The 57,671-nt window shown below is 46.5% G+C and carries 51 protein-coding genes and 1 tRNA gene; 24 read left to right on the top strand and 28 right to left on the bottom strand.

Annotated elements, in window-relative coordinates:
• Positions 1–83: 83 nt before the first annotated feature.
• Positions 84–377 carry a DUF4090 family protein gene (locus NC994_RS08260; protein WP_190410805.1) on the bottom strand — a complete coding sequence of 98 codons (294 nt, stop codon included), beginning with the start codon at positions 375–377 and terminating at the stop codon, positions 84–86.
• Between the two features lie 33 nt (positions 378–410).
• On the opposite strand from NC994_RS08260, the gene NC994_RS08255 reads away from it, so the two are divergent.
• Positions 411–656, top strand: coding sequence for an HNH endonuclease (locus NC994_RS08255; protein ID WP_190410806.1), 246 nt, complete (start codon positions 411–413; stop codon positions 654–656).
• 262 nt (positions 657–918) lie between these two features.
• Here NC994_RS08255 and NC994_RS08250 read toward each other — a convergent pair whose 3' ends face one another.
• From NC994_RS08250 to NC994_RS08240, 3 genes are all read right to left on the bottom strand, one after another.
• Positions 919–1,881 (bottom strand): DUF362 domain-containing protein, encoded by a 963-nt coding sequence (locus NC994_RS08250; RefSeq protein ID WP_190432686.1) that lies wholly within the window; start codon positions 1,879–1,881, stop codon positions 919–921.
• 122 nt (positions 1,882–2,003) lie between these two features.
• Positions 2,004–2,306: a hypothetical protein gene (locus NC994_RS08245; RefSeq protein WP_190410808.1), complete on the bottom strand. Its 303-nt coding sequence runs from the start codon at positions 2,304–2,306 to the stop codon at positions 2,004–2,006.
• A 59-nt stretch (positions 2,307–2,365) separates the two neighbouring features.
• Positions 2,366–3,793 (bottom strand): aspartate ammonia-lyase, encoded by a 1,428-nt coding sequence (locus tag NC994_RS08240; RefSeq protein ID WP_190432684.1) that lies wholly within the window; start codon positions 3,791–3,793, stop codon positions 2,366–2,368.
• Between the two features lie 565 nt (positions 3,794–4,358).
• Here NC994_RS08240 and NC994_RS08235 point away from each other — a divergent pair.
• The 4 genes from NC994_RS08235 (at position 4,359) to NC994_RS08220 (ending at position 10,092) form a co-directional block, all read left to right on the top strand.
• Positions 4,359–5,288 carry a tetratricopeptide repeat protein gene (locus tag NC994_RS08235; RefSeq protein ID WP_199299447.1) on the top strand — a complete coding sequence of 310 codons (930 nt, stop codon included), beginning with the start codon at positions 4,359–4,361 and terminating at the stop codon, positions 5,286–5,288.
• 507 nt (positions 5,289–5,795) lie between these two features.
• Positions 5,796–5,903 (top strand): hypothetical protein, encoded by a 108-nt coding sequence (locus NC994_RS08230; RefSeq protein ID WP_347276532.1) that lies wholly within the window; start codon positions 5,796–5,798, stop codon positions 5,901–5,903.
• A 60-nt stretch (positions 5,904–5,963) separates the two neighbouring features.
• Positions 5,964–7,487: a carboxypeptidase M32 gene (locus NC994_RS08225; protein WP_190432682.1), complete on the top strand. Its 1,524-nt coding sequence runs from the start codon at positions 5,964–5,966 to the stop codon at positions 7,485–7,487.
• A 184-nt stretch (positions 7,488–7,671) separates the two neighbouring features.
• Positions 7,672–10,092, top strand: a complete 2,421-nt coding sequence (locus NC994_RS08220; RefSeq protein WP_190429972.1) for a sucrose synthase — start codon at positions 7,672–7,674, stop codon at positions 10,090–10,092.
• Positions 10,093–10,310: 218 nt separating this feature from the next.
• Here NC994_RS08220 and NC994_RS08215 read toward each other — a convergent pair whose 3' ends face one another.
• Positions 10,311–11,375, bottom strand: coding sequence for a WD40 repeat domain-containing protein (locus NC994_RS08215; protein ID WP_190432680.1), 1,065 nt, complete (start codon positions 11,373–11,375; stop codon positions 10,311–10,313).
• 394 nt (positions 11,376–11,769) lie between these two features.
• Between NC994_RS08215 and NC994_RS08210 the strand changes: the two genes are divergently transcribed.
• Entirely contained in the window at positions 11,770–12,072 is a 303-nt protein-coding gene (locus tag NC994_RS08210; RefSeq protein ID WP_190410814.1) for an RNA-binding protein, read from the top strand.
• 290 nt (positions 12,073–12,362) lie between these two features.
• On the opposite strand, the gene NC994_RS08205 is transcribed toward NC994_RS08210, so the two are convergent.
• From NC994_RS08205 to NC994_RS08195, 3 genes are all read right to left on the bottom strand, one after another.
• Positions 12,363–13,406, bottom strand: coding sequence for a WD40 repeat domain-containing protein (locus tag NC994_RS08205; RefSeq protein WP_242030323.1), 1,044 nt, complete (start codon positions 13,404–13,406; stop codon positions 12,363–12,365).
• Between the two features lie 314 nt (positions 13,407–13,720).
• Positions 13,721–14,194 carry a peptidoglycan-binding protein gene (locus NC994_RS08200; RefSeq protein WP_242029116.1) on the bottom strand — a complete coding sequence of 158 codons (474 nt, stop codon included), beginning with the start codon at positions 14,192–14,194 and terminating at the stop codon, positions 13,721–13,723.
• A 154-nt stretch (positions 14,195–14,348) separates the two neighbouring features.
• Positions 14,349–15,182, bottom strand: a complete 834-nt coding sequence (locus NC994_RS08195; RefSeq protein ID WP_190432677.1) for a TIGR01548 family HAD-type hydrolase — start codon at positions 15,180–15,182, stop codon at positions 14,349–14,351.
• Between the two features lie 127 nt (positions 15,183–15,309).
• On the opposite strand from NC994_RS08195, the gene NC994_RS08190 reads away from it, so the two are divergent.
• Complete coding sequence (locus NC994_RS08190; protein WP_190410816.1) at positions 15,310–15,609, top strand: 30S ribosomal protein PSRP-3; 300 nt, start codon at positions 15,310–15,312, stop codon at positions 15,607–15,609.
• Between the two features lie 317 nt (positions 15,610–15,926).
• On the opposite strand, the gene NC994_RS08185 is transcribed toward NC994_RS08190, so the two are convergent.
• From NC994_RS08185 to NC994_RS08165, 5 genes are all read right to left on the bottom strand, one after another.
• A complete protein-coding gene (locus tag NC994_RS08185) occupies positions 15,927–16,895 on the bottom strand; it encodes an FTR1 family protein (RefSeq protein ID WP_190432675.1) in 969 nt (322 codons plus the stop codon).
• Between the two features lie 241 nt (positions 16,896–17,136).
• A complete protein-coding gene (locus NC994_RS08180) occupies positions 17,137–17,571 on the bottom strand; it encodes a ferritin-like domain-containing protein (RefSeq protein ID WP_190410818.1) in 435 nt (144 codons plus the stop codon).
• A 24-nt stretch (positions 17,572–17,595) separates the two neighbouring features.
• Entirely contained in the window at positions 17,596–18,627 is a 1,032-nt protein-coding gene (locus NC994_RS08175) for a helix-hairpin-helix domain-containing protein (RefSeq protein WP_190432815.1), read from the bottom strand.
• Positions 18,628–18,723: 96 nt separating this feature from the next.
• Entirely contained in the window at positions 18,724–19,758 is a 1,035-nt protein-coding gene (locus NC994_RS08170; protein WP_190432673.1) for a multicopper oxidase domain-containing protein, read from the bottom strand.
• 258 nt (positions 19,759–20,016) lie between these two features.
• On the bottom strand, positions 20,017–20,994 hold the full coding sequence (locus NC994_RS08165; protein WP_190432664.1) for an aldo/keto reductase: 978 nt from the start codon (positions 20,992–20,994) through the stop codon (positions 20,017–20,019).
• Between the two features lie 216 nt (positions 20,995–21,210).
• On the opposite strand from NC994_RS08165, the gene NC994_RS08160 reads away from it, so the two are divergent.
• On the top strand, positions 21,211–22,896 hold the full coding sequence (locus NC994_RS08160) for an iron uptake porin (RefSeq protein ID WP_190432662.1): 1,686 nt from the start codon (positions 21,211–21,213) through the stop codon (positions 22,894–22,896).
• A gap of 59 nt (positions 22,897–22,955) precedes the next feature.
• On the opposite strand, the gene NC994_RS08155 is transcribed toward NC994_RS08160, so the two are convergent.
• On the bottom strand, positions 22,956–23,447 hold the full coding sequence (locus tag NC994_RS08155; RefSeq protein WP_190426015.1) for a hypothetical protein: 492 nt from the start codon (positions 23,445–23,447) through the stop codon (positions 22,956–22,958).
• A gap of 292 nt (positions 23,448–23,739) precedes the next feature.
• On the opposite strand from NC994_RS08155, the gene NC994_RS08150 reads away from it, so the two are divergent.
• Positions 23,740–23,812, top strand: a tRNA-Glu gene (locus tag NC994_RS08150).
• Between the two features lie 103 nt (positions 23,813–23,915).
• Here NC994_RS08150 and NC994_RS08145 read toward each other — a convergent pair.
• From NC994_RS08145 to NC994_RS08130, 4 genes are all read right to left on the bottom strand, one after another.
• Complete coding sequence (locus NC994_RS08145; protein WP_190410856.1) at positions 23,916–25,598, bottom strand: AarF/ABC1/UbiB kinase family protein; 1,683 nt, start codon at positions 25,596–25,598, stop codon at positions 23,916–23,918.
• 221 nt (positions 25,599–25,819) lie between these two features.
• Positions 25,820–28,048, bottom strand: coding sequence for a GAF domain-containing protein (locus NC994_RS08140; protein ID WP_190432654.1), 2,229 nt, complete (start codon positions 28,046–28,048; stop codon positions 25,820–25,822).
• Between the two features lie 219 nt (positions 28,049–28,267).
• Positions 28,268–28,528 carry a hypothetical protein gene (locus NC994_RS08135; protein ID WP_190432645.1) on the bottom strand — a complete coding sequence of 87 codons (261 nt, stop codon included), beginning with the start codon at positions 28,526–28,528 and terminating at the stop codon, positions 28,268–28,270.
• A gap of 476 nt (positions 28,529–29,004) precedes the next feature.
• Positions 29,005–29,886, bottom strand: a complete 882-nt coding sequence (locus NC994_RS08130; RefSeq protein WP_348225578.1) for a hypothetical protein — start codon at positions 29,884–29,886, stop codon at positions 29,005–29,007.
• Positions 29,887–30,259: 373 nt separating this feature from the next.
• On the opposite strand from NC994_RS08130, the gene NC994_RS08125 reads away from it, so the two are divergent.
• A complete protein-coding gene (locus NC994_RS08125; RefSeq protein ID WP_190429652.1) occupies positions 30,260–30,805 on the top strand; it encodes a 3-isopropylmalate dehydratase in 546 nt (181 codons plus the stop codon).
• Between the two features lie 134 nt (positions 30,806–30,939).
• The gene (locus NC994_RS08120; RefSeq protein WP_190432642.1) at positions 30,940–31,284 is read left to right on the top strand and encodes an NAD(P)H-quinone oxidoreductase subunit M; all 345 of its coding nucleotides are present in this window, start codon (positions 30,940–30,942) and stop codon (positions 31,282–31,284) included.
• Positions 31,285–31,364: 80 nt separating this feature from the next.
• On the opposite strand, the gene NC994_RS08115 is transcribed toward NC994_RS08120, so the two are convergent.
• Both NC994_RS08115 and NC994_RS08110 read right to left on the bottom strand, forming a co-directional pair.
• Entirely contained in the window at positions 31,365–31,637 is a 273-nt protein-coding gene (locus NC994_RS08115; protein WP_190410862.1) for a hypothetical protein, read from the bottom strand.
• Between the two features lie 85 nt (positions 31,638–31,722).
• On the bottom strand, positions 31,723–32,070 hold the full coding sequence (locus NC994_RS08110) for a hypothetical protein (RefSeq protein WP_190432640.1): 348 nt from the start codon (positions 32,068–32,070) through the stop codon (positions 31,723–31,725).
• A gap of 356 nt (positions 32,071–32,426) precedes the next feature.
• On the opposite strand from NC994_RS08110, the gene NC994_RS08105 reads away from it, so the two are divergent.
• From NC994_RS08105 to NC994_RS08075, 7 genes are all read left to right on the top strand, one after another.
• Positions 32,427–32,666, top strand: a complete 240-nt coding sequence (locus NC994_RS08105) for a DUF6737 family protein (protein ID WP_190410864.1) — start codon at positions 32,427–32,429, stop codon at positions 32,664–32,666.
• A gap of 153 nt (positions 32,667–32,819) precedes the next feature.
• Entirely contained in the window at positions 32,820–35,189 is a 2,370-nt protein-coding gene (locus NC994_RS08100; RefSeq protein ID WP_190432638.1) for a protein phosphatase 2C domain-containing protein, read from the top strand.
• A 363-nt stretch (positions 35,190–35,552) separates the two neighbouring features.
• Positions 35,553–37,190 carry a CHAT domain-containing protein gene (locus NC994_RS08095; protein WP_190410866.1) on the top strand — a complete coding sequence of 546 codons (1,638 nt, stop codon included), beginning with the start codon at positions 35,553–35,555 and terminating at the stop codon, positions 37,188–37,190.
• 119 nt (positions 37,191–37,309) lie between these two features.
• Positions 37,310–37,936 carry a hypothetical protein gene (locus NC994_RS08090; RefSeq protein WP_190432636.1) on the top strand — a complete coding sequence of 209 codons (627 nt, stop codon included), beginning with the start codon at positions 37,310–37,312 and terminating at the stop codon, positions 37,934–37,936.
• 75 nt (positions 37,937–38,011) lie between these two features.
• Positions 38,012–38,176: a hypothetical protein gene (locus tag NC994_RS08085; RefSeq protein WP_190432634.1), complete on the top strand. Its 165-nt coding sequence runs from the start codon at positions 38,012–38,014 to the stop codon at positions 38,174–38,176.
• Positions 38,177–38,861: 685 nt separating this feature from the next.
• Positions 38,862–39,470 carry an exopolysaccharide biosynthesis protein gene (locus tag NC994_RS08080; protein WP_190432632.1) on the top strand — a complete coding sequence of 203 codons (609 nt, stop codon included), beginning with the start codon at positions 38,862–38,864 and terminating at the stop codon, positions 39,468–39,470.
• Between the two features lie 176 nt (positions 39,471–39,646).
• Positions 39,647–40,705: an alpha/beta fold hydrolase gene (locus tag NC994_RS08075; RefSeq protein WP_190432813.1), complete on the top strand. Its 1,059-nt coding sequence runs from the start codon at positions 39,647–39,649 to the stop codon at positions 40,703–40,705.
• 57 nt (positions 40,706–40,762) lie between these two features.
• Here NC994_RS08075 and NC994_RS08070 read toward each other — a convergent pair whose 3' ends face one another.
• The 4 genes from NC994_RS08070 to NC994_RS08055 form a co-directional block, all read right to left on the bottom strand.
• On the bottom strand, positions 40,763–42,121 hold the full coding sequence (locus NC994_RS08070; protein WP_190432630.1) for a PrsW family glutamic-type intramembrane protease: 1,359 nt from the start codon (positions 42,119–42,121) through the stop codon (positions 40,763–40,765).
• A 215-nt stretch (positions 42,122–42,336) separates the two neighbouring features.
• A complete protein-coding gene (locus tag NC994_RS08065) occupies positions 42,337–42,531 on the bottom strand; it encodes a hypothetical protein (protein ID WP_190410931.1) in 195 nt (64 codons plus the stop codon).
• A gap of 17 nt (positions 42,532–42,548) precedes the next feature.
• Positions 42,549–43,112, bottom strand: a complete 564-nt coding sequence (def, locus tag NC994_RS08060) for a peptide deformylase (protein ID WP_190410870.1) — start codon at positions 43,110–43,112, stop codon at positions 42,549–42,551.
• A gap of 125 nt (positions 43,113–43,237) precedes the next feature.
• Positions 43,238–44,113: a GNAT family N-acetyltransferase gene (locus tag NC994_RS08055; RefSeq protein WP_190432628.1), complete on the bottom strand. Its 876-nt coding sequence runs from the start codon at positions 44,111–44,113 to the stop codon at positions 43,238–43,240.
• 180 nt (positions 44,114–44,293) lie between these two features.
• Between NC994_RS08055 and NC994_RS08050 the strand changes: the two genes are divergently transcribed.
• Positions 44,294–45,196 carry a permease-like cell division protein FtsX gene (locus NC994_RS08050; protein ID WP_190432626.1) on the top strand — a complete coding sequence of 301 codons (903 nt, stop codon included), beginning with the start codon at positions 44,294–44,296 and terminating at the stop codon, positions 45,194–45,196.
• A 46-nt stretch (positions 45,197–45,242) separates the two neighbouring features.
• Positions 45,243–46,061, top strand: a complete 819-nt coding sequence (locus tag NC994_RS08045) for a DUF3598 family protein (protein ID WP_190432624.1) — start codon at positions 45,243–45,245, stop codon at positions 46,059–46,061.
• A gap of 92 nt (positions 46,062–46,153) precedes the next feature.
• On the opposite strand, the gene NC994_RS08040 is transcribed toward NC994_RS08045, so the two are convergent.
• Positions 46,154–48,124, bottom strand: a complete 1,971-nt coding sequence (locus NC994_RS08040) for a hypothetical protein (RefSeq protein WP_190432622.1) — start codon at positions 48,122–48,124, stop codon at positions 46,154–46,156.
• Entirely contained in the window at positions 48,124–48,357 is a 234-nt protein-coding gene (locus NC994_RS08035; protein ID WP_190432621.1) for a hypothetical protein, read from the bottom strand. Before NC994_RS08035 ends, NC994_RS08040 begins: the two co-directional genes overlap by 1 nt.
• A 264-nt stretch (positions 48,358–48,621) precedes the next feature.
• On the opposite strand from NC994_RS08035, the gene NC994_RS08030 reads away from it, so the two are divergent.
• Positions 48,622–49,713 (top strand): DUF262 domain-containing protein, encoded by a 1,092-nt coding sequence (locus NC994_RS08030; protein ID WP_190432619.1) that lies wholly within the window; start codon positions 48,622–48,624, stop codon positions 49,711–49,713.
• A 2-nt stretch (positions 49,714–49,715) separates the two neighbouring features.
• Positions 49,716–50,411 (top strand): MAE_28990/MAE_18760 family HEPN-like nuclease, encoded by a 696-nt coding sequence (locus tag NC994_RS08025; RefSeq protein ID WP_190432617.1) that lies wholly within the window; start codon positions 49,716–49,718, stop codon positions 50,409–50,411.
• Positions 50,412–50,501: 90 nt separating this feature from the next.
• Here NC994_RS08025 and NC994_RS08020 read toward each other — a convergent pair whose 3' ends face one another.
• Entirely contained in the window at positions 50,502–54,479 is a 3,978-nt protein-coding gene (locus NC994_RS08020) for a magnesium chelatase subunit H (RefSeq protein ID WP_190432615.1), read from the bottom strand.
• Between the two features lie 279 nt (positions 54,480–54,758).
• Here NC994_RS08020 and NC994_RS08015 point away from each other — a divergent pair, with 279 nt between their 5' ends.
• Positions 54,759–56,048, top strand: a complete 1,290-nt coding sequence (locus tag NC994_RS08015; protein WP_190432613.1) for a lipid-A-disaccharide synthase — start codon at positions 54,759–54,761, stop codon at positions 56,046–56,048.
• A 3-nt stretch (positions 56,049–56,051) separates the two neighbouring features.
• Here NC994_RS08015 and NC994_RS08010 read toward each other — a convergent pair whose 3' ends face one another.
• Positions 56,052–56,426, bottom strand: a complete 375-nt coding sequence (locus NC994_RS08010) for a hypothetical protein (protein WP_190410880.1) — start codon at positions 56,424–56,426, stop codon at positions 56,052–56,054.
• 355 nt (positions 56,427–56,781) lie between these two features.
• On the opposite strand from NC994_RS08010, the gene NC994_RS08005 reads away from it, so the two are divergent.
• Positions 56,782–57,417: a M23 family metallopeptidase gene (locus NC994_RS08005; RefSeq protein ID WP_347275884.1), complete on the top strand. Its 636-nt coding sequence runs from the start codon at positions 56,782–56,784 to the stop codon at positions 57,415–57,417.
• Positions 57,418–57,671: the final 254 nt, after the last annotated feature.

The raw sequence follows: 57,671 nt of genomic DNA, 5'->3' as shown, positions 1-57,671 counted from the left end.
ATTAACTAAGAAAATCAGGATAAAAATTACTAAAAAAATCCCCTAGAGTTTCATTCATCTAGGGGGAATTGTAATTACTAATACTATTTACCGCTATAGTAAAAAGCGATTTCTTTTTCTTTCAGCGGTGCAAAGTCGGCGTCGATTAGCATCTGGTTGAGTTCTTCCTGAGGAATATGCTTAGCGCCGATGCGAACAATTCTAGAACGCATCGTATTGGATACGCCGCTGCGCTGCCGCCCAGCTTCCAGCCCCATTACTTTTGTGTATAATTCTAGTTTTGGTGTTGGAATCGGGGAACCGTCAAAATCAATTCCCTGAGCGATCGCTACATCAATCGCATCAGCGCCTGTAGTTGTTTGATTGTCTGGATTCATTGCAGCGTGGGATCGTGTTTACAAGAGCATTTTATGACTAAAACGCCCAGAATTCGCATCCCGGCAGAAGTGAGGAAGTATGTGTTTCAGCGCGATCGCTGTCAGTGCCAAAGTTGCGGCAAAACGGCGCTAGAAGCAAACCTCACGATTGACCACATCATACCGCTCTCTCGTGGCGGTTCCAATGACATCAGCAATCTACAAACCCTCTGTCTCCCCTGTAACCAGCGCAAAACCAACCATTTAGATCCTCGGTTCCGGCGTTATTTCGATCTTTAATCCAGAAAACACACTAGACTCGGTTTTAAAAATATACCGTCCGCGCAGCGCTGCTAACACTCCGTCATGGGTAGGCAGAAAAAAACCGCCTCTAGCATGAGTCAGGGCGGTCTTCCTAAGCAATCGGAGGGTAGATAATAGATTACGCTGATGATTTTGTATCCCACTGTAACAGAATTTACCGAATCTACCTCAAAATTGTTTATTGATGGCTTTCTAAACCCGATTTCTATAGAAACCGAGTTTTTTTATCGATAAACTCTTATCGTCCTGCATAGGCATTCATCGGTTCCTTGATAAACCGGATGTAAAGATGCCTAAACGTGGACTTAATCACGCGAGGCATCGCGAAGTCGATAGGCATCATGTTAGTAGGAAGTTGCCAATCCAGCACCTTTAGATCATCCGGATGCAGTTGGGGAAAGTCAATTTCCTCCACATTTGTGCATAGCCCTAACCTTATTGAAGCCGCCATAGTAGGGACGTTGAGAGGATCTACATTGAGAATTTCCACAATCGCCCGATCCAGGGCAAATACATCAGCCGATGCCGCTAAAATTCCTAGGAAGCGAGGTTCGCCACCGCTAGGGCCGTTCCCTTCATGCCCGATAATTGCATCTAAAATCGTTAGGGTAGGATTAATTGCCCTTGCAGTTTCTACTAACATTTCCCCAAATCGGGCACTATCTTTCCCCGCTTCCATGTGCCACCAGGCTTTCATTTTTCCCGGTACGCAACCGAATAAGTTTTTGACCCCCATTGTCATCGTTAGCTGACAGTGGGATTTCAGTTTAGGCAGGTTGATTACTACATCTGCATCCATTGCTTCTTTGCACAACAACAGATGGTTGAACCCTTCGCTAACGGTTTCGTAACGCTTCCCTGTAAATTCCACTAGCGGCAAATTGAGTTCTTCCATAAGGGGAAGATAACCATTTGCCTTTGCCACACCCATCGCGCTGCCAAACGCGGGACTGTCTCCCAGGAAAGGCTTGCCACCCGCTTCCTGTACCAGTTTGGCAACACAGTGAACCAGTTCGGGACGGGTGACACATTCTTTACTCGGATGTCCGCCAGTGAGTAAATTGGGCTTGAGGAGAACGCGATCGCCTGCTTTGACAAAAGCTTTGATTCCTCCCAACGGTTCCAGCAAACTTTCCACCGATTCTCGCAATAGTTGCCGATCGTAGGAATTTGCACGAATTAAACTAACGGAAGGTTTCATAATTCTGGGTTTGTAATTGAGGATTGAGCGAATACAAGAATTTTGAATCAATTAAAGAGAGAATTGCCAGTCTCCAATTCTTCATGAAGACCTGGCAATTCTTGATCTAAAATCTCAAATTTTCAGCGATTGCTGCCACGAGTTAGGGCAGTTACCCGCTGGGCATTCGAGAAGACATCTTCTCCCTGGAGGTGAGGAATCGGGGGCTTCACCTCAACTTTGGTAATATTGGCGGTGTTAATAAAAACCGTTTCTTCAGGTAAGTGGAGAATCCACCAGGATTTATCTAAAAGCCGACGGACTTCTTGCCGAATTTCCTGCTTTGTTTCTAAGCCTTCCTCTACTGATTCATAGATAGTAAAGGATTCTGTGTGCCCATCAATATAGTGAAAAGTTAACTGGGTCAAACCATCATGACTATGCATAGAACGAGACTCCTGGTTAGAAAGTTTTGAGTTTTGGATAGATGCAAATTTTGGTGTATCTACAACTCTGGACGCTGCACTCCTGACATAGCACTCATTTCCTCCAAGTCTAAGACCTTCGCTAGTTCTTCGGAACTCATCAACTCTCGTTCTAGGACAATTTGCCGCAAGGATTTGCCAGTTTCGAGAGATTCTTTGGCAACAGCAGCCGCATTAAGATAGCCAATGTGGGGATTGAGGGCAGTAACGAGGGCGAGGCTTCCTTCTGCATAGGCAAGGCAGCGATCGCGATTGGCGGTAATTCCTTCCAAACAACGCTGCGTCAGTATGCTTAAGGTATTGCCCAAAATTTCAATACTGTGAATCAAGTTATAGGCAATCAGCGGCATCATCACATTTAACTCTAACTGTCCCGCTTGGGCAGCTAAAGCGATCGCCGAATCGTACCCCATCACCTGAAAACACACCATCGAAGTCATTTCTGCCATCACCGGGTTATATTTCCCCGGCATAATCGACGATCCAGGCTGTACTGGTGGTAGCTGAATTTCCTTTAAACCTGTTTTTGGCCCGGAATCCATCAGCCGTAAGTCATGAGATATCTTGACGCAATCCTGGGCTAAGTTCCGCAAACTACCGGAAACGCTGACAAAAGGTGCCATACTCTGCATTGCCGCCATCAGATGAGGGGCTGGGCGCAAGGGTTGGTCGATTAATTCTGATAATAATTGGGCAACGCGATCGCAGTATTGGGGATGGGTATTTAACCCAGTTCCCGCCGCGCTTCCACCCAAACCCAGCGCCATTAAATCTTCAGACGCCCTCTCGATGCGAATCATGTGTTCTGCGAGAATTTGCCCCCAAGCGCGGAAGTTTTCGCCCAGTCGTACAGGTACGGCGTCTTGCAGATGGGTTCTTCCAGATTTGACGACATCCTGAAATTCCTCAGCTTTGTTATCCAAAGCAGCGATCGCATCGGCTAAAGCTGGGTACAGTGTCCTCTCCAGCGCCACCAGCGCCCCAATCCGAATCGCCGTGGGAATTACATCGTTCGTCGATTGACCGTAATTAACATGATCGTTGGGACTGACGCGCTTGTAATTGCCTTTTTCATCGCCCAGCAGTTCCAGCGCCCGATTCGCCAACACTTCGTTGATATTCATGTGGTGCGAAGTCCCCGCACCCGCCTGGTAGACATCCACGACAAACTGATCGCGGAACTTCCCGGAAAGCACTTCATCCGCCGCCTGGACAATCACCTGACTGATGTCTTGGGGAATGCAGCCAAGTTCCCCATTTGCGATCGCCGCTGCTTTCTTAATCAGCACGCAAGCATCAATATAAGTGGGTAACGGCTTAATTCCACTAATCGGGAAATTTTCAATCGCCCGTAGCGTCTGAATCCCGTAGTAAACGTTATCCAAGATTTGGCGATCGCCCATTGAATCGCGTTCGATGCGGTAGGTTCTACCTATCTGTTCAGTCATGTTAGTTGTCTATGGATTCTTTTAGATGAGATCATCCCATGTCTAGCTGGGGGATTCGATGAGTCAGTCTTCAGATTTGGCAGCATTCTTTTCTCAGAAGGATTACGCAGTACCGGCGCAATCCTTCTGAGAAAAGATCCGTCTAAATCCCATGTCACCTGAAGGTCGGCACAAATAAATTGTTAGAAGTGTCTACTGACAAGACTGGTATCACCCAGAATCTGAAATCCCAAATCTAAAATGGGATAACCCCTGCCTAGGGTTCCTAATCCTGCCCTAAGAGAGAGGGAAGTGGAGTCAATTTCTTATAGAAGAGAATATTTATCGCTCCTCCCTTGGCACCAGGTGGGTGAGAGAGAGGTTAAATCAGGATTACCGTACCGACAGCTCAAGGAAATTTTTTATTGCCTCCAGCGGCTGAATCCCTTGCCCAGCAGTCATCTGGAATTTATCGTTCTTGCTTTGAATGTATTTTAGAAAGGGATTTACCGTCTTGATGTTGACTTATGTTATTGTTTTGGGAATCTTAAATACAAGATCCTCCTAAAGTAAGATGCAAAATTCTATGGGTCAAACTATTACTCTCGAAGCAGAATTCTTCTTCCAGCAAGGACTACGCCAGCTTCAGTCGGCAAAATATGAAGCGGCGATCGCTTGTTTAGACAACGCCCTCAAGTGCGAACCCAATTACCCCGATGCCTTATCGCAGCGAGGTTTTGCCCTAGGGAATTTAGGTCGCCACGAAGAAGCGATCGCCAGCTTCGACAACGCCTTGTCAATTCAACCCGATGCTTCTTGGGTTTGGTTCAACCGGGGTATTGCGCTGGGGAAATTATGTCGCTACGAACAGGCGCTTAATAGCTTTGATCGCGCCATAGAATTTAACCCGGATGCTTCCGCTGCGTGGCACAACCGGGGCATTACCTTAATTGACTGGGGTTTCTATGAAAAAGCGGTCGCCAGCTTTGACCGCACCCTGAAGCTGCGTCCAGACGCCTACTGGGCATGGTACAACCGAGGCAATGCTCTTGCCCAACTCAATCATTACGAACAGGCGATTCATAGCTATGACCGAGCGATTGAGTTTAAACCAGATTCCTGCAATGCTTGGTACAACCGAGGCATTACCCTAAATGACTGGGGGCTTTATGAAAAGGCAATTTCTAGCTTCCAAAGAAGTTTGGAAATTAATTCGGAATACTACAAAGCTTGGTTCAACCAAGCGATCGCGCTAGGAAAATTAGCTCGCTATGAAGAAGCGATCGCTGCTTGTGATAAAGCGTTACAACTTCAGACTGACTACCCCACCGCTTGGTATAACAAAGCTTGCTACTACGCCCTGCTGGGCAATGTCGAGCAGACAGTCCACAACTTGCAACAAGCGATTCGTCTGAGTGAGGAAAAATATCGGGAAATGGCAAAATACGACCCAGATTTTGACGCGGTTCGCGATCAAGATTTGTTTGAGGCGCTGCTGGAAGCACCCAGGTTTTGATCCAGTTTTATTGCTCATTCCCCTTGAATGTAGGGTTGGAGACAGACCCCTCCACCCTACCTACATCTGCTAGATCGAGCTGATCTTTTCTTTAGCGATCGCTACCAGTTCCTTCACTGTATAAGGTCTTCCTGCTGTCTCCAACCATGTGAACGGCGCTAAGTCTCCTAATCGTCTACTTTGGGTTTGATTACAGGTACATTTTCCAACCGCCACAGCTGATTTTTTACGATTACCTGTTCGCCCCAGTAGTTAATTCACCATTTCCTCACAGCCATTCAAATACACGTTATAACCTTCCTTTTGGTGCATCCTAATGTCATGAATGTGCCAAGCGGGACGACAGTAGCAGACATCTCTGCGTCGCTGAACGGCAACAAATGAAGGTATCCAAACCGTCTGTATGAACGCAGCCGTTGGTAGGCGGATTGCTAGATTAAGCGGCTTTCACTAACAGGTTCTATAGACATTTTGCTGCGTGCCAAGCGGCAAGGGTATCTAGTTTCAATGCAGCAAGCGATTGAACGCGTCAGAAATAGAGGTATCCGACTGAGTGAAACGGTCGTCACTTTTGCGCTTGAGCAAGCTGGGAAAGTGACATATCGCGAACGGTAGTTGGACTGATATTTGCTCGTCCTGCGCCACACTATAGGAAACGAGTATCAACAGCGAATCATGCAGACTCTGGACAAGACTCACCCCAAACTTCAAGAACTCAAAACCCGCCTCACCGAAATTGACGATATTAATTCAGCGTCTTCCCTACTCTACTGGGATCAGGCAACCTATATGCCTCCTGGGGGTGCAGCGGCGAGAGGGCGTCAGATGGCGACTCTGCGGCAAATTGCCCATACTAAGTTTAGCGATCCAGCGATCGCGCAACTGTTGGAAGATTTGCGTCCCTACGAGGAAAGCTTGCCCTACGACTCTGATGAAGCCAGCCTAATTCGTGTCGTCAGACGCAGCTACGAGCGTGCGGTGCGAGTGCCAGCAGATTTTATGGCAAAAATGTCTCTCCACCGAACTCAGTCTTATGGTGCTTGGGCAAAAGCGCGTCCGGAAAATAACTTTGCCGCCGTGCAGCCTTATCTGGAAAAAACGCTGGATCTGTGCCGCGACTATGCCAGCTTTTTCTCTGGCTACGAGCATATTGCAGATCCGCTGATTGACGGTGCCGATTACGGGATGAAGGCTTCAACCGTGCGATCGCTCTTTGCGGAACTCCGTCAAGAACTGGTTCCAATTGTAAATGCGATCGCTTCCCAACGGATTGCCGATGATAGTTGCTTGCACCAAACTTTTCCAGAAGACGAACAGCTAGCGTTTAGCTTAAAGGTGATCGAACAGATTGGATATGACTTCCAACGGGGACGGCAAGATAAAACACTGCACCCATTTATGACCAATTTCTCGATTGGGGATGTGCGAATTACTACCCGCGTTAGAGAGAACGATCTAAATGAGGCACTGTTTAGCACCATTCACGAGATGGGACACGCCTTGTACGAGCAAGGGATTAACCCAGAATATGAAGGGACGCCTTTAGCCACCGGCACCTCATCGGGCGTGCATGAAAGCCAATCACGGCTGTGGGAAAATCAGGTGGGACGCAGCCGCAACTTCTGGAAATTCTGCTATCCGCAACTACAAGCAGCTTTCCCAAATCAACTCAGTAATGTAACCCTGGAGACATTCTACCGGGCGATTAATAAAGTCGAGCGATCGCTCATCCGTACCGATGCCGACGAAGTCACCTACAACCTGCACGTCATGATCCGCTTTGACTTGGAATTGGCGCTACTCGAAGGCAATCTGGCAGTGCGCGATCTCCCGGAAGCTTGGAACGAACGCTACAGATCGGACTTGGGTGTTGTTCCCCCCAACGACAGTGTTGGCGTCATGCAGGATGTCCATTGGTACACGGGTAGCATCGGCGGAATGTTCCAAGGATATACTCTTGGCAACATGATGAGCGCCCAGTTTTTTGAAGCTGCACTCAAGGCAAATCCCCAAATTCCTACCGAAATCGAGCAAGGGAAGTTCAGCAGTCTACATAATTGGCTGAGAGAGAATATTTACCAACATGGACAGAAATATACCGCCGCTGAAATTATCGAGCGCGTCACTGGCAATTGTTTGAGTATTAATCCCTTGATTCGTTATATTCAGCAAAAATACGGAGAAATTTACGCTTTGTGATACACAATAGCGTGAAAAGAAGCTAGGCTAGGCATAGCCTAGCCGATTCACTCTTAAGAAAGATGAACGGTGAATTAATTTTGGTTTGAGACGTACTCCTTCCACCTTCGGAAGGGCGTCACCAGGAAAAACATTTTGTAGTTTAGTCTTTGTGAATGTTATTGAACTAATCTAGGGAGTTGTCATGTCCGATTTGATTCAGGCTGTTTTAGAGAGTGATGAAAAAATCGATCTGCGCCAATTTGTGAGTGAGTTACGCCAACAGGACAAGTCGTATTTACTGAGAAACGACATTCTCAATGCTTTTTCCGAATACTGCACAAATCACCAAAAGCCTGAACATTTTGACCAATCCTCCCATTTAGGTAAATTAATTTACTACACTCAAGAAATTATTCGGGAGGATGGAAACATCTGTTTGATCGTCCGCCCAACCATTGCTTCTCAAGAAATCTATCGGTTAACGGAAGATTTAATTGTCGAACCAATGACGGTGCAAGAACTGCTGGATGTACGCGATCGCCTGGTGAATCGCTTCCATCCCCAGGAAGGCGACATCCTAGAACTCGATTTTCAGCCGTTTTACGACTATACCCCGACCATTCGCGACCCTAAAAATATTGGTAAGGGGGTACAGTATCTCAACCGTTATTTATCGAGCAAACTCTTTCAAGACCCCGGACAATGGCTGGAGAGCTTGTTTCAATTTTTAAGCGTCCATTCCTATAACAATCTGCAACTGCTGATCAACGGGCGAATTAAATCGCAGCAGCAACTTTCTAGTCGTGTCAAGCAAGCTTTGGGATTTTTGGGCGATCGCCCTTTTGAGCAAAGCTACGATGAATTTCGGTATGATTTGCAAGCAATGGGCTTTGAGCCTGGGTGGGGAAACACCGCCGGACGGGTGCGGGAAACTCTAGAAATTCTTGATGAACTCCTCGACTCCCCCGATCATCAGACTCTAGAAGCTTTTCTCTCCCGGATTCCAATGGTCTTCCGGATTGTCCTCGTGTCTCCCCACGGTTGGTTTGGGCAAGAAGGTGTCTTGGGACGTCCGGATACTGGCGGACAGGTCGTTTACGTCCTCGACCAAGCCAAGAGTCTCGAACAGCAAATGCAAGAAGACCTCTCGCTGGCTGGGTTGGATGTTCTAGGTGTTGAGCCGAAAGTAATTATTCTCTCTCGCTTAATTCCGAATAGCGATGGTACTTTGTGTAACCAACGCTTAGAAAAAGTTCACGGCACAGATAATGCTTGGATTTTGCGAGTGCCTTTGCGAGAGTTTAATCCCAAAGTGACTCAAAACTGGATTTCCCGGTTTGAGTTTTGGCCTTATCTAGAAAGCTATGCCATCGACTCGGAAAAAGAGCTGCTGGCAGAATTTCAAGGTAAGCCCGACTTAATTGTTGGAAATTATTCCGACGGTAATTTGGTGGCATTTTTACTGGCGCGTCGCTTGAAGGTGACTCAGTGCAACATTGCCCACGCCTTAGAAAAATCTAAATATCTTTTCAGTAACCTCTACTGGAACGACTTGGAAGAAAAGTATCATTTCTCCCTACAATTCACTGCCGATTTAATTGCGATGAATGCTGCGAATTTCATCATTAGCAGCACTTATCAAGAAATTGTCGGAACGCCGGATAGTGTGGGACAGTATGAATCTTACAAGTGTTTCACGATGCCGGATTTGTACCATGTAGTGAGCGGAGTTGAGCTATTTAGCCCCAAATTCAACGTGGTGCCGCCTGGAGTAAATGAAAATGCTTATTTTCCCTATTCGCGTACCGAAGATCGCATACCGAGCGATCGCGCCCGGATTGAGGAGATGCTCTTTACCCTCGAAGATCCGTCCCAAATTTTAGGGAAATTGGACGATCCAAACAAGCGCCCCCTCTTCTCAATGGCTCGTCTCGACCGAATCAAAAATCTTACCGGATTGGCTGAGTGTTTTGGCAAGAACGAAGCTTTACAAGAACATTGCAACTTAATTTTAGTTGCTGGGAAATTGCGCGTTGAGGAATCAAGCGATAACGAAGAAAAAGATGAAATTGTTAAGCTTTACCAAATCATTGAAAAGTACAATCTACAAGGCAAAATTCGCTGGCTAGGCGTGCGTCTTTCTAAAACCGACTCTGGTGAAATTTATCGGGTGATTGCCGATCGCCAAGGTGTCTTTGTTCAACCAGCGCTGTTTGAAGCTTTTGGTCTGACCATTTTGGAGGCAATGATTTCTGGTTTACCGACATTTGCCACTCAATTCGGTGGCCCGTTAGAAATTATTCAGGATAAGTTTAATGGGTTCTACATCAACCCGACGCATCTTGAAGAAATGGCGGAAAAAATCCTGGAGTTTGTCTCCAAGTGCGACCAAAATCCTAACTACTGGTACGAAATTTCTACACGAGCGATTGATCGAGTTTATAGCACTTATACGTGGAAGATTCACACAACCAAACTTCTATCTTTAGCTCGAATTTACGGCTTCTGGAATTATACTTCCAAGGAGAACCGCGAAGATCTACTGCGTTACATTGAGGCGTTGTTCTATTTAATTTACAAGCCGAGAGCGCAGAAACTGTTGGAACAGCAAATGCAGCGATAGGGAGTTTCTCCTCTTAATAAATTGGATGCTAGGGGGATCTGACGTGATTTGCATTACGTTTCGATCCCTGCAACCCCCAATTTATTGGGAGCTAAGAGAAGGTCGCAGATAACATTCTTAACCAATGTGTCTAGAGTCGGGCTTTTCCTACGCAAGAGAAGGGAAATAGAGCCTGAAGCGATGCCAATCTCACTTCAGGCAAAAGTGAAAAAGTATAACTATTGGGGTTCCCAGAAGGTAATTGTTCCGTCAAAATTACCACTAACAAGAGTCTGCCCGTTTGGGGTGAATGCGAGTGAGGAGATAACGTTAAAAGATCCTGTAAGAGGATTGATTACACTACCAGTTTGCAAATCAAATAAGTTTAAACTGCCTTCCGATCCGCCTAATGCACTTGCAAGTATCCGATTATTTGGATGCAAAGCAACAGCATTCACGAAAACGGTGCCTGAATCCTTAATCGGTGTAGAGATGAGTTCGCCGGTTTGCAGATTCCAGATTTTGACGATTTGGTTATAAGTCTCGCTGACAAGGGTTTTGCTATCTCGACCAAAAGCGATCGCTCTGACAGCCTCTCCATTGTTGATGGTGCGAATGGGTTTGCCTGACCTAAGATCCCATAGTTGGATCGTACTGTCTTCATTCCCACTAGCGAGAGTTTTTCCATCGGGACTAAAGGCGACCATTAAATTCGACTGAGGAGATCCCTGGAAGCTATAGATCGATTTACCCGTGCGTGCATTCCACACTTCAATCTCTGCGTTCCGTGCAGTCATGTTCCAGCTACCAATCGCAAGGCGCTCTCCATCTGGGCTAAAGGCGAGAGATTTAACGTACCAATCCCGCGTGATAGTCCGGATTACCTTGCCAGTTTTTAAATTCCACAGTTTTAGCGAGCCATCGTTGGTCGCGCTACTGCTGGCGAGGGTTTGCCCATTAGGACTAATCGCTAGTGCCCAAATGGTGTCAGTATGCCCAGTTAGGGTGCGAATTGGTTGACCCGTTTTCGGATTCCATACTTTGATCGTGCCATCATCGCTACCACTAACCATTAGCTGTCCGTTGGGAGCGATCGCGATCGCTCCCACGCTCCCTGAATGAGCCTCGATGGTGCGAATCGGTCGCACATTTTGCCAAGTGTTGGTGGGTATTTGAGCCGTTAAGGTAGATGGAATGACAGGCGGCTGAGATACTGCTTTAAACATAGGCATTGCAGAAACGCCAATCGTTGCCACCACGATCAGCGCCGTGAAAACCTTAGCGGAAATTTGCTGATTTGTCATTTTAGTAAATTGGGACACAACGCACACTACAAAAATGTGTCGCTTTACACTGAGACGTTGTTGATTTACCTGTGTGCCCAGAATTAGAAAATTTATGTAATCTTGCCGTTGCAAATTTCTTAGAAGTATGCTGGTGCAAGAAAAGGGATCGCTCGGACTTTTCCGAATCCGGGAAATTAGCTAGAAGCTATACTCGGTCAAAGTTTAAAGATTAGTTGGAGAAAACTTAGATACCAAAAGCCCCATTCCAGAATCTGTTGTGCTACCGTAATAGGTGAGAATAAATTCGGTTGCAGTGTTTGTTTATAGTATTGATAGGTGTTTTCCTTTTGGTCTTGACAGGCTTCTCTCCGAAATTCAAATCTCTACACCCCCTTGATTTTGGAGACAATCTATGTCTATTTATGTAGGCAATTTATCCTACGAAGTTACGCAAGAAGACCTGACTGGGGTTTTTGCAGAATATGGTTCTGTAAAGCGCGTCCAGCTACCCACTGACCGGGAAACAGGTCGTCTACGTGGCTTTGGTTTCGTAGAAATGGGTACAGAAGCTGAAGAAACAGCTGCCATTGAAGCGCTTGATGGTGCTGAATGGATGGGTCGCGACTTAAAAGTTAACAAGGCGAAGCCCAAAGAAGATAGAGGCCCATCTGGTGGTGGTGGTCGCGGAAACAACAGCTTTTCTCGCCGCTACTAAGCTTTAGAAGCTAAACCTTTTTAGTTTCTCCTTGAAAAAGCTGAGACAAAAAGGGCTGAGTAATTTGTAAGCGCAATTAGTTTCAGTTACTCGTATTAAATTTAAAAAGGCTTAAGCATAATGCTTAAGCCTTTTTTTTGCAGGTATGCCTCTCAAGTGTGACGATTCAAGATGCACGTCAACGAGCGACATTTATAGCATTGGTCAAGCTAAAAGTTTCCTGGGGAAGCTAAAACTCGCTTCAATGGGTTTAAGCTTTTAGCCCAGATTTTAGTTTTTAGCTATTCAATTTAAAGTCCCTGCGTTCGCCAAATTCGGATGTTTTTGTCATAACTACCCGTTGCAATCGTCTGTCCATCTTGGCTGATAGAGAGGGAATAAATTGCACTAGAATCACCCGTCAGCGTTGTAATTTGTTTCCCAGTTTTTAGGCTCCAAATTTTAATTGTTCTATCTTCGCTACCACTAGCGAGAAACTGTCCATCCGAACTAATAGCAACTGCATAAACCATGTCTGCATGCCCTCTCAGGCGACCTTTGAGCTGCCATGTGGTCATGTCCCAAAGGTAGATAGTTTTGTCAAAACCCCCACTTATAAGTGTCTGTCCATCTGGGGTAATTGCCAAGGAATGAACCGCATTTGTATGTTTTCTGAGGGTGCGGATGACTTGACCTGTAGAGAGATCCCAAACTTTGATGGTTTTGTCCTCAGAACCACTCACGAGGGTCTGCCCATCTGGGGTAAAGGCAACAACATCAATCCCATTAGAATGCCCTGTGAGGCTTAAGATTTGCTCGCCGGAAGTCAGATTCCAAATCTTGATCGTGTCGTCCTTACCCCCACTGGCAATAAACTGCCCGTCAGGACTGAAAACGACCGAATCAATGGAGCTAGAATGCCCCCTGAGAGTGCGGATGACTTGACCTGTAGCAAGATTCCAGATTTTGATTGTATTATCCTGAGATCCGCTAGCGAGAAGCTGCCCATTGGGGCTATATGCAATTGTGAAAATTGGTTTGAAATGCCCGGTAAGGGTGCCAATTTCTTGTCCGCTGGAAAGATTCCAAAGTTTGATCGTGTTGTCAGAACTGCCACTGGCTAAGGTTGTTCCATCAGGGCTGATGGCGACAGCATTTACCCAATTTGAATGCCCTCTGAGGGTGCGTTCTAGTTGAGCGTTTTCCCAAGCGTTTAAGTTCGCTACTGCAACAGAAGCATCAATTGGAGCTGCGTATGCCTTGATGTTGCTTGGTGGAATTATAACGCTCGTAGCCATAACTGTGGCGATCGCGCCTATCGTACCGACTAAAGTCCTAGTTTGAGCAGAAAACATAAAAATAACAGACGAATGGGAAGAAATTTTGCACATCTGCTGAAATATGGGCAGTAATTGCAGAATTTTACAGGTCGTTTCTTAATATAGATGGCGATACCCGCTCCGCACACTCTCTGCGGTCAGAAGCTGCATTCTGAGTAAAAATTTATCGATTTTCTGCACAGTTGAGACTCCCGATTAAATAACCAGCACGAAAAGCACAGCGGATCGCCCTAAGACTTCTAGAGCGATCGCGCTGGTTGAAAGTTCCAATTCGATACGAGGGATGCAGGTAAAAAAGGAGCGCCACCACATCCCGATGCAACAACTTCTTAGTGAGGTAGCTTGCTCAACTCAAACCAAGTGCGAGAAGCGACAATTCCATCCGCTACCAAGCCACGGGAGCTTTGGAAGCTTTTCACAGTATTCTGGGTAATTGACCCAAATATACCATCGGGAATCAACTGTAGGACTTTCTGAAGGGTTTTCACTGCTTCACCACGGCTACCTAGTCTCAGTTCCGGCATATCAACGGGGGCACCAGAGTAAAGAGCTTGCCACGTCTTAGCGCCAACAATCCCATCTTCTACTAGAAAGACGCGGTGTTGAAAAGCTTTCACGGCATTTTCGACGGGGAGGTCAAACACATCATCGAAAGGAGTGGCATAATAGCCCCAATGAGCGAGTAGTTGTTGGAGTTCTACCACTGCGCGATCGCGGGAACCTCTACGCAGAACTGGCTTTTTAATCGCATTGGTAGCAGCGGCTTGAGGAGTCATGGCTTCAAATTGATTGGTTGATTGCATGATGAATTTTCCTGGGAAGTGTTGTTTCTACAGTTCCAATCTACTGATGGCAGCCCCGCTTCCCCTTCGCCCTGCTAGGTGTATTTAAACTCACCTTAACCGCTCACCCATTCGTATGAAGCAATACCCACTCGCCCGCTGCTACACGATTCGCTCATTCTGGTGAATTGACCAGTTGTAAAATCTGCACGGGTGTCAATTCCTGTACATTGCTGAAAATCGCAGCAGCACCAGCAGCCTTGAGAGCATTTGCATAAGCATCCCTTTGTTGCTGGTTTTCCTGAACGTGGGGTGGCAAAATGCCCACTGCAATCCAACGACGGTCAGGGTGGAGCGATTCTCCTTGGGAGACGCTAAGCGATCGCGCCTTTTCAATCGTGTAAATATCGGCAACCGTATCTCCCACATAAATAACCGGGGTTGAGGGGGGAACCGACGATCTTTCTTCCATCGCTTGTACTGCCGCAAACAGCCCTGTCGGATCGGGTTTACCCGGAGCATCTTCCATCGCAATGAGCAACGGCGACTTTAAACCCAAGCGTTGCTCCAAAACATAATTAGCCGATCCACGGGTAGCACCACTAAAAAAGCCCCAGGGAATTCCAGCCGCTGTCAATTGCTCTAGATAGCTCGGCTGTAATAGCAGCGGTTCATGGCAGATATAACCCGTCCAATGGTGAGGATCTGGCCCTCGATACCGCGATTGGAAAAAAGCAACCAAAACGTCATAATCAAGGCTTAGCTGCGATCTTTTCTGTCCAGCGCTTTCAAAGTAACGATATACCAACTCTTGGGATGCCTCCCAATCGTTATTCCACATCCCTTCCAACTTCAGATGGTCAATTTCCTCTGGGGTTGGTCGGTAAGCACCCTCTGTAAACTGCTCCACAGTATCAGCCAGCGCCCGTCGGTAAGATCCCCCAACATCTCGCACCACACCGTCAATATCGAAAACGACTAAACTTAGGCAACTAGATTCTTGAACCACTGCAAAGCACCTCCCAATCCCAATTAAAATATCCGATGAGCAAACACATAGCTATCCACGATCGCCTAGGTGTAAAATAATCGTTTGTAGAGTATTCAACAAGCCTGGGACTTCCCTGGAGGTGTGATTGTCGAGGTTTATTTTAAAGGTTCTCTGGCTGGAAGAGAACGTCGCACTAGCAGTTGACCAAGTAGTAGGCAAAGGCACCAGCCCCCTGACATCTTACTTTTTCTGGCCTCGGAACGATGCTTGGGAACAGCTAAAAAATGAGTTGGAAGCCAAGCATTGGATTACCGATCAAGAGCGCGTCGCGTTGCTCAACAAAGCGACAGAAGTGATTAACTACTGGCAAGAAGAAGGCAAACGCCGTTCTATGTCTGATGCTCAGGCAAAATTTCCAGAAGTCGCCTTCACGGGTAGTGCTTAAGAATTCTCCTGTGCATCTGCCAGAGTTTAATGCTTTTGTCCTGCTGCCAAAGCACTTCGGAGTTGAGCAAGAGAGATAAGCTAACCTTTATGTGACTAAAGAGGGTAGCAATTTCTTTTCTAGGGCTAAACTGTCCTGCTTAGCAACTGGCGATCGCTCATTTTTGCAAAGGACGTATTGTTCCTGTCACCCTGAAGCGGTGGGACAATCGGTATGTCGCTAAAACAATCCGAAAATAGAAAAACCCGTTTTCTGAGAAGAAAACGGGTTTTTCTATGACTACCTCTATACCAATCTCTAGAATCTTGCGATTGGCGCTATTCTTGCCGATAGCTAATCGGTTTTTGTGCCGATTTACCATTTGCCGCGGCTACACTGGTGCGTCCGGTAATACTGCGGAAATAAATGCCCCCAATAGTCAGCAGAAACAGCAGGTAACTGATTGCTTGAACAACATAGAGCTTATCGGTATATCCGAACAAGGCGCTAAAAAGTAGCCCAGGAAACTTGTTATCAGGAAAGATTTGGGTCGTATTCCAAACCATTGGTCCCAAAATACAGGAGGGATTTTTAGCAAACCGTTCGTAGTAGAAACACAAAGCTTCTGACTTCCGATCCATTTGAGCTAATGTAGCGATCGCTGAGTCAAAATGGCTCAACGAGGATACGACTAAACCTGCAACAACTAGGATCAATAAAACGCCCATCACCTGGAAAAATAGGCGGATATTAATCCGAATTCCCCACTTGAATAAAGCAACACCAATCCCAGCAGCAACTCCTAAGCCAGCCAAGGCACCCAAAGCTGGAATTAAACCTTGTTGAAATTTGGCAAGGATAAAGAGAACAGTTTCAAAACCTTCCCGCAGAACTGCGATGAAAATTAGGCTGAAAATACCCCAACCGGAACCCCCTTTTTGCCTCAGAGCCGATGTAACGGCTCCTTCGACAGATGCTTTCATCGAGCGTGCCTGTTGAGTCATCCAGATGAGCATCCAGCTGAGCATCGCGATCGCGATTACACTGAATACACCCTCCAGAAGTGGCTCCAGGACGGGTGCAAAGGGTTGATTGGATTTCGAGAGCGCTTGAGCTATCCAGGCTAACAGAACGCCGACTACGGCACTGGCGGCAAGCCCAGCCCCAACACCCGCATAAACCCAAGGATTCAGGGAACTCTGCTTGGCTTTTTTCAAGCAAGCCAGCACGATCCCCACAACGAGGGCGGCTTCAACGCCTTCGCGGAGGGTGATCGCAAAGGTAGGTAGCGCAGAACTAAAATCCATGACGATTGGTAATTGGTAGTAAGCAATTGGGAAAAAGTTGTAGAGGCAAGAGTTTATCTCATCTGAGTTTTGAGTTTTGAGCGATCGCGGTTATTGCACCAGTGAGGTACGCCAAAATTCACGATTATCAAGCTTTTCAGTTTTGAGAATGTACCTCACATAACCGAGAACCGCAATTAGAACTTTCTTCTAGCTCAAAGCTCAACATTTAAAACTCAAAACTCTGCTTACCTATTACCCATTAGCTAAAGTCACGCAACATCTTTTTGATTTCTATGGTGTGCATTTCTTCAGTGCCAATCATCGTGCGGGCAAATTCTTCCAAGTAAATGCTGGCATCTGCAACCGTGTCTAGCAAGGTTTTATAGAGGTCTAGCGCTTTCTTTTCATGATTGAAGCTTTCCCGCAAAATGTCCTGCACCGAATGTTTATAAGTCTCCTCAATGGGAGCAATTCGTAGGCTAGGATGTCCCTCTAAACCTGTCAGAATTTCTCCCGCTTGTTGGGCATGGGTCAAAGACTCAGTTGCCTGCAATTTGAAAAATTCCACAATCGGAATTCGATTGGGGCCAATTACCATCAAGGAATAATGGGTATAACGCACCACTCCTGCCAGCTCAAATTCCATGATTGTGTTCAGCAGGTCAATAGTCTTTTTTTGGTCAAGCTCTTTCATGCTTTCGGTGATGTCCTAGATTGGTTAACTCTTCGCGATCGCAGTTTGAGCGTTCTTCTCAATTGTCTTGATTAGCTGGTTTACTTCCTCCGGAGTCTTTACGGGTGCAGCCGGGGGAATAGCGGAGGGCCAAGCAGTTTTCAACTGGGTCATGCTGTCTGCGATCGCTTTGTGGGCTTCCGGATTTTCTTTAACCATTTTATCGGCGATCCCTTTATACAAAGTGTCGGCGTAGTTAACAAACCCCCGCGAGTCTTGATACTCAATCGCAGCGGAGATTTTGCCGTTAGCGATCGCGGCTCCATATTCTGCATTCGCCGCATCCAGCAACCCGTTGATCGTCTGTAGCACAAATTTTGGAGACTGGCGTTGGGTTTCGGGTAAAGCCTGAATTGCCGCGTCCACAGCCTCTGTGGACTGAGCGAAACTTGTTTTCACGCTGGCATCCTTGGGTTTGGACTTTATTAAATCTTGCAGGCTAATCAAAGTTGTCTTAAATTCTTTGACGTTGCGTTCCTTGAGTTGGTCTTCTACATCCACGTAGATTTCTTCTACCGGGTGTCCAATATGAGGTTCGGCTTGGTCGGGTTTTTGTTGATCCAGAAGTTCTCTAGCAACCAAGAGATGACCTTTCATTAAGCCTAACTTGGTCATATAATCAACGTCTTTGGCTTCCCCAGTTAGCACCACATCCTGAATCGTGACCATGTCTTTCACTTGGTCATATTGCTCCTGGCTAATTACTTTTTTGGTGACTAATTCCTCAGGACTGCCGTAAGGACGACTTGCTTGAATTTTATTAGACAGTGCTGGAATGCCTAATTTTGCTTCTAATTTGTCTAACTCGGAGAGAATAGCCGTGTTAATGTTGATTTGCTTACCACTACTGTGATTGTGAGCAGCCGTTTCTGTGGTACTTGCAGGGGAAGAAGCTGCGGTCGAGGGACTCGCTGCTGGGGATGCGGTGTTGTCGGTGGTTGGGGCATTCCCACAGCTGGTAAGAGCGATTAAACCAGCGATCGCCACGGTATAAGATAAAGACCGAAAAGAAGGCATCATTGAAGAATTTTGAGACATTTTTTTATTCAGATTCCGGGGTTTATTATCTAGTAGTTGCAAAACTATATCAACTACTTTTTGCGAAAATTTCTACTAAGCGGAACCCATTACTTCAAACTGACCCATACAACCATGTTCTGCCATCTCATCCTGATGGGGATGAAACATATATTTCCCCGGGTACCGGAAGGAAAATTCTAGGATATGCCGCTCAGCGGTACCCATCGTGATGACATCTGTTTCTTCGCTGGGAGTTAGAGTACGCCCAGTGCGATACACCTGAAACATATTGGCGTGCAGGTGAAACGTCGCCGCTACATCGAACTCAATCATGTTCAGAACGTATAGGCGAATCAGTTGATTCTGGTAAATCGGGATCGGGTGCATCATGTAATAGTCAGGCAGACCATTAAAGGCATAAAGTTCATTTTTCCGATCCTCATCGATGTCATAGCCAGCCATCATCAACACCATCTCATCCGCCGGTGGACGAGCCTCAGGAGGGTCGATGATAAACATACCGTACAGACCTTTGCTAATATGCCGCGTCACAGGCTCCGTGTGACAGTGGTACAGATGCACGCCAAACGGTTCTGCGTCAAACTCATAAATCGTTGCGGCTCCGTGGCGCACCGGACGCACTCCATCCATCTCAGAACGGTGGAAGCCATGAAAGTGCATCGAGTGGGAATGTCCACCTTGATTGAGGAAAAGAACGCGAATGCGATCGCCTTCTTTTGCCCGTAATGTTGGCCCTGGTACGCGATTGTTGAAAGTCCAGGTGTTAAAAGAAACCGCACTATTGAGCTGTAGCATGGAATTCTCCGCAACAATCCGAAATTCCCGGATTGCCCGTCCATTTTCCTGCTTAATCGTGCCATAATCAAAATCTCGCAACACCGTCATGGGGTTTAAGCCACTCGGATCGGCGGGTGTATCGCTCGCAACGGGTGGCACTCTTGCTGGGAGCGTTCGTTTTTTATTGAGACCGGGTAAAGCCAAGCGTAAAGCATTACCTCCGGCTAACGCTGCACCAGTCACACCGACTCCTGCTAATCCGAGTGCCAGCAGTTTGCGGCGGCTCAAAGGTTTTCCTTGTTGTAGTAATAGTAGTGGGTTCTTCGGCATGACACGATCGACGGTTCGCGCCGATCAATTGAGGAAAGTTTGTAAATAATTCCAGAAGAGTATAAAACTCTGTTCATTTATTGTCAATTATTCTCAATAAGTAAATCAAGATAAACGTTAGTAAAATTGCTTGCCTAGTTTTGACAGTGCATACATAGCATTAAGGCGTCGTGCGACTTTCATCGCCGTTTTTTCGATAGTGAGGTTCGGTAATCGTCGTGAGGGCGAATTTTTCTGCGTCCTTTGCGGTTAAAACAATCAAGTCCAAGCGCGGAAGAAAGTATTATCCTCCCAAGCAGCAGCAGTGCGTTGCTCAATTTCTGCGATCGCTGTCTCAGCCAGGGCTTGGAATGCCTGGGCTACCTTAACATTTGACTCTAACTGTGCCGGATTCTCAGCGGCGATGACTGCACAATGGACTCCTGGGACTGACAGCGAGTACCCCAACGCTTGATGCATACCATCCAACACTCCCGGCTTAAATAGACGCCCATAAGCAGGAACCTTCATGGCAATGACGCCCAGCTTTTTCTCACGCGCCACGGGTAGCACCGCCGGGATAAACGGACGCGGATGGTGTTTATCGGCAGCATTTACGGGAATAAGTGTTGTGTCAAAGGCATAACGGCGCAAGCCTTCAGCAATGATTGCCGGTTCGTGGTGCCCAGTAATGCCAACGAAACGCACCAGCTTTTGCTGTTTTGCCTCTTCCAAAGCCTGAATTGCACCGTTGCGCCCAAAAATTTCGTCTAGTTCTTGCTCAAAAGAGACATGATGGAGTTGCCATAGGTCAAGGTAATCTGTATTCAGACGTTTGAGACTGCGCTCCAACTCTCGCCAAGCCCCATCTCGGTCGCGGATAGCCGTCTTACTACTCAGGAATAACTTACTTCGATGTGCAGGTAGCACTTTTCCTAGATAGTCTTCGCTAGGGCCATAGCTTGCCCCTGTATCAAAGTGACGAATGCCCAAATCTAAAGCTTTTTGAATGAGCGCGATCGCTTTCTCTTCCGAATTTTCCCAGGATAATGGTGTCTGTCCAGCACCCCCTAAACCGAGAATCGGGAGACGCACCCCAGTACTTCCCAATTCCCGTTCCGGTATGGTTGCTGTCACCGGCGTTGGAGATGACTCCGCAGGCGTCCGCTCTTCTTTCAACGCCGCAGTGCCGACAATTCCTCCTGCTACAGCTATGCTAGTGGCTAAGAAAGCACGGCGCGTTGTTTTCGGTGTCATGGTGATTTTATAGAGTAGTGCTTCTACTCTTTGTTTTAGCAGCGATTCCTGCTTGCGATCGCAATGATTCTGGTTGTTTCATCGGATGCGATCGCGTCTGAAATTTCAACGACGGAACACTCTGGCTGAAATAAAACAAATCTTCTCTGTTGTCATGTTAGAAAGCATTTGACAATGAACAATGGGGAAGAAGCTTAAGTGGTGTGAAGAGTAGAGATGTGCAAAATCCTCAGGAATTCTCAGTGGCTAAGCTCAGCAGTTTTAGGAGCAATCCTGATTGTCAGTGGGAAAGCGATCGCGTCTGAAATTCCGACAACGTCAGAAAATCCTGTTCCTCTTGACACTCCAGAAGTTGTCATGCCCGTCGATGACCCCCCGGAGTCATCATCCAGCGTTTTAGAACAAATTGATGGCTACGCTCAGCCAGACTCGGCGCAGGAAGACTCTGTTGATGACCGCATGAACCAAGTCACCAACGTTTCCCAGCTAAAGGATGTTCAACCAGGTGACTGGGCGTATGAGGCGCTACGGTCTTTAGTAGAGCGATATGGGGTCATTGCTGGCTATCCCGATGGCACCTTTCGGGGCAATCGAGCCTTGAGTCGCTATGAATTCGCTGCTGCCCTAAATCTTGCCCTCAACCGAATTAGCCAGGTACTGCCTGTGGCGAACGGAGACGCCATTGCTAAAGAAGACTTAGTGATATTGGAGCGTTTAAAAGAAGAATATACCCTTGAACTCGCCTTGCTGCGCGGGAAAGTCGATGAACTAACAGCGCGGACTGAGGAACTGAAACTGATTGGATTTTCCACCACGACCAAACTTGCTGGGGAAGCGATTTTTGGGGTTGCAGGCGTTGTAACCAGGGAAAATGCTGATGGCAAGCCGATCGATGACGTGGCAATCTTTGGGCATCGGACGCGCCTAAACTTAGAAACTAGCTTTACAGGTCGAGATATCCTGAGAACTCGACTGCAAGCTGAAGGATTGGGTTCGCTTTCCGAACGTACCCTTACTCCAGAAGGCGACCTGTTTTTTACGGGCGATACTAGCAGTGATGTGGTGATTGATGAGCTGCTTTACCAGTTCCCCGTCGGCAAGAATACAGAAGTCGTGGTTGCTGCTAATGCCGCTGATGCAGAAAACTTTACGAATACCGTCAACCCTTACCTGGATGGCGACGGTGGCAGCGGTGCCTTATCTCGCTTTGGAACCCGTCCTTCCATTTACTACCTGGTTGAAGGGGCGGGTATTGGGATTCGGCATGCTTTCAACGACAAACTGGAACTGAGCTTAGGCTATTTAGCCGGTGACGCTGATAATCCAGAATCTGGAAACGGATTGTTCAATGGTTCTTATGGGGCACTAGCACAAGTATTATTTAAACCCAGCGATCGCGCCAGCATTGGATTAACTTATGTTCACGCTTATAAAAATGATCTGCAAACTGGCAGCAATGACGCCAACCTGAATAATCAGTTAAATCCGTTGGGGTTTCCAGTGGTTAGCAATTCCTACGGTGTAGAAGCCTCTTTTCAGATTAGTCCCCGGTTTGTCGTCGGAGGATGGGTTGGCTACACGGCGGCGAGGGCGATCGCGCTGGGAGATGCCAACATCTGGAACTGGGCTTTAACGTTGGCATTTCCTGACTTGGGAAAAACCGGCAATTTGGCAGGTGTGATTGTTGGCATGGAACCAAAGGTGACAAATCGGGCTAATAGCCTTAGCCAGTTGGGGATTCAGGATTCCGATACTTCATTGCACCTAGAAGCGTTCTATCAGTACCAGGTGACAGATAACATCGCGATAACACCGGCGATTATCTGGCTCACTGCTCCCGATCATAATGCGGCTAATGACGATCTGGTGATTGGCACCATCCGAACAACGTTTACTTTTTAAAAGTCTGAAGTCATTAGTCATCCGTCCTTAGTTGAGGAGTCGCAACTAAGGACGAATGACTAATGATGAATCTCCAGATTCAGGATATAGCTCCCCAACTGGACTTTTTCCGACCATAATTCATATTCCAGCCGCAGATGTTCTGGCAAGAGACGCCCTTCTAGGGTCAAACTTTTGGTAAAGTTTCGCAGACGCACCTGTCCATGCGCGGCTAAGGACTCGCTATGTAACCAATAGCGGCTAAGACCATAAATTCCTCGTTCCCAGAGATGGCGATAACTCAACTTGCCGTTTCCCTGCATGGTCATGATCACCCTAGAAGGGGAAATTTCCAACCACAAAAGTCTGGGAGTTTCTGGCGGTTGGTCTTTAGCAACAGCGGGCGCTTCATCAGAGCGTTCCCAATCCCGGATTTCTGGTTCCGTGAGCAGCAGATGAAAGCGCTGTTTGTCTTTTTGATATAAGGTAGCAGCGGTTTCAATGGTAGACCAAACCGGCATATCAGTAGATACAAGTGATAGGCAGACAGGTCTGCGGTGATGGGTCAGCATGGAATGTGAGGAGATAGAAATTAAAGACTACTATTGTTCTAGCAGCTCTAGCTGACGCGATCGGGCTTTTCACTAAAATTACGTCCCGATTGGTCGCGTCCCGCGATCGCGGGACGGCAAATTATTGCCGCATACCCTGGCTGCTTACCCAGCCACTAGCCTAACGCGATCGCGCTCCTCCTGCCCCAAAACTCCGAAATTGCCTGTCTTAACTCCCCTCTCAAATTTTTTTCGTTTAGGTGTTGACAAAAGCTTTTCAATTGGCTAAATTAATAAAAGTGCAACGGAGCAGGCCCCCATCGTCTAGAGGCCTAGGACACCTCCCTTTCACGGAGGCGACGGGGATTCGAATTCCCCTGGGGGTATCAAAAGGGAAAAGGCAAGAAGTTTTTCTTGCCTTTTCCCTTTTTAATTTAAGGGAATAAATTCTCATCTTTACTAGATGAGAAAAGAACGAACGGCTAACAGCTATTTTTCAGTGAGTTTGTCTATTTTTTCTTTCAAGCCTAAGTTGAATAAAGAGCGTAGCAACACCAAGAACCATAGACCTGATAAACCAAAAATAGCGATCGCCCAACTACTATAGGAAGGTAGCGCCAGCAGCACTGCCGCCGACAGGAGGGTAAAACCTGTTAAACAGGCATAAACTAGGCTTTTTAGGGCTAAATTAATCCGTTTGAGGATGCGATCGCTTTCAAGGGTTCGCACTCGCAGTTGTAACTCTCCCTGTTCAATTCGTTCTTCTAAGCGCCGGATTAAAATTTCCGAAGCTTTTGGCTGTCGCAATTTATAACCAATAAAATTCTTGGCTTGTCGGGCAAGTTCGCCGATTAAATTTCCTTTAGCTTGAGAGACAGTGATACTTTTAATAAAGGGTTGAGCCGCTGCTACTGGATTATATTCAGGATCGAGTGTCCTAGCGATCCCATCGAGTGTGGTTAATGCCTTTAAAATAAACGTCATCTGGGCAGGCAAGCGAAAGGGTTGCTGCTCAAACATGGCATAAACTTCGGTACTCATTTCACTAAAAGCTTTGACATCAATCGGTTTTTCAGTGAACTTATCTAAGATAAAAGTTAATAACCTTCGTACCGGAGTCATATCCGCGACAGGCACCACTAAACCCATATCAATTAAGGTATCTAATACCTCGTCTGTATCCTTTTTTAGGACAGCAAAAAATGTTCTAATCATTTGATCTTTGGCAATAGACTTCAGTTCTGCCATCATGCCAAAGTCATAAAAAATCAAGCTGCCATCCTGGCTCACTGCCATATTTCCAGGGTGAGGATCTGCTTGAAAAAAACCATCTTGTAAGAGTTGTTTTAAATAACAACAGATTCCAAGTTGGTTGATTCTTTTCGGGTCTAACCCACAGGCTTCAATAGTTTTGCGATCGCTTACTTTGATTCCAGGTAAATATTCTACAGTTAAAATTTTTGTGGTTGTGTAACGCCAGTAAACTTTCGGAATCAGGATACGGGGATAACCGAGGAAATTGGCAGCAAAACGTTCGGCATTTTTACCTTCTTGAATATAATCAATCTCTTGATAAAGAAGATTAAAGAATTCGCTATAAATTGCTTCTAATTCATATTTTCTTGTCCAAGGCATATAGCGCCGCGAAAAACGGACAAGCCTACCCAAAGCTTGAAAATCTAATTTAAATAACCTTTCTAATCCCGGACGTTGTACTTTGACAACGACATCTTCACCCGTATGCAGCCGTGCTTTGTGGACTTGCCCTAAACTAGCCGCAGCAATCGGAAAACGATCGAATTCCCGATACAGAGCATGAATTGAATTACCAAGTTCCAATTCAATCAGCGCGACTGCTTGCTCGGCACTAAATTCCGGAACCCGATCCTGTAGCTGCCCCAACGCTTCTACATATTCTAGAGGCAGCAAATCTGCGCGGGTAGATAATGCCTGCCCAATCTTAATAAAAGTGGGACCTAAATCTAGTAAAGTTTCAACTAACCACTGTGCCCGACGCTTTTTATGTAAAGGGGAAGTATTTCTAAAGATATTATCCCACCATAAATAAAACACCCACTCTGCTGCTGCTCCAAAAATGTCTAGTTGACGAGCAAGGGCAGTATATTTCGTTCGTTGCCAACGTAGGGGTTTTAGTGGAGCTTTTGCGAGCATATCATCCCTTAATAAAGTCAGGAGTCAGAATCGGGGTGCTTGGCAGGTAAGCCCTTACAAGAATTAGTAAGCCGGGAAATCTCGAAGCAAGCCAGTCTGAACTGCTACAAGAACAGAAGAGAGGAATTCACCACTTTTCCCCTATTTTCAGAATATGCAAGTTAAACGTGCAACAGCTTATAAATTCTCAGATTTGGCGTCTGGTTGTCGAGTTTCTGGCTTCAGACTTGAGTGCTGTCAAAAGACTGAGGCAAGGTGAGCGTGAAGCAGGTTTCGCAAGCGTGAGTATCTTCAGTAGAACAACTAGAGACAGCGATCGCACCATTGAGGTGCTGTACTAAAGACTTTACCAGAGCTAAGCCCAACCCAGTGCCTTGAATTGCTTGTTCGGTGATACCTTTACCCCGGCGGAATTTATCAAAGATATACCCCATTTCTGCTGGCGAGATGCCAGGACCATTGTTGCTCAAGTAAAGAACAATCTGATTCCCTTGCGGATTAATCTCGTGAGTAGCACGCAAATGAACGGTAGAATCTGGCTCAGAATATTTGCCAGCATTGGTCAAAAGTTCATGCAGTATGCGATTGAGGCTATCCGCGTCAGTCTGAAGCATTAGCGATCGCTTGGGGAACTCCACGGCAAGCGTTAATCCTTTATCCACCCATTTCTGCTCAAACGGCTCAACTAACTCTTGAATAACCTGCTTGAGGTCTATCTTTTGCAGATGAATTGAAGATTTCTTCGACTCCAGTTTCTGGAGAGCGAGTAAGTCCGCGATCAAATCAATTTCTCGAGTACACTGCTCGTCCAGCATTTCCAGGTACTTAGCACGACTTTCTGGCGACTGTTCGGCTTGACGTAACATCCGAATCGCTAGCTTCATCGTGGTGAGCGGTGTGTTCAACTCATGGCTCAGGTTGCTGATGAATTCATCCTTCACTTGATTGAGTTGCCGCAACTGATCGAGTTGTTGGCGAGTTTTTTCGTACAACTTTGCCTGCACTTCCATACTGCCTTGCAGCTGGGCGGTACGCTCCTCGACAAGAGCTTGCACTTGGCGTAATGATTGCGTTTGAATGATTGCCGTACTCGCCTGAGCGCTGACTAATTTTACTAACTCTAATTCCTCAGATTGCCAGGAACGAGGCTGATGATGCTGTAGCACCAGGAACCCTAACACGGTACCTTGGCTTTCCAGGGGAACCATCAGCAGAGCAGGCATGGCTTCTTTAAACAGGTCGGAGGATTGGCTGGCAGAGGTGTCTGCTGGGTTGCTGGTAGCGAGATCCGCTTGATTCGCGATCGCCAATAGCTCAGGTGACTGCATGAAGACCTGTTGGCACCAGTGACACTCCGAGAGCGCAAAAGAATGGTTTAACCAAGAAGGTGAAACAGAAGCGGTTGTTTCTTTAATTGCTGCTTGTTCGCTGTTGCTTTGGGAAGACCATTCGCAAACCACCGTAACTTTCGCTTTAGGAATCTGCTTTAAAGAACGGTTTTTCAACGGGGGAGCGACGTATTTCAGCAGTAGAATAAAGCCACAGTGAACTTGGAAAGCTTGAGCTGTACCGGCAAGCGCGAGTTGGAGAATCTGATTCACGTCTTTGCCTGCTCGAATTGCCAAGGTCAGCTGGTTGATCAGGATTTGGTATTGGGCGGCGATACGCACCTGTCGCTGGAGTTGGACTTGAGAAATTGCGATCGCAACTGAGTCTGACACAGCTTTCAGCAATTCTTTTTCAATCTCTGTCCAATCGCCGGGTTGCGATCGCCCGACGACAATCACCCCATTTGCTGAAGATTGAAATTGGGTTTGAATTCCCAGCACGGCACGTACCGGATCTTCCCAGGCACGTCCAGTTTCAATTGCCTGAGTATCCGAAATCGCTACAGGTTGGCGATCGCTTAGGATCTCTTCTAGCACGGCATTTTCTTGCATCCATCCTTTCGAGGACAGAGGACGCACGCTCTTAAACTCAACGGTTCCCGCCTCCGCCACGTTGGATGTTCCGTTAGACCCTGAAAATGCCTCTGCATACCAAAAAGCAGCCTGTGGTGTCGCCTGATGGCTCGCGATCGCTTTTATAAAACAAGCGTCTGCCTGCAAACTCCTTCCCACTACCTCCGCAATTTTGGGCAATACCGCTTCCGGAGCTGAGCTTGTCAGAAGGATTTGAGTAATCTGTTGCCCTAAGTGAATGCAGCGATCGCTGGGGTAATGCATGAGTGCGCCCTTGTATTCCTCTATAAAACCCGGTTCAACTGGACTGGGCATCGGTGAAGTGAGAGGCTCTACCATCAGGGTTGCAGCTGTTTGCAGCTCTTTGACAGCCGCCAGCTCTTCCTGAGCCGCTTTACTAACGCTAGCGTGCCGCTTTGCGACCAACTCTTGGGACATCCGCGTTGCGATCGCAGTGGCTGCATCCATATCCGCTTGTGCATCATTCATCTTAGCCGAGCTTCATTAGGAGGACATCAAGGCAGGGGTTAAAAGACACTCTGCTGGATAGAGGGAGAGGCGTTGGCACGGCAGCAATAAAAACAGTCGTTTGTCGGGAGCAATCCGCTGTCAATCTTTTACAACCATGACTGGGGCAACCAGATTTCACCCTCACTCTTCTATAGACTAGGGTTCCCAGATTTTTTAGATTTCTACCAGTTCAAATGCCTAATTTCTAGAAGTGGTAACCAGTACCTCTGTAGGTAACCGTTTCAACGACTCAGCCTGCCCCAGTATTTTTTCTTCCAGCTGCACGCGCGACTCTTGCGTCACCTGACCAGACATGGCAGCTTGTTGTAGGCTCATAAAAGCTTTCAGATCCTCTGAGCCATATTTGCCTTGGAGCATCTCCCGGAGCAGCTCTTCTGCTTCCACTGTCAAAAAACCAGTACTGAGAGCTTGTTGAACCACTTCTCGAATTAGAATCATCGTGCACCTCCTAGACGACTTGCTCAGCAAGGTCAGTATCCAATTTATCCAGTTGCCATCAGGTGACGCTAATCTTTGTGTCTAAGTGACCCTGTCGGCAATGACTTTATGATGTATACATCCTGATTCTTGTGATTTCCAGTTAGGGCTTTTGTGATTGAAATCACTGAAATATCTACTAAAACCTGAATGCCAAATTGGCTTTTTCTTAAATCAAGCTCAATGGCAGACTTGGTCTAAATCACAGTGATGTAACTTCTTTTCTCCCCCTCCTCCGTAAGCGCTTCAATTTCCTTAAAAGGAGAGGAGTCAGGAGAGGTTAACGTAGTACCAGCGCAGCAGTCTTGCCAATCTCATATAACGTAGTCGGCAGAAAAACCATTGGAGCAACGAGAATCTCATTTTTTGAAGAAAACGGCTTCTCGGTAAAGAAGCAATTTTCAGCGGGTTTTCTAGGGAACAACAATGTTTGACGTTTAAGAACGCCTTTTTTTTGCTTCCTGCTGGGCAATTTCACTCTTTTTCCGATAAGATTCCACCCGATCCTGAGCCGTTCCGTAACGACTATCAGAGGGGGGTACAGCAGCCATTAAATCGGAAGCTTGTTGCCATTTAGCCGCCAAATCCAACCACTGAGCAGAAGTCTGAGCATTTCTCCCCGCAATTGACGTTTGTTCCGCCAGTCGCACCGCGTCTGCAAAAGGATCTGACGAAGGCAATGCAGTTGTTTGAGTGCTAGATGCCACAGGTGCTGAAGAGGTTGCTGGCGCGGTCGTCGCCGTTGGGGGAGAGTTTGGCGCAGAAGCTGGCGTCCGAGTAATCGTAAATGGCCCCAGCCAATCATAAAGCGCCCAGCCTACCAGCAGTAAAAGTAACGATAAGCTGGCCCCGCCCACAATACCACGCCAGAATTGGCGTTTTTCCCGTACAAACCGGGAGGATGGTTGGGGGAATGGTGGCTGACTTTTTTTGGTGGGTTTCCGTTCCTTTAAATCTTCTCCGAAACGTCGAAAAACATTCGGCTTGGCGAGGGTAATTTCTTCAGCCCAAAGTAACTGACTCTCCGGATCTCGATGAATTTCTTCTAGCCAGAGTAATTGTTGCTCTCGGACAATCCGACTGTTGATATTGACTCGACGAATATTTCGCGGTGAAATTGATTCCAGAATCTGCCGAATGCGCTGTACCAGGCTAAATTGTTCGAGTTGATCTGGCGTAGCTGCCTCACACAAAAGCTGCAAGACACCATCGGCAAAAATGGCTCTAGTTCTGACACCAGCCTCTGCCAGCTTGTCATTGAGTATTTGAATAATCGCCGCCACGCTCCCCTGGCGAGCTTGTTTGGCGATATCATCCATCGGATCAACCATTTTGTTTGAGTAAATGATGCCGGTAGTTCAACCTGACTTTTTTTATTTAAGAGTATCAGTCTTTTGTTTAAGAGACTCTGTCAGAGTAGTATAATTGACCGGCAACTGCGATCGCTCCTTTTTTGCTCTTAGTTTCATGAAGCAGCGCAGACGATTGCCAAGGGTCTTGCTGTGGCAAGATGTCCCTCTCAGAAGATATTTTTTCTACATTGAGCGGGAGATTCGCTTACGAAGCTTTGTTAAGGCGCTTGGGAGGTACCTCCCAAGCGAAGATGCTATCTGTCGCAGAGCAGCCAGTCGCGCTCTTGAATGATAAAGTGAAATAGCTAAACAGAAGATTGGAAAAACCGGGAACTGAATCATGGGCGCATTGATTCGCGGCGCAATTTTTGTTTTGGATGACAACATTGATACCGATCAAATTATCCCAGCTGAATACCTGACTCTGGTTCCTTCCAAGCCTGACGAGTACGAAAAATTGGGCAGTTATGCCTTGATTGGATTGCCGGATCGTTATGGAAAGTTTGTGGCTTCTGGAGAAATCAAGACCCAGTATCCCATCATTATTGCTGGGGAAAACTTTGGTTGCGGTTCTTCACGGGAACATGCACCGATTGCTTTGGGTGCTAGCGGCGTTAAAGCGGTGGTGGCTCAGTCTTATGCTCGGATCTTTTTCCGCAATTGTGCGGCTACTGGGGAACTTTACCCTTGGGAATCCTCTGAGCGGTTGTGCGATGAATTTGAAACGGGACAGGATGTTTCAATTGATTTTGAACAAAATCAGCTGATTAACCATACTTTGGGTAAAACTTATTCTCTCCAGCCATTGGGCGATGTAGGCCCAGTGATTGATGCAGGGGGAATTTTTGCTTATGCTCGGCAAACGGGGATGATTCCTACCCGGTAGCGATCGCAATATTTTGAGTGTTGAATTTTGAGTTCAATCTTTCAACACTCAAAACTTTTGAATCTAAGCGCGATCGCTTTTACAATTCTTTAAAATAGTTATTAATGTCTGTAAACCAAAAACTATTGACGACTATGCTGCTAAAGTGTACAACCCGCCACATCCGCATCTATACCGCTGAGGTGAAGAACAACGAACTCGTCGAGAGTGACAATGTATTAACCCTGGATGTCGATCCAGATAATGAATTTAATTGGAACGAAGACGCTCTGCAACAGGTTTATGGCAAATTCGATGAGATGGTTGAAGCTTACAACGGTGCAGATTTAACCGAATATAATCTGCGTCGTATCGGTTCCGACTTGGAACATTTCCTCAGAAGCCTGCTACAGCAGGGGAAAATTAGTTACAACCTGAGTAGCCGCGTTCTCAATTACAGCATGGGACTGCCTCAGGTTAGCACTCAATCGGCTGAGTAATTCTTTTTTAGTTGTTAGAAAAGTTGAGTTTAATTATCAGAAAACTTTCTAACAACTAATTACTGGTCACTACAGATAATTTACCGCCAAATCCGATTCCCATTTTCATCAACGCGAGCTTGGCGAATCACATCAGAGATTTCCTCGGCATCCTTAACATGGTGTAATGCCTTCTTTTCTCCGTCCGGCTCTTCCACTTCAAAGTAAGTTGGAACAACGATATGGTCGCCGGTAATATCTGGCGCATCTACCGCAATTTGCTGGGCTTTTTCTTCAACGGTTTCGGGTTTATCGGAAATTCTATCGCCCGGATTAGTAGTTCTATTGGTTGTATCTTTGGGTGGGTTTTCCATATAACTCCTAAAGATTTGAATCTTAATGTTACTAATATTAGATTAGAGAAATGGGTGTGCGATCGCCTCTTTCTGTGGGTGTAAGTCAGATCTCTGTCTGTTTCTGCATTGATGGGAAATTTTGCTGAGTTGGGTTAATAACGCTACCATCCAAAGACTGAGCATTTGCAGCAACTTGGGATTTAGCCGCTCGTTTCTGCTCCAAAAATTGCTTAAGAGCAATGCGGCGATTTTCTAAGAAGCGGCTCCAAAACCCTGGAAGAAAATGATCCATCGTTTCAGCCAGCGCCCAAGTTTCCAAATTTACCATCTTGGAACGCAGGCGGTGAGACTCCTCTAAAGAGTCAATTAATTGCTTAATTTCTGCACTAGCAGGTGAATTAAGCTCCGCAAATGGTGGATCTGTAGCAGTATAAGCTTCGGACTTGGGCATGGCAATTGGGGAAAGTGGCAGTACACAGAGCAAATTGAAACAACAATCCTTGATTGGCGAAACCGGAGAACCTGCAAAGGGCACAATGCGGTATCAAAGCAGGACAACAAATGTAAACCCTCGACTCCCCATCTCTACCAAGAAAGGGGAGGATTTCGCCCCTCGCTCGTGAGGAGTTGAAAGAGGAGTTAAACTGCCCCGGTTGAAGTTTGGTAGCCGGAGTGATTTTACCCAACGTTTAAAAAAGCATCGCCTAGTCTGATTCAAATTTAACGCGAAGTGTCAGTTTCTCAAGCACGAGAAGACCCTTAACCGCTAAACTCTGGAAATAGAAACTTGATTATTTTTTACCTCTAGTGTATAAAAAAGACCCCGAAAGCCCTTGGACGTATAAACCTTGGTGGTGTCAGCCTTGGTCTATTTTGCTGACAACTATTACCGTCATCACTGCCTCTTGGACACTAACCAAAACAATTTGGATAACGGCTGGCGTCTCGATTCCCATTCTTGTGTGGATGTCATACTTTTTGCTACTCTGGCCTCGACTAATGCGGCGTTATTATCAGCAAACAGAAAATTCTGTAAGTGAAGAATGAGTTTTATTGACCGATCGCAAATCTATTGAGTGTCAGAGGCTACAATCCAGATTAACGCTCAGATTTGGCGAATTGAGAAAGAGCTACCTTTCTCAGTAGCTTCTGGTAACAGCAAGTCAAATCACAACAGGCTGATGGGAGCGCATAACCTTCATGAACAATTCTGCGGCAACGCTTTACTGCTCGAATCTCAATTGTCAGGCTCCTAATCCCCAGAGCCATAACTTTTGTCAGAAATGCCGCACGCCGCTGCTCAAACGGTACTTGTGGGCAGTTGGTGAAGGGATAGAGGCTTACAAAGCTGGGGATCTGATTGCTGAGCGATATTTGCTGAAAAGCGATCGCATCATTTTAGATACCAAACCGGCTTTGTCTCCGGAAATGTTGCCGGAGATATCCAATAGCCTTATGCCCTATCTCAAGCTGTCTCCCTATCAGCTGCACGTTCCCCAACTATACGGACTTCTGACACCAACAGAAGGGCAGCGTAACGCCGAAACTTGGCTGCTAGAGCAGGTACCGATTTACAGCTGCGGGAACGGGGAAGGCACCCTCATGCCAGAACTAACCAGCGTCTGGAAAAACGCCTCGGCAATGCGCCAACTGACTTGGCTATGGCAGATGGCAAATTTGTGGGAACCCCTGCAAATCAATCATGTAGGGTCGAGTTTGTTGACACCAGCGCTGCTGCGAGTAGAAGGTTCCATCCTTCGGTTATTGATATTGCAGGCGGATCGAAGCTCCCCGGTAACGCTGCAAAACTTAGGTCAACTCTGGTCTAAATGGGTCGCCGCTTCACACCCAACCATTGGAAAATTTTTGGAACAAGTTTGTCAGCAGCTCAACCAAGGAGCCGTACAGACGGCAGAGCAGCTGGTGAGGCTGTTGGATGAGGCAATGGAAACCATCGGGCGATCATCGCAATCTTGCACCTATCAAATTGTCACCCGCAGCGATACAGGGCCAACTCGTCGGCAAAATGAGGATGCCTGCTATCCCCCCAGTCCAAGCAGTACCAATCCCTCCCTTCCCTTGGCAATAGTCTGCGACGGTATTGGGGGACATGAAGGCGGGGAAGTCGCCTCCCATCTGGCAATTGCAACTATCCAAGAGCGAGTACAGAATCTGCTGGCGAATCCAGCCAATCCTTTAAATCCGACCGCTCTTACCCTAGAATTGGAAAACTTTGCCTGTGCTGCCAATGATGTTATCAGCCAGCGCAACGACACGGAACAGCGGCTCGACCGGCAACGCATGGGCACTACGTTGGTGATGGCGTTAGCCCACGCTCATGAAATGTATATCACTCATGTGGGAGATAGTCGAGCTTACTGGATTACTCGCACGGGGTGTCGGCAGATCACCCTAGATGATGATATTGCTTCGCGGGAGGTGCGGCTCGGATACGCCCTCTACCGGGATGCAGTGGAACAATCCGGCGCTGGCTCTCTCGTTCAGGCGTTGGGCATGAGTTCATCAGCAACCCTGCACCCCTCCGTACAGCGCTTTGTTCTAGATGAAGACGGTGTTTTTCTTCTCTGTTCGGATGGTCTGAGTGACAATGACCGAGTAGAGCAATACTGGGAAACAGAGATTCTGCCAATCCTAGAAGGTCAGATTGATTTATCAACCGCCGGAACCCGGCTGATTGAAATTGGCAACACCAAAAACGGGCACGACAACGTTACGGTAGCCCTGGTCTACTGCCAAGTGGCATCAGCTCAAACTGGGCAACAGGTCACAGCACTACAGATGGGAGCCATTCCACCCGCAGCTCCAACTCCGGCTCCAGCGGCTTCGGTGCGCTCTCAATCTGCATCTGCTTCCAGAATCAAAACCAAGATCATTTCACCGCAGTCTACTACTAGGAGTCCTTTGCCGCTCCTTCTAGTGCTGCTTCTGTTAGCAGGTGTCAGCGGAGCGATCGCTTATTGGTTGATTCCAGAAGTCCAAAACAAGGTCAATCCTCTAATCGGGCTGACACCCCCCTCCAGCCCCAGCCCTGAACCATCCGCCGCCAGTTCATCTCCATCGGCAGAACCTGTCGTGACTCCTTCCACTTCTGTGCCCTCTTTAGAGGCTGGCTTGCTGCTCCAAACCACCCGTTCCACAACCAAGAACGTTCAGGGAAAAGAAGTTCCTGTTTTGCTGCGACGTGGTGTCCAGGCACCCCAAAACCAATCTGTAGTCGGGTTAGTTTCCGATGGGAGTATTTTGCAAGTCAGCTCCATCCAGCGAAATCAAGACCCTGACAGTTGGCTACAGGTGAAAGTTTGCTCAACGCTCACTACATCTAATCCGCAGCTTTCCCCTGAAAAAGTTAATTCCGGCACCCCAAACCCAAGAGCCGTCCCTGAAGTGACCTATCGCCCAATAAAACCAGGAGAAATTGGCTGGATTCGAGAATCCGACGTTTTACCTGTAATTAATCCAAATTTCGCACCAACATCGGCTAATTTGGGCGAATGTGCAATTGGGGCTGCCGATCCAACACCTACCGTTACTTCGTCCCCCTCTAAATAACAATTAGTTGCTAGCCTTTAATTGTTAGGACTTCGGTTTTTGTCAGGGTTAGGTGTTCTTGGGTAGTCGCTAATCAGGAGTCATTCGTCAATTGGTAAAGATGCGATGAATCGCGTCTCTAGGTCAGTTGTCTTTTGGTGCCAGTGACGACTGCCAGAGACTTGCCACCCATTACTCACGATTCACTGCCCAAAAACGATTGATAGTGAATCGCTAAAGCTAAAATATCTCTTCAATAACCTTGTTTACCCTATTTGAGGTGATAAGAGCGAGTGAAGAATATTCGGTGAGTATTCCCCTGTTGTTCGGGTAGACTGATAAAAAACCTCGTATAGTGCTAGGTTTAAGGTTAATGTCTTTAGAATGTCCCAGTCTGAGAATCCCTGCCTCAGTTTAGCCATCAATCGGCTCTCCAAAACTTCCCTTGGGGCAGAACATTTTGCCATTTGGGTGATGAAAGCACCCTGTCCGGGTGGTCACGTTCTGCATGACTGTACGTGGCCTGAAATGTTGACCCAAAAGTGGCTGGCATGGCAGGAAATGTTTTCCCCACGGGGACTCCCTGATGTTCCGCTGGTACATCAGGCAAACCCTCCCGCCTTGACAGTGCCACTCGACGCCCTGAATGTCAACGGTCAAGCACTTCCGTATACGGCTCGTTTGATGCAAGATTTAGGGATTAGCCTCTGGAAGTGGTTATTTGACGGGGAAATTCAAAATAGTTTCGCTCAAAGCCAGGGAATTGCAATTGGGCAAAAAAAACGTCTGCGGCTGCGCTTAGAAATTCGAGACCCAGACTTAATTCCTGTGCCTTGGGAAATTATGCAGCCCGAACCAGGGAAACAAGCGATTTCTCTATCACAACAACTATTGTTTAGTCGTACCAGCAATGCGGTTGATCCGCTTCCACCCCAGCGCTTAGAGCAGGCTTTAAACATCCTGTTGGTACTGGGACACGATACAGAAAGCGAAGTCGCTCCCAGCTTGCAGCTGGAACAAGAAGCGGAGGCGCTGGCTAATATTTTGGAACGCTGCGGACGACCAGACTTACACCCAGATGGCGAACATACTGGTGCAACAGTCCTGTGCCAGGTAGATACGCTTTTACAACCTACAAAAGCAGAATTGATTTCACGCCTGGAAACAGAAAATTACAACATCTTGTTCTATGCCGGTCATGGCATCCCAGCAGCGGATGGTGGATTACTGTTTTTGCGACCTGATGCCAGGATCAATGGCACGGAGTTAGCTCAGGTTTTGGTTCGCTGTCAGGTGACGTTAGCGGTGTTTAATGCTTGTTGGGGCGCTCAACCAGAGCGGCACAACCAACAAAGTTTGCCGCGCAGCAGTTTGGCAGAGGTATTAATTCATCACGGTGTTCCAGCAGTTTTGGGAATGCGCGACTCAATTGCCGACGAGGAGGCTCTGTCGTTTATTCAGGCTTTTGCACAAGCTCTGGCAGCACGGATGCCCATTGATGAGGCGGTGGCGGTAGCAAGGCAAAAGTTGTTGACGCTTTACAAGTTCAACCAACCTGCCTGGACTTTGCCGGTTCTGTATATGCACCCAGATTTTGAGGGTGAGTTGATTCGACCAATTGGCGAGGAAGTGACGATACTGCCGGTGGATGTGAAGTCATCTGGGCACGATTTATCTACTCCATCTGCCTATCTTCGTCCGTTAGGAGTAACCAGCAAAGTTTCGCCAATTAGTGGCACAAGTTTGCGAGTGGGGCGTAATCCTAAGGGAAACGACTTGGTGATTGAAAAACAGGAAGTTTCTCGGCAGCACGCTGAAATTATTTGCGATGCTCTCCCAGACGGTAAACTTACTTACTTTTTAAAAGATAAATCTCGTTACGGCACGTTCATTTTAAGACCGAGTGGATGGCAGAAAGTCTATCATCCGGAAGTGCCTTTGCAATCGGGAGACCAGATAAAGTTTGGGAGTATGCAGGGTCAAACTTGGGAGTTCATTATTCAAGATAGTACGAAGTGCTAGGGCATGGTAAAAGCGATCGCCCTACAGAATACTGAGTGCTAAATAATATTTACGGAACTCGCCAAAGTGCCGCTGTAGCTACCCCTGCCAAGAACGGTATATCAATACACAGGAGCATCATGATGGGAAGGAAATCAATCGAAGGATTTTATGAGAATTCTCTTTCTCAAGTGCAAGCAGAACTACTAGAGGCACTCCTCCAGCCTGAAGAAGCTCCCTATCCCTGGAATCCTGCCGATCCAAATGTGGAAGCCTATTGGACAGAGCTGGAACAAGGGTTTGAACTTGAGGGATGGTTAGATGAAGAAATTAGTAGGGGGTCGCAAGCACTCTATGCAAAGTTCGATGAATGCTGGGCAAATACAAATGTGGCAGTTGCGCCGACAGCAGCGATCGCAGTGACATCTAGTTTAAGCGAGCGGTTTGCTGCCCGCGTTCCCCAAGCTTGGCTGGATGCGATCGCTCACAAAGCCCAACAGGTTGTATCAAGCCCTCTGTCAATCGCGGATCAGATGGTACAGTGCGTTCAAGAGCTGCTGCCGGAATGGGGAGAAGATGTGTTGCAGGTATGGGCGCGTCCTTTGGCTTCCGCCATGCGAGGCTCGGAAGCTGAAATTGCCCGCCCAGTTGAGTGGGATGAGTTATCGGAGAGCGAACGGGCACGGTTGAGTTTAGCAGTTGCCCGGTATGCACTCAGACAATTCAACGACCTTAATTCTTCAGCACAAAATAAGTCACCTGAGTAGACACTTGATCAGATTTATTCTCTGCGTAATATCGAGCGTAACTTTCGTTTTGATTGGCGCTTAAGAATAATCCCAATGAGTCTCACACAAGGAATCAGGAAGGTGTACTTCTATTCCTGGCTGCCTTATAGTGCCGATCGACGCCAACATATCGATGATGGCATTTTGCCAACAGTTCATTTAATCAGTCATTCTAGAGGCTCCTATGGACGACGTGGGAGAGGATTGGAGGGTTGTTAACGAGGGTCTACTTATCGGTAGACCCGTTCCCTCTGTATAGATATCGGTCTAATTCTGGTTTTTATGCAAGAACTAGAATCTTTGTTACAAAACATCATTATTTTTTTCTGACCCTGGCAGGCGATCGCTTCCACTGGTTGAGGATCATCCTAGTCGGATACAATAATTCCCTATTACTGAATTCCTGGAAAGGATACACACCAATCATTAGAGGTATTCTCGATCTGTTGTTAGAGTAGTTGACACTTGGCGAAGTCAGGCGTTTGAAAAATTTGCTTGCCCTTTGTAAAATACCCCCACTTCGGGAAGTCAACAGCACTTCTTCCTGCTGGCATAGCGAGTTGTTGTTCCTAAGTGAGTAAGCAACTGCAAGATTGAGTATCTCCTAGGATATTCTCATCCGACAGAATGGCTAGCTAAAATAAGGTAGGGGATCGCAATTGTGCAAACATCTCTTGCTATACCAAGTAATGAGAGTCCCCTCGATAACATCCCTATTTAGTGGGATTTATTTAATTGTTCTGCCCGGAAAAGCGGGGGTTGATCTGCTTTTCACCACTGCATTTTTTTCTCTGGCCAATAGTTAAGTGCAGTTGAAAAAAGCAATCTTACTTTACATTAAAATTAGAAGAGATATTTATTTATTGAAAAAAAGTTGACCTAAAAGCCGAGAATTTAACACCCCATGCACCTCAGATTCTCTCAAAATATCAAGTCTCTTCTAGAGAAGTTAGCGAATAAACCGTTAACTCTAGCGGATGTTCTGGCAGAAACTTCTGAAAGGGGCTTTAGTTTAGTTATCGCGTTACTTGTTTTGCCGTTTCTGTTTCCGATGCCACCCGGATTTACAGTGATATTGGGTAGCGGCAGCTTGATATTAGCGTTGCAAATGGCTTTAGGGCAACGTTTTCCTTGGCTACCCAAAAGAATTCGCCAGTTTCAATTTCCCCGCTGGTTTGCTCAGCAACTTTTAAAAAACCTGCAACGAGTCACAGGGGTGCTAGAGAAAGTGACTCGTCCCCGGTTGCGCTGGATAGCAGAAAATCCTCAAATTTGGCAATTAAACGGGCTTTGTATTGCATGGCTGTCTGTGTTGCTGATGTTACCCATCCCTTTTACGAATCCGATTCCAACAATTGGGATTTTGCTACTCGTCATTGCCATGCTAGAAGCCGATGGTTTGCTGATGTGTTTCAGTTATGGATTAACTGCTGCGATTACTTTGTTGTTCGCAGTGGCTGCTGGCACGTTCTGGCAAGCGTTGAGTTCGTTGCTGCAAAGCTTGCTTCAGTAAATTCTATAATTGAGGGCTTTCTCGTTCTTCGGGATTGCGAGATAGAAGTGTAAATGCACATATCTTGATACCTCTACAATGATTATTTTTTACTAACTAAATAGGATGTAGGCCCCAGCATTACTTTGTTAAGCTGTATTAAGTTAATGCTCAGAACTCGACAGATGCGCTTGTTAATGCCGAATTTGTCCTATACACCGCCTTGGTTGCTGAGAAATGGTCTGACAATGACTTTATATACGGCTTTGCGGGCGGGGCGTGAATGGGAGAAGACGACTGTAGAGCCGGAGCCAAGTTACCGGGAGACAACTTTTACAGGTGCAGGAGGCGTACCGATTTATGGCTGGGTTGCTATCCCCGACAACCCACGCGGTACGATTGTAGGTACTTATGGCATTACCGGCGATTTGGAGAATCAATGGTTTCTGAGACTGCTGGGGCGCAAGGCATTTGCACAAGGCTATGCAGTAGTGCTATTTGATTGGCGTGCCCACGGAAAAACCGCTCAGTTATCTCCTACCTTGACTTCTGATGGGTTGTACGAGGGAGAAGATTTTGTCTGCATTGCTGCCCAAGCTAAGGCGATGGGTTGTCCTGCACCGTTCTGGTTCACGGGTTACTCGTTGGGAGGGCAACTGGCGCTATGGGCGGTAAAAGCGTCACAGGAGTTGTTAACCGGGAGAGGACAGGAATTAGGTTTGGAGGAAAGGGAGATTGGCGGGGCTGCGGTGATTTGTCCTAGCCTGGATTCTAACCGTTCCCTATCTTATTTGGTGAAACACCCGTTGGGTAAGTATTTAGAACAAGCGATCGCGCGAGAATTGAAAAGACTGGCTTGGCGCGTTCATCATGTTCATCCTGAAGCAATCGATCCCGCAGCCATTGAGCGGGCTAACAGCATTTGGGGCTTTGATAATGAGTTGGTAATCGGGCGATTGGGCTTTCCATCTGTCGAAGCGTATTATGACGCTAGCAGTGCCCTACACCTGTTGCCTCACCTGAAAAAACCGACTCTAATTCTGTACGCCGCTGACGATCCGATGTTTGACCCTTCAATTGTGCCTGAGTTGCAAGCGGCTAGCGATCGCAATCCTGACATTACTTTAGTGCTAACGCAATATGGTGGTCATGTAGGCTACATCAGCAGTCAGGAATGTCAGCGTCAAATAGGAGATCCCGATCCCTGGTGGGCGTGGAATCGAATTTTAGAATGGTACAAGGAAATTAAAAACTAAAAATGCAAAATGTAAGAGTTGCCATTTTACATCCTTAATTTTTAATTGCACTACTAACTATGGCGGGGCAGTAAAACGGGTGGCAAAATTTGAATTTCGCGTTGGAGATAAAGCCCGCGCTTTGAGAATTGCTGCGGTCAAAAAGGCATAGGAAATGATTCCCACCACCGCCAACAACAAGCCGCTGACAGCGCCTGTAGCGTTCCACAACGCATGGAGTCCTGATGCTGTCAGATAACCGATCAGCAAAATTGTCCAGCGCTTCTTGGGCTTCAGGGCACTCAACCCAATGAAATAGCCAAGATAGCCACTGTAAGCCATGTGTCCTGCCACCGATCCTAAAATTCGGGGAATCAGGAGTTGCAATCCCACTAATTCTCCAGCGCCTTCGCCAGCTTGTAGCGTCACATTTTGGATAATTTGGGGGATGTATTGACCCAACGTTTCCAACAGGGTGAAGCCAACTGCTGAGGCGGTTCCTAGCAGGATTCCATCTAAAGGTTCCCAGACGCCAATGCGATCGCGCAAGGGAGAGCGGAATCCTCGCCCAATTAAATACAATCCCAGCACTGGCAACGCTTTGAGCAACTCCTCCATCAATCCTGCCCCGAAAAACATTCGGATCAACAAACCGGGAAAGTCGATCAAACTCACCTGTTCCGAACCTCGGAGTACTGCTTCTACGTCTCCGGGCAAAACACGGCGAAAAACATAGATGAAAGCCAGTAAGACAGGACTCACCAAAATCAAAGCGGTTGTGACGGCTGAACCCAGGAGTACCCACCAAGGCTTATGCTTGCCGCAAAGTTGGTAGACAAAGTAATAAGCTGCCCAAGCCAGATAAGCTGCCAGTAACAGATTGAATACTACTGACTCACCGACAGCGGCAAACATCAAGACCACAAATCCGACTGTGACCATCCCCGGTACTAGATAAGCTTTTTTCGTTAAATCTCGTCCGGTGGAAAAAATCGGAAATAACTGGGTAAATGTCACTCCTTCCGGCTGGGATGGCTGCACTGGTGCGAATGGCTGAGACGACAGTTGAGTTCTGATCGAGGGAGTTTGAAACTCAAAAATAAACTCTGTGCCGTTTTGTCCCAACTCAATGCGATCGCCTGCGTGCAACATTTGACATCCCTGTAAGCGTCTCCCGTTCACGTAGGTACCATTGGCACTGTTGAGGTCGCAAATTTGCCAACTGGATGCTACTCCCGACTGAGTAAGGGGACGGATTGCCGCATGACGCCTGGATACAACACCATGTTGGTTAGAATCCAACACAATTTGACAACTGGGTTCGCGCCCAATCACGACCTCCCGATCGAGCGGAAGCAAGTATGGGGGCAGCGGCGTACCAGCAGCACCAGTAGAAAGCAGCCGGAGAAACCCACTTGTGTAGCTCTGGCCTGTCATTTTAGTAGATTGCGAGAAAGCGATTAGCGATAGCTTAGCAATTAGTGGGGAGTTGTAGAGGCTGGGATTGACCCCCTCTGTCCGGCTAAAAGCTAACAACTCAGCACATCATTACAAAAAACCCTATCCGAAGAAACCCGATTTCTTTAAGAAACCGGGTCTCAAGCTTTGGTAGGTGATTTTTGTTGATTTCTATCACCCTGATTCAATGCTATTTATTGGTGAGAGTTGGCTTCCCGAACTGCGGCATAGAACAGAAATCCAACGAGAGGAATACTGGCAGCCAGGATGATCCCTGTAGGCAAGTTGCCCAAGTCGGGGTTTCCAGAAGCGAGTTCAAAAATGGAGCCAACGGCAGCGATCGCTGCTACGCAAGAACCGAGCAAAAATACACCACTTTTCGGGGTCATCATGGGCGGTGATATCCTTAAGCTACTGGCTTGACAGCTTGAGCAGAGAAGCCATGCTTTTTCAGCTCCTCATTCAAAGCGATCGCATTTTCCACCCGATCCACAAACAGCACGCCATTGAGGTGATCCATCTCGTGCTGAATGGCGCGGGAGAGGAGTCCAGTCGCCTTCATGGTGCGGGGGCGTCCCTGTTCGTCCTTAAAAGCCACTTCCACCATTTCCGGGCGCTTCACGTCGATATAAACGCCAGGAATAGAAAGACAGCCTTCTTGAAACATACACAAGTCGCGCCCGAATTTCTTGATAGTCGGGTTAATCAACACTAAAGGCTGATTAGCGGCGTTATCCGGTTCGGTGTCAATGACAATCAGCTGTTTTTGCACTGCCACTTGAGGCGCTGCCAAACCGATGCCATCTGCGCTGTACATGGTTTGCAGCATCTCCCGAATCAGCTGCCGGATTTCCTGGTCTACCTTGGCAATACGTTTAGCTGGCTGACGCAGGACGCGATCGCCCATATAGTGAATTTCTAATGGCGGTTTTTCTAACTTTTTCTTTTCGACGGCAACTTCAGTCGTCATAGCATTCTGGCTCGCAGATACAGCTTATATGTTCAATGGGTGGAGTTTTTTTATCTTAACAGTTCTCAGTTGTTGCCTCCCTTACTACTTAACTCACTTACTCTCTTCCCCAACACCTACTTTCATCAACAACGCGCCGAACGCGGTAGCATAAATTTTTCTCCCTCTGCCGCAAATTTCCCCCTTACCATTAGCACCGTCTCATCAAACGTGTGGGGAAATGCTGTGATATCTCCTGGATCCAAAAGTTCAGGACTAAAGTATATCGTGATGTCTTCAATGGTTTGGGGTATTCTGTTGATAATTTCTTTCAATGGGCATATCTGCGTTGCCACGATATCAAAAAGGTGGAGTTGGGTATCTTTTATCTCCATGCAAGCGATTAAATCCAATTCTTCTGCATAGTATATAGGGTGACTTCCTTCATTGAAGCAAAATACGGCTTTCTCTTTCACCACTCCAACAATATTAGAAACAGATGTCCGAGTTTCTAATAGTCTGTGTAACAATTTCAAATCTTTGTCATTATCAAAATTCAGTATTCTAAAACCATCCCTGCTACTCCGAGAATCCCATCTAACTTTAAACACGTATTCTTCTAATTTACGAAAATCGAAAGGCGTATAAAACTCTGGGTTCGGTGTTGTCAATACCAGCGTCTCGTAGCGTTTATCGCAATATTCTAGCGCCTCCTCCATCACTTCGCGGTAGTAGCCGCGCCTGCGAAATTCCGTCCTCGTGCATACTCCATGTACTCCCCCCACCGTCACCATTTGTCCCATAATTTGCATAGGAATTTCTAACACTCCTACATGGGTAATAGCTATGCCGTCATGAAAGCGAATAAACGGAGTCGAAGCATCTTCCCAGGATGCGCCTAATTTTCTTCCACATTCTGTTAACTTCCCTATTCCAGGAAATACGATTTCAACTAAGTCAAACAACTTATTACTTAAACTGGAGTCAGTAGAGAATGACCGCTTAAAGCGATACTGATTCATAACTTAAGCATAATTATTAAGGCTTTATACTACAAATACTACAACATCTTAAACTTTCAAGGCAAGTGGGAGCAGTTTGGGAGAGTAGAATCTAATGCAGCTCTAATAATCTATTCTTCAAAGAATCGAACGTCCATGCTATAAACTCTCTGATGATGGCTGTGGTTGAAGAGGAAATTCGTGTTTAAATTTCTGAGCAAACTGGACTACCTGCTGCGCGAAACCTTCCTGGGATTGCGGCGTGGAGGTTGGATGAATTGGGCGGCAATCAGTACCGTTACCGTTTTGCTGTTCCTATTCGGCATGAGTTTACAGGCATCCTGGCAGCTAGAACGCCTGCTGACTCAATTTGGGAGCCAATTGGAAGTATCGGTATATTTAGATCCCGGAGCGCGGGTGGAACTTGTTGCCCCAATCGTGGGAAAAATGCCAGAAGTGGTCGATGTAAAAACTATTTCCAAAGAGCAAGCTTGGGAATCCTTGGTCAAAGAGCTGGGAATGTCAGAGATTGATGGTGCCACCCAGCAACTCGAAGGGAATCCTCTGGTGGATGAACTAAAAGTAAAAGCGCGGACTTCTGAGGCAGTACCTGTCTTAGCGCAGAAGCTGAGGAAAGTACCAGGAGTAGATGACGTGCAGTATGTCGATGAGGCGGTACAACGGCTGGCTCAGCTCAATAAAGGTTTGAGCTATGTCAGTCTTACGATCACTACTGTCCTAACGATGACCGCAGTTGCAGTAATTACCACAACGATTCGCCTGATTGTGATGGCGCGACGGCGTGAGATCGAGATTATGCAACTGGTGGGAGCAACAACAGCTTGGATTTATCTACCGTTTATATTACAAGGCATTAGCTTTGGTTTAGTTGGGGCAGCGATCGCTTGGGTTCTGATTAGCACGATTCAGCGTACTTTGAGCAATTTGCTATCAGCTCAACCCGATTTTATTCAATTTCTGGCGAACGGACTGCAATTAAGTCCTCTCCAAGTTTTAATATTGCCGCTGATTTTGCTTTGTTTAGGCGGTTCAGTCGGCTTAATGGGAAGTTTGTTTGCTGTCCGCCGCTTTGCTTTGCGATAGTTGGCAGTTAAAACTCAAAAATCAAAACTAAAAATTAAAAATTTTTATGGCATCACAATGGGAACGTTTGCTGCAAAATTTAGGGGAATGGCGAGGTTCATTTACCCGCCTCTCACCTACGGGAGAATTACTGGAAGATACTCCTACAGTTGTTTCCCTAGAAGGTCTAGACAATAACCAAACGATTCGCCAAATCATCCGCCGCTTACCACCCGGTCAACTCCCAGAGGAGAAAGTTCTCGAATATAGTTCTTTAGGAAAAAGCGTTCTATTTTTTGAAAATGGAGCTTTTTCTCAAGGTTCGATTCAACTAGCTCCTTTTTCAGAATTTGGAGCTGAACTCGGCTTAATTGACGGTAACCGGCGTCTGCGTCTCGTGCAGATATTTAATCGAGACGGTCAATTAGATAAAATTACCTTAATTCGAGAAAAACTAGCTGGTTCAGACGTTCCGGAACGCCCACATCTAACCCTAGAGCAACTGATAGGAGAATGGCAGGGAGAAGCAGTAACAATCTATCCAGATTATCGCTCGCCCGATACTTATTCCACCAAGCTCAAAGTTGATTATGAAGAGAGTGGAAATATAATTCAGCAATTGAGCTTTGACGATCGTACTTTTACCTCAACTGCAAGAATGAATGGTAACATTCTCTGCTTTGAGCAAGGTTCCTTACCCGTTCAAGTGTTGTTCTTACCGGATGGTGCCTCTTCCAATTGCCCACTACAAGTCAAAACAGGTCAATCTTTTGTTCTAGAAGTAGGTTGGTTATTGAAGCCCGATTTGCGCCAGCGAATGATTCGCCGCTATAGCGATAAAGGGGAATGGATTAGCCTTACCCTAGTTACAGAGCGTAAAGTGTGACAAACAAAGTTAATCGCACAGAAGCACAGAAAAATTTTTAACTTTGCGAACCTTTGCGTGAACCTTCGCGTACCTTTGAGTTTAAAAAATAATTAAAAACTCACCTTCCCATCCTTTGAAACAGTCTCTTCAAACACTGAACCACCCGCTTCAACACGAAGTTTTCCTGTTTTCCAGCCAAGAGAAATGGGGCTATTCCCTTCAGGCGACTTGTAGAGTTCAAAATTTTCAAACCAGTTATGCTGGACGCCGTTCCGGATAAGAATTGGTAGCTCGTTCTTAGAATTATGTGTGATTTTGAGAGTATCGCCAGTTGTTCCTTTGAGCTGCACGGTGCCCGTTGCTATTAAGCTTAAATCTAGCTGAGTCTTAGTCTTTACAGCTTTTTTAAAATTCTCATAACTACCCGTCGTTTTTGCTTCGCCTACTTCTAGAGCAAAGCCAGCATATTGATTGTCTGTCGTGGTTACTTTTAATATCTTTTCATCTTGATAAAGCTGCGCCGCTTTCTTATCTTGAACTTTAACTTCAGTAGTAGAAGAATTAAGATTAATTGGATGAATGGCTAACCAAGTTTTTTCTAATTTAATAAACCAAAGCTTGTCTTCTATTTCTAATTTCGCTGTTTTAGGTAGCTGAAAGAAAAAGGATTTATCAGAAGCAGGTCGTAGCCAAAGCGCCAAGTTGCGGTATTGTCCTATTTGATCGCCTAGATCTTTCCCGGACTTCATTCTGTCGTCGCCCGTGTTAACGACAAAATAATCAACCCCTCGCTTAGAATCTTCAGCCATCAATTTGAAAGGGCCAACATCACCATCGCTAAACTCACCGGCTATACTACCCATCTGATAAGTGTTGCCAAAAAATGTAGTTTCCCAATAACCCGGTCGGTCTTCTCCTCCAGGTTTCCAATTTTCATAAACTGGTTTTGTAGCGAGTAATTCAATCGGCTTCTTAAACTGCTTACGAGCTAATGCAACAACTGCGAGTGGAGGACGATAAGCACTAGTAATGACGTGAATTGAATCGTGTTCTGGTTTAGGATTAGCCAGCGAATTATCCCCAAAATATAGCCAGAGCAAACGAGCGGCAGATGAACCATACACGACATTACTTTTGCCATAATCTCGTTTAGTAGGCCCTCCAAAACCGCCGTGATAATACTTCACTGCTCCAGCAGCGCAAAGCCAATCAAGAGCAGCTTTACCAAGTTGTTTGACTTCCGGATCTTTCGCAAAATCGTAGAGATTCAGATATGCAGCTAGGGTATGACCGTGGTAATTTTCTGAATCCCACTCGCCCATCCCGATGTGATAAAGTGCCCAGACATATCGCTTAATTTTCTTTTTGTATAACTGGCGCACCTCTTCATTACCCGTTTCTTCCGCCATTAGATAAACCGATATCTCGCGCATCGCTCTAAGATTATCGGTATTGCGCCCGTCTACCCAGCTACCACGCACCTTTGGCCCCCAACCATCACCGCCACGACCTCTCCCATAAATCGGGTGGGGACGACCATTGGGATCTTTCTCCGTCCATTTTTTTGCCCCGTCAAACATCCGTTGTCTATAGGCAGAATCTAGAAATTTACCGAAGAAGAAATATTTTCTAATTTGACCTTTGAGAGTAAAAGAATAGTAATAGTCAATACCGTCAGTGTGGGCGTTATCTTTGGCTTGTTTGTCTTCCTTTTCTAAAAAAGCGATCGCTTTCTCTCGGTTCCCAGCCAAAAAGTCAAACATGGCAAGAGGATAAGTTTGCTTTTCGTTTTCCCCACTGTTGTTGTTGTATTTTTTACCCGTGTAGTAGCGAATAACCTCATTCGCTCTTTGCTGAAACTCTTTTTCCAGTTCAGGTGTCCACTGGTTCTGAAACTTCGCATCGACGGGTAGCGGCTGAATCTGAACTAAGCCATTTGCATCTTTGTTAATGGAGGGAGAAGCGTCTGAACTGGGTGTATTTGCTCTAGATAGGGGAGTGGTTTTGGCATTACAAGCCAATATTGCTACAGCCAGTACGGATGCTATCGCCGCGTGACGAAAAATAAAAAACCGTTTCATCAGCAACAGAGGTAATTAAGCTGCTCCGATTTTGGCATAAGAAAGAGAAGCGATCGCGCTTTGGAGAAGATGAATGTGATCGCAGGTTGGGTAAGATATAGGGGATCGCATCTACGATACAGACACGCGATCGCATTCACTGGCACAGAAGCGCGATCTCGCTTTGGAGGAAGAGAGACATAGATCGCATCCACTATACAGAAAAGCGATCGCACTTTGGGAAAGATAGACATGAGCGCATCCACCGATACTGCAAACGCGATCGCACATCAGCCTTCATCAACTAGGCAAACATCAAACGACCTTTAGGTTCTGGAATCGGACGCTCTAGATCCTCGGCAGTCTTAATCCACTCTTGCATAAGAATTCCTGACGTTTACAGTGCTTCTTAGTAAGCCCCGCTATCACCAGATTATAATTAGATTTAAGTATTATCATTTGTTTCATATCGAAAGATAAACTGACTTATATCACTGCTTAATCAGAGGAAATAATCTATGTACAAAAAACGAGAAATTACAGATAAATTAAAAGATGCGGCAGAAGAAGAAATCCGCGAAAAGAGAAAACCTGTTGATTACAACACCATAGAATATCCTATTGAAATACTTGTCCAAAAATTTCTAGATGGTATAGACGATGATACTAACGAGTTGTTTATTCCAGATTATCAACGAGAAATGGCTTGGGATGAAGAAATCCAGTCAAAATTCATTGAGTCTGTCCTCCTAGGTTTGCCAATTCCTTATATTTTTGTTGCTGATGTCTCAGGTGAAGAAGATACAAATGATTCACGTTTAGAAATTATTGACGGAACCCAACGCATTCGTACTTTAAAAAGATTTCTAAATAATGAGCTAGAACTAAATCATCTTAATAAGCTGAGTAAATTGAATGAATTTACTTTTGCCGACTTACCACTTTCTCGCCAGAAACGTTTTAAACGAACTACCATTCGGATGATTCAATTAACTGAAGAAGCTGATGAAGAAGTACGTAGGGATTTATTTGAACGAATTAATACGGGTAGTGTCGAACTCAATGATATGGAAAAACGGAGAGGCATTAACCCTGGAGCATTTTTGAATCTCATAGAGGAGTTATCACAAGACGAACGGTTTCGCAAGTTATGTTCTTTTTCGGACGCAGCTATCCGAAGACGAGAGCCGCAAGAATATGTTTTGCGCTTTTTTGCATTCTTAAATAATTATCAGAACTTTTCTGGTAATAAGGTTCATGAATTTCTTGACAAATATTTAATAAATATTAACCAAGAAACCGAAGAAATGCTACAAGCAATGAAGGATGAGTTTTATTTAATGGTTGATTTTGTAGAAAAAAATTGCCCAGATGTTTTTCATGTTTTTGTAAAAACAAAAAATAAGTACAAGCCAACAACTCGTATCAAATTTGAATCTGTTTCTGATGGAATAGCACTTGCTTTGAGAGAAAATAAACAGCTTGTACCAAGATCAATGGAATTCTTAGAGTCAAAAAAATTTAAAGAATATACTGGAGCTGACGCAAGTAGTTCTAACAATAAAGTTGTTCGTCGTATTGAGTATGTGCGAGATAAACTTTTAAACTAGCCATGAAAAGTATACTATTTCAAGACTTCAATGAGCGTGCTAAAGAAGTTAGCAAATACTTGATGTTTATAAAAAACTTAGAGCAACAAACAACTCAATTAAGTCTTGGTATTAATGGTAAAAATAAGATTAGAAGAATTGACTCCGATTTAGAAAAAACTTTAAAGGCGGCTGGCTTCTTGCTATTGTATAACTTAATAGAATCCACAATGCGAATTGCTATTGAAACAATTTTTGATGAACTGAGCAAGGAAGAGGTTTCTTTTGATGATATCAGAAAAGAACTTAAGCTAGTGATAATAAAAAATATCAAAGATAACCATTCCCCTGATAATTTATTAACTAATATCAAAGAAATTGCTGTTGATATAATATCTGCTAGCCTCGATAAAGGAAAGCTGTTTTCTGGTAATCTCGATGCAAAGAAGATTAGAAATACAGCTAAAATTTATGGATTTTCATGCAAAACTAATTCTCGTAAAACTGGAGATGGTAGTGATTTACTTACTATTAAAACTAACAGGAAAAATTTAGCACATGGCTTGACATCTTTTAAAGATGCTGGGAAAGATGTAAGTGCAGATGAACTGTTAGAAATCAAGAAAAAAGTAGTTTGTTACTTGAGAGAAATATTACAAAATGTAGAAACTTATTTAGCTAACAAAGAATATTTAGATTCTTCAAAAAAAACTTATTAATTTTTTTAATCTACGATAGTAAAACTCTAAATATAAAAAAGAGGCGTTCAAAAGAACGCCTCTCTGAAAGTTTTATGCTACATAATGAGCTTATTCAATCCCTTCAATTCGGTCTTCCACCTCCTGATACAATTCGCGCAGCATCTCTAAGTTGCTTTCGCTGGTTTCCCAGTAACCGCGACCATTGACTTCAAGTAAGGTTGCGACAACTTTGCGGAAAGAGTGAGGATTGAGGTTCATTAGCCGCTTCCGCATCTCTTCATCTTGGATAAACGTGGTATTTGTATCCTCGTAAATCCAGTTATCGACAGCACCAGCGGTTGCAGACCAACCCATCGTATTTACTAAGCGCTTCGAGAGTTCGCGGACGCCTTCGTAACCGTGACTTAGCATCCCTTCGTACCACTTGGGATTTAGTAGTTTGGTACGGGCATCTAGGCGAACGGTTTCGGAGAGGGTACGGACTTGGGCGTTGGCGGTGGTGGTGTCGGCAATGTAGGATGCTGGCGTTTTGCCATCGCCGCGCAGAGTGGCAACAACCTTGGTGGGATCGGAGTCGAAGTAGTGGGAAACATCCGTGAGGCTAATCTCAGAAGAGTCGAGATTTTGGAAGGTCACTTCAGCTGTTTTCAGTGTTGCTTCAAAAATCTGACGCGACTGTTCCATTGTGCCTGGGCTATCGGAAGTGAAAGCAAAGGATTTGCGGCTGAGGTACATATCTTGTAACTCAGATTCGCTTTCCCAAGTGCTGTTTTCTACTGCCAGGTTGATATTAGAAGAATAAGAACCGGAAGCGTTGGAGAAAACGCGAGTTGCTGCTTGACGCAGGTTGATGCCCATTTCCTCCGCCTGTAGTAAGGCGTGTTTGCGGACAAAGTTCATTGATAGGGGTTCGTCGGCTTCTGCTGCCATCTTCACAGCTTGGTCGAGTAGGTTCATCTGGTTGATGAACAAGTCGCGGAAGACACCAGAACAGTTGATGACTACATCAACGCGGGGGCGTCCGAGTTCAGCCAGGGGAATCAGTTCCAGTTTGTTGACTCGTCCCAAAGCATCTGGCACAGGTTTTACGCCGACCATCCACATAATTTGGGCGAGAGATTCACCGTAGGTTTTGATGTTGTCGGTTCCCCAGAGGACGCAGGCAATGGTTTCGGGATAGGCACCTGTTTCCGCCCGTTGCCGTTCCAGCAGTCGGTCTACAACGACTTTGGCGGATTTGACTGCGGCTGCGGTGGGGATAGATTGAGGGTCGAGGGCGTGGATGTTTTTGCCTGTAGGCAGGACATCCGGGTTGCGGATGGGATCTCCACCTGGCCCTGGAAGGATGTATTCGCCTTCTAAGCCTTTGAGTAAGGCACCCAGTTCGTTATCGGCACAAACTTGCTGGAGGCAGAATTCCAGATACTCGAAGAGAGGCTTAATCGCTTCTGGGTCAACTTTCGCATAGCCTGCTTTATGCAGGGATTCGATCCAAGGTTCCTTCTTGCCCATGTTGAAGAAGTTGAGCTTGGAAACGAGGGAAACCCGACCATCGGCGTCAGTTTGTTCTTTGACGAGGGCGGAAACAGCGGCACGAGTGGCAAGGGTGATGTCTTGCAACAGCTGGACATCTTCTAAGATGCCTTTGTCGTTGTTTTTGTAAATGTCGTCAATGTCGCGTCCGATGCTGTTGGCGATGATCCGGGGAAGACTGAGAATTTCTTCTTCGTTGCGGTCGAGAGAGGCGATATTGACCAAGGTCGCGATCGCTTCTTCTGCACTCGGCGGTTTCCCAACGACGTGCAAGCCACAAGGCAATAGCCGCGACTCAATTTCCATCAGTCTCCGGTACACCAAGCCGACGAGAGTATCCCGTTCCTCGGCTGTCATCTCTTTGGCATCTTTCTCAGGCAAGGCGATATCTTTATCTAGATTCACCATGCGAGACTTATCTACGATCGTGTTAACAATCTGGATGCCGCGTCCCGTATCTTTTAGGGTTTGGTAAGAACCGATTAACTCGCTCAATTCCTGCAAACCCTTGTAGAGTCCAGCATTTTCTGCCGGAGGAGTTAAGTAGGAGATGGTTTCCGCGTAGCTGCGGCGCTTGGCAATGGTGGCTTCGCTGGGGTTATTCGCCGCGTAGTAGTAAAGATTGGGAGTATTCCCAATCAAGTTATCGGGGTAACATTCGTTAGACATCCCCATCTGCTTACCAGGCATGAATTCCAGCGACCCATGCGTGCCGAAGTGCAGCACGGCGTCGGCTTTCCAAATTCGCTCTAGATAGGTGTAATAAGCGGCAAAGCCGTGATGGGGACTGGCAGAACGGGAGAACAGCAACCGCATCGGATCGCCTTCGTAGCCGAAGGTTGGCTGGACGCCTATAAAGACGTTGCCGAAGTGTTTGCCGAAGATTAATAAATTCTGCCCGTCGCTGTTGAGATGTCCAGGCGGTTTGCCCCAGTTTTCTTCGAGCCGTTGAGAGTAAGGAGTTAAGTCTTCATACTCCGGCGTTGACATCCGATAGGCGATATTCAGTTCCGGAGTGCTGTATTGCGCTTGGGCATCGTGGATGACTTCTTGCATCAACGCCATCGCTGACTCTGGCAGTTCGGGGAGGTCGTAGCCGTTCTGCTTGAGGGCTTTCATCACCTCGTAGATGGAACCAAATACATCCAGATAAGCAGCAGTTCCGACATTACCCTTGTCCGGTGGGAAGCTAAAGACGGTGATAGCAACTTTCTTTTGGAGTTTTGGCTTGCGGCGCAGGTTTGCCCATTTTAAGGCGCGTTGAGCGATCGCTTCTATGCGATCTTGGAGAGCGATCGCTTTCCCAGTAGCTCCATCCCTTCCGGAAAGGATAATTGGCTCAATCGCTCCATCTAGTTCGGGGATGGCAATTTGCAATGCCACTTGCACCGGATGCAGCCCTAAATCGCTATTTTCCCACTCTTCTGTTGTTTGGAATACCAGCGGCAGTGCCACCATGTAGGGGCGATTCAGGCGTTTGAGCGTGTCAATTGCTTTGGGATGATCTTGTCTAGCAGGACCACCGACCAGGGCAAATCCGGTCAGGGATACCACCGTATCCACGATTGTCTGGTTGCCTTGGAGGAAGAAAGCCTCAACTGGCTTAGAAAAATCTAAACCGGAAGCAAAGACGGGAATTACCCGTGCGCCCATTGCTTCGAGTTCCTGCACCATCGCCACATAATGGGCATCGTCGCCTGTGACGAGGTGAGTGCGTTGCAGCACTAAGCCCACACAGGGAGCCAGGGGATCTTTGAGATCGGCAGAAATATCGTTGCGGCTGTTGTACCAGTTGAAATATTCTTTGACATCCTCAAACATCTGGGGTGCCAAGGGGTGCCAGATCCCCATATCAACATAGGTGACGGGGTCTTTGTATTGGAAAGACGAGCCACGGCGCGTCTCTACACCCTTGATAACGTATCTATCCGCCAGCATCAGCAGGAAGTTCTCCAGGTTCTCTGAGGAACCGCCTAGCCAATATTGGAAGCTGAGCATGAAGTTCCGAGCATCCTGCGCTTTGTCCATTGGCAGGTATTTCAGAACTTTGGGCAAAGTTTGCAGCAGCTTTAGCATCCCGTCTTGGAAGCCGCTACCGGATTTTTCTTTGCGCTTCCGCATGAATTGGGCGATCGCGCTCTTGGATTGCCCCAGTTGCGCCATCGAGAAGCTGCCCATTTTGTTCAGGCGCATCACTTGCGGCATCGATGGAAAGACAACAGCGACATCAAGCGCGTCGCGGTGGGGTTCTACTGCCGCAACGACTTTATCGGCTAAGTCTTCAATAAAAATCAGGGAAGCGATAAAGATATTGGCACCCGCAACTTCTCGCTTAAAACCCTCGTAGTTTTCCGGGTCGCGCAGTTCTTCAAGCAGATAGCCGCTAATTTCGATGGCTAAGCCGGGATGGTTCTCGTTAATTGAGCGAACCGCTCCTGAAAGGGCACTCTGGTACTGTGGCTCCAGCACGACATAGACCACCTTGAGTAGCGATCGCCCCCGCAGGTTGTCCGGGGCAATGTGGCGAATGGTGGACTTGACGTGAGTGAACATTCGCGTAGGCTCCAAATGATAACGTGTTCTCTTATTTTGGAAGGCAGAATTAAAGATACAGAAGTCTGAGGCGATCGCTCATCTTTCTGAATTCTGGGTTCTGATGATTGATTGGCTTATGAAGTGTTTTTACCAAAAAATGCTTACCCAGTGAGGGGTTTGGGCATTATCTGACACAATTCGATAAAAACTTCGCAACAATTTTTTATATTTATTGACAAATTTGAAAGTGATTACTCATTGTTTTGCAAATAAGTATTAAGTTTTAGGGAAATGGGAATGCCAATATCGGACATCTTGATTCTTTCAAATGGCCCTGGGGAGTTAGCCACCTGGGTTCGTCCTGTCGTGAAGGCTTTACGGGAACAACTCGGAGATGACCGTTCAGCAGTGCGGATCTCGGTAGTTCTGTCTCCTTGTCCCAACGCGAGTGGTAAAGAAGCGGAAATTGCCCAGTCGTACCCGGAAGTTGACCGCGTCCACGGGGCAGGGAATTTCTGGGAGTTCTTGCTGTGGGGAAAGACGTCAGAAAACTGGGACTGGCGCGATCGCGGTGTAGTTCTGTTTCTCGGTGGAGATCAAGTTTTTCCCGTCGTCATTGGCAGACGCTTGGGTTATCGCACAGTTATTTATGCGGAGTGGGACGCCCGTTGGCACAGTTTGATTGACCGATTTGGCGTCATGAAACCGGAACTCGTCGCCCGCGTTCCCAAGAAATATGCCTACAAGTTCACGGTTGTCGGGGATTTAATGACAGAAGCGGGAGAGTTAAACACTAAAAATGAAAAATTAGAAATTTCAGAGGCAATCTATTCTGGTGAAACGATTGGGTTATTGCCTGGGTCGAAACCAGCAAAACTTGCTCAAGGAGTACCTTTGTGTTTGGCGATCGCAGAATGCATCTATGCTAACCGTCCCCAAACCCGCTTTGTGATCCCCGTCGCGCCGACTTTGGATCTCAAAACTTTAGCTGGATTTGCCGATTCTAGGCAAAATCCAGTGATTGAGTTAGTAAAAGGCGCAAAAGCAGAACTCATAACTCCCGATTTGCCAGAACTTCCATATTTAAAAACAGCAGCGGGAGTGCGAGTAGAACTGTGGACGCGATCGCCAGCTTATGACTTACTATCCCAATGTTCTCTGTGTTTTACGACTGTGGGAGCCAATACCGCTGAACTTGCTGCCTTAGCCGTCCCGATGATTGTCTTATTGCCGACTCAACAACTGGACGCCATGCGAAGCTGGGATGGTTTGCCGGGATTACTTGCTAATTTGCCAGTTTTCGGTTCTAGTTTTGCCAAAGCAATCAACTGGATTATCATGCAAAAAGTCATGGAACAAGGGCGTTTATATGCTTGGCCTAATATTTGGGCAAAAACCCAGATAGTTCCAGAATTACTAGGTAAACTACAAGCGGCAGAAGTTGCAGAATTTGCTTTGGACTATTTAAATCATCCTGAAAAATTACAGGAAATGCGCGATCGCCTCCGCAGCATTCGAGGTGAAGCAGGTGCTGCCCAAAAACTGGCAAAGCTAGTTTGTGAGGAGTTAGAAATGCAAAATGCTTAATTTTTAAGCGCTACGACGCCCTAGTTCGTAAATCCCGCAACCGACACAAGCCAGCATTCCCATACTGATTGCCCAACTGCGCCCTAAGCCAAGTTCTACCCCGTAATTGCAAACTGCGCCAATCAGGAAAAAAGGCACAATGCTGAAAATAGAAGCATAGAAAGCGTTTTGAGCTTCTCTACCCTTGCGGGTTCTGTCAAACTCTTCTTGTGAAGTGTAGAGTGATCGCTCAGCGAAGTTAAACCAGCGATTAATTTGCTCCATCACCCATTCGCTGACCGGAGAGCAACCGAGATATAAAGCCAGCGACCATAGACCTGCACCCGCGATCGCGGTCGCATTCAGCTCGAATCTAAACGGTAGAATTTCAATCAGCATGGGTTTTACAACACTATAGTAGTTACTCTTCAGGGATTTTAACAAAAGTCAAGAATCCGTGAATATAGGTTGTTCCTCGCTGCCTAAAAAAGTTGTGAGGTGCCGACAATTTCCACCCAGAGACAGACCCCAGCTAAAGGCTTGACTGTCAAACTTGACACGGCAGCAATCTAAAGTAACATCTTTCGGTTAATTGGCTGCGTAGATAAGCACCACAGTTCTCGGTTATCGATCTTAATTTGGGCAAACGAAGAGTAAAGCAATGCAGCAAGGGTCCGTACCACAAAACCTTCAAAACCGCTTTCTCCATCCAAGACGATTTCTATTTTTATTAGGGCTGCCTTTAGCCTGGTTAATGCCAGCAGTAGAATTACAGCCAAAATCAGTTGAGGCATTGGAAGTTAGAGCAAGTTCGGCATTAACTGGCAATAGTTGGCAAGGGGCATCTTTCCCAGTTGAAAATTTTCAAGGCTATACTTCTGCATTTGGCTACCGTCGCTCTCCTTCTGGTTCTGGGGGTTTGGAATTCCATCGGGGTTTAGACATTGCTGCACCTGAAGGAAGTTACATTCGTAACTGGTGGGCAGGAAAAGTCGTGAAAGTCTCACAAGATAGACTTTGTGGCACCTCAATTACTGTGGAGTCCGGTGCGTGGCGGCACGTCTACTGTCACATGAAAGGAAGCGTGGAAACCGCCAATGGCGGTCGTTATTTCATCGATCGCAGCGGGGGTCTTGTAGTTTGGGAAGGGCAACAAGTGCCAGCAGGTGCCCGGATTGGTCGGGTAGGGATGACTGGGCGCACTACTGGCCCTCATCTCCACTGGGGATTAAAGTATGGCGATAACTATGTAGATCCGGCTCAGGTTCTTAAAGCAATGTATGCTCAACAACCCGGTAATGTTCGGCAAGTTGGGCAACGTTTGCTTCAACCGTCTAGAAGTCAGACATCGTGGTGGAAACGTCAGGGGCAACGAACGATTGATTATTGATCGACGTGACAACATTTTCTTAGGCTCAATCCTTCTTACCTAAGACAAAAGCAATTCAAGGACTGGGTGCAATACATCAGTAGGGACATGGCAATGCCATGTCCCTACTTGTTAGAAACCGCAATATACTGCACTCAACTGATACCAGTTTCCAATGAAGATGCACTAAATTGAAGAAAGCAACAGGGTAGGTGTAGCAATGGCAAATCAGTTCAAAGTGGCAGTCCAAGAGACAACGGAAGAACTGCAACATC

It is taken from the genome of Trichocoleus sp. AS-A1 (assembly GCF_039962015.1).
Lineage (GTDB): Bacteria > Cyanobacteriota > Cyanobacteriia > Cyanobacteriales > FACHB-T130 > FACHB-T130.
This window is presented reverse-complemented; position numbering and strand designations above follow the sequence as displayed.

What these genes read in the sequence shown, in the direction of transcription:
- NC994_RS08205 (WP_242030323.1), bottom strand. Translation starts at nt 13,406, where the DNA reads ATGTTTTCTGCTCAAACTAGGACTTTAGTCGGTACGATAGGCGCGATC.
- NC994_RS08155 (WP_190426015.1), bottom strand. Translation starts at nt 23,447, where the DNA reads ATGCTGACCCATCACCGCAGACCTGTCTGCCTATCACTTGTATCTACT.
- NC994_RS08030 (WP_190432619.1), top strand. Translation starts at nt 48,622, where the DNA reads ATGTACAAAAAACGAGAAATTACAGATAAATTAAAAGATGCGGCAGAA.
- NC994_RS08005 (WP_347275884.1), top strand. Translation starts at nt 56,782, where the DNA reads ATGCCAGCAGTAGAATTACAGCCAAAATCAGTTGAGGCATTGGAAGTT.
- NC994_RS08175 (WP_190432815.1), bottom strand. Translation starts at nt 18,627, where the DNA reads ATGCCTTCTTTTCGGTCTTTATCTTATACCGTGGCGATCGCTGGTTTA.
- NC994_RS08035 (WP_190432621.1), bottom strand. Translation starts at nt 48,357, where the DNA reads ATGTCTATCTTTCCCAAAGTGCGATCGCTTTTCTGTATAGTGGATGCG.
- NC994_RS08065 (WP_190410931.1), bottom strand. Translation starts at nt 42,531, where the DNA reads ATGACCCCGAAAAGTGGTGTATTTTTGCTCGGTTCTTGCGTAGCAGCG.
- NC994_RS08180 (WP_190410818.1), bottom strand. Translation starts at nt 17,571, where the DNA reads ATGAAAGAGCTTGACCAAAAAAAGACTATTGACCTGCTGAACACAATC.
- NC994_RS08015 (WP_190432613.1), top strand. Translation starts at nt 54,759, where the DNA reads ATGCCAATATCGGACATCTTGATTCTTTCAAATGGCCCTGGGGAGTTA.
- NC994_RS08185 (WP_190432675.1), bottom strand. Translation starts at nt 16,895, where the DNA reads ATGGATTTTAGTTCTGCGCTACCTACCTTTGCGATCACCCTCCGCGAA.
- NC994_RS08165 (WP_190432664.1), bottom strand. Translation starts at nt 20,994, where the DNA reads ATGACACCGAAAACAACGCGCCGTGCTTTCTTAGCCACTAGCATAGCT.
- NC994_RS08125 (WP_190429652.1), top strand. Translation starts at nt 30,260, where the DNA reads ATGGGCGCATTGATTCGCGGCGCAATTTTTGTTTTGGATGACAACATT.
- NC994_RS08110 (WP_190432640.1), bottom strand. Translation starts at nt 32,070, where the DNA reads ATGCCCAAGTCCGAAGCTTATACTGCTACAGATCCACCATTTGCGGAG.
- NC994_RS08095 (WP_190410866.1), top strand. Translation starts at nt 35,553, where the DNA reads ATGTCCCAGTCTGAGAATCCCTGCCTCAGTTTAGCCATCAATCGGCTC.
- NC994_RS08250 (WP_190432686.1), bottom strand. Translation starts at nt 1,881, where the DNA reads ATGAAACCTTCCGTTAGTTTAATTCGTGCAAATTCCTACGATCGGCAA.
- NC994_RS08140 (WP_190432654.1), bottom strand. Translation starts at nt 28,048, where the DNA reads ATGAATGATGCACAAGCGGATATGGATGCAGCCACTGCGATCGCAACG.
- NC994_RS08045 (WP_190432624.1), top strand. Translation starts at nt 45,243, where the DNA reads ATGGCATCACAATGGGAACGTTTGCTGCAAAATTTAGGGGAATGGCGA.
- NC994_RS08260 (WP_190410805.1), bottom strand. Translation starts at nt 377, where the DNA reads ATGAATCCAGACAATCAAACAACTACAGGCGCTGATGCGATTGATGTA.
- NC994_RS08230 (WP_347276532.1), top strand. Translation starts at nt 5,796, where the DNA reads ATGCAGCAAGCGATTGAACGCGTCAGAAATAGAGGTATCCGACTGAGT.
- NC994_RS08215 (WP_190432680.1), bottom strand. Translation starts at nt 11,375, where the DNA reads ATGACAAATCAGCAAATTTCCGCTAAGGTTTTCACGGCGCTGATCGTG.
- NC994_RS08210 (WP_190410814.1), top strand. Translation starts at nt 11,770, where the DNA reads ATGTCTATTTATGTAGGCAATTTATCCTACGAAGTTACGCAAGAAGAC.
- NC994_RS08245 (WP_190410808.1), bottom strand. Translation starts at nt 2,306, where the DNA reads ATGCATAGTCATGATGGTTTGACCCAGTTAACTTTTCACTATATTGAT.
- NC994_RS08170 (WP_190432673.1), bottom strand. Translation starts at nt 19,758, where the DNA reads ATGCCGAAGAACCCACTACTATTACTACAACAAGGAAAACCTTTGAGC.
- NC994_RS08135 (WP_190432645.1), bottom strand. Translation starts at nt 28,528, where the DNA reads ATGATTCTAATTCGAGAAGTGGTTCAACAAGCTCTCAGTACTGGTTTT.
- NC994_RS08070 (WP_190432630.1), bottom strand. Translation starts at nt 42,121, where the DNA reads ATGACAGGCCAGAGCTACACAAGTGGGTTTCTCCGGCTGCTTTCTACT.
- NC994_RS08220 (WP_190429972.1), top strand. Translation starts at nt 7,672, where the DNA reads ATGTCCGATTTGATTCAGGCTGTTTTAGAGAGTGATGAAAAAATCGAT.
- NC994_RS08090 (WP_190432636.1), top strand. Translation starts at nt 37,310, where the DNA reads ATGATGGGAAGGAAATCAATCGAAGGATTTTATGAGAATTCTCTTTCT.
- NC994_RS08145 (WP_190410856.1), bottom strand. Translation starts at nt 25,598, where the DNA reads ATGCTCGCAAAAGCTCCACTAAAACCCCTACGTTGGCAACGAACGAAA.
- NC994_RS08010 (WP_190410880.1), bottom strand. Translation starts at nt 56,426, where the DNA reads ATGCTGATTGAAATTCTACCGTTTAGATTCGAGCTGAATGCGACCGCG.
- NC994_RS08040 (WP_190432622.1), bottom strand. Translation starts at nt 48,124, where the DNA reads ATGAAACGGTTTTTTATTTTTCGTCACGCGGCGATAGCATCCGTACTG.
- NC994_RS08085 (WP_190432634.1), top strand. Translation starts at nt 38,012, where the DNA reads ATGAGTCTCACACAAGGAATCAGGAAGGTGTACTTCTATTCCTGGCTG.
- NC994_RS08115 (WP_190410862.1), bottom strand. Translation starts at nt 31,637, where the DNA reads ATGGAAAACCCACCCAAAGATACAACCAATAGAACTACTAATCCGGGC.
- NC994_RS08160 (WP_190432662.1), top strand. Translation starts at nt 21,211, where the DNA reads ATGTGCAAAATCCTCAGGAATTCTCAGTGGCTAAGCTCAGCAGTTTTA.
- NC994_RS08130 (WP_348225578.1), bottom strand. Translation starts at nt 29,886, where the DNA reads ATGGATGATATCGCCAAACAAGCTCGCCAGGGGAGCGTGGCGGCGATT.
- NC994_RS08225 (WP_190432682.1), top strand. Translation starts at nt 5,964, where the DNA reads ATGCAGACTCTGGACAAGACTCACCCCAAACTTCAAGAACTCAAAACC.
- NC994_RS08100 (WP_190432638.1), top strand. Translation starts at nt 32,820, where the DNA reads ATGAACAATTCTGCGGCAACGCTTTACTGCTCGAATCTCAATTGTCAG.
- NC994_RS08055 (WP_190432628.1), bottom strand. Translation starts at nt 44,113, where the DNA reads ATGAATCAGTATCGCTTTAAGCGGTCATTCTCTACTGACTCCAGTTTA.
- def (WP_190410870.1), bottom strand. Translation starts at nt 43,112, where the DNA reads ATGACGACTGAAGTTGCCGTCGAAAAGAAAAAGTTAGAAAAACCGCCA.
- NC994_RS08240 (WP_190432684.1), bottom strand. Translation starts at nt 3,793, where the DNA reads ATGACTGAACAGATAGGTAGAACCTACCGCATCGAACGCGATTCAATG.
- NC994_RS08120 (WP_190432642.1), top strand. Translation starts at nt 30,940, where the DNA reads ATGCTGCTAAAGTGTACAACCCGCCACATCCGCATCTATACCGCTGAG.
- NC994_RS08025 (WP_190432617.1), top strand. Translation starts at nt 49,716, where the DNA reads ATGAAAAGTATACTATTTCAAGACTTCAATGAGCGTGCTAAAGAAGTT.
- NC994_RS08075 (WP_190432813.1), top strand. Translation starts at nt 39,647, where the DNA reads ATGCCGAATTTGTCCTATACACCGCCTTGGTTGCTGAGAAATGGTCTG.
- NC994_RS08255 (WP_190410806.1), top strand. Translation starts at nt 411, where the DNA reads ATGACTAAAACGCCCAGAATTCGCATCCCGGCAGAAGTGAGGAAGTAT.
- NC994_RS08020 (WP_190432615.1), bottom strand. Translation starts at nt 54,479, where the DNA reads ATGTTCACTCACGTCAAGTCCACCATTCGCCACATTGCCCCGGACAAC.
- NC994_RS08080 (WP_190432632.1), top strand. Translation starts at nt 38,862, where the DNA reads ATGCACCTCAGATTCTCTCAAAATATCAAGTCTCTTCTAGAGAAGTTA.
- NC994_RS08200 (WP_242029116.1), bottom strand. Translation starts at nt 14,194, where the DNA reads ATGCAATCAACCAATCAATTTGAAGCCATGACTCCTCAAGCCGCTGCT.
- NC994_RS08235 (WP_199299447.1), top strand. Translation starts at nt 4,359, where the DNA reads ATGGGTCAAACTATTACTCTCGAAGCAGAATTCTTCTTCCAGCAAGGA.